Source organism: Gordonia polyisoprenivorans NBRC 16320 = JCM 10675, from assembly GCF_000241325.1.
In the GTDB taxonomy this organism is placed as follows: Bacteria; Actinomycetota; Actinomycetes; order Mycobacteriales; family Mycobacteriaceae; genus Gordonia; species Gordonia polyisoprenivorans.
Genome location: NZ_BAEI01000092.1, coordinates 57,672 through 115,342, shown reverse-complemented (window position 1 = coordinate 115,342; position 57,671 = coordinate 57,672). Strand labels below are relative to the sequence as shown.

Annotated in this window: 50 protein-coding genes, 1 tRNA gene and 1 riboswitch (2 of these 52 cut by a window edge); of the genes, 31 read left to right on the top strand and 20 right to left on the bottom strand. The window is 67.2% G+C overall.

The features are described 5' to 3' along the window. The 3 genes in view from GOPIP_RS26360 to nudC are tightly spaced (at most 53 nt apart) and all read left to right on the top strand, a layout consistent with a single transcriptional unit that may run on beyond the window. Positions 1 to 802 carry the end of an ATP-dependent helicase gene (locus GOPIP_RS26360; protein ID WP_006372929.1) on the top strand. 2,648 nt of this gene lie to the left of the window's left edge, so the window shows 802 of its 3,450 coding nt (coding positions 2,649-3,450); the start codon falls outside the window, past its left edge; its stop codon occupies positions 800 to 802. 53 nt (positions 803 to 855) lie between these two features. Continuing rightward, complete coding sequence (locus tag GOPIP_RS26355; protein WP_026919963.1) at positions 856 to 1,926, top strand: potassium channel family protein; 1,071 nt, start codon at positions 856 to 858, stop codon at positions 1,924 to 1,926. 1 nt (position 1,927) lies between these two features. Then, positions 1,928 to 2,854: an NAD(+) diphosphatase gene (gene nudC / locus GOPIP_RS26350; protein ID WP_006372927.1), complete on the top strand. Its 927-nt coding sequence runs from the start codon at positions 1,928 to 1,930 to the stop codon at positions 2,852 to 2,854. Between the two features lie 29 nt (positions 2,855 to 2,883). Here the strand turns inward: nudC and GOPIP_RS26345 are convergent, their stop codons facing one another. After that, entirely contained in the window at positions 2,884 to 3,459 is a 576-nt protein-coding gene (locus GOPIP_RS26345) for a DinB family protein (protein WP_006372926.1), read from the bottom strand. Positions 3,460 to 3,554: 95 nt separating this feature from the next. On the opposite strand from GOPIP_RS26345, the gene GOPIP_RS26340 reads away from it, so the two are divergent. The 4 genes from GOPIP_RS26340 (at position 3,555) to GOPIP_RS26325 (ending at position 6,911) form a co-directional block, all read left to right on the top strand. Then, a complete protein-coding gene (locus GOPIP_RS26340; RefSeq protein WP_006372925.1) occupies positions 3,555 to 3,827 on the top strand; it encodes a mycoredoxin in 273 nt (90 codons plus the stop codon). 100 nt (positions 3,828 to 3,927) lie between these two features. Next, entirely contained in the window at positions 3,928 to 6,045 is a 2,118-nt protein-coding gene (locus GOPIP_RS26335) for an ATP-dependent DNA helicase UvrD2 (protein WP_006372924.1), read from the top strand. Between the two features lie 119 nt (positions 6,046 to 6,164). Next, positions 6,165 to 6,440 carry a hypothetical protein gene (locus tag GOPIP_RS26330; protein WP_006372923.1) on the top strand — a complete coding sequence of 92 codons (276 nt, stop codon included), beginning with the start codon at positions 6,165 to 6,167 and terminating at the stop codon, positions 6,438 to 6,440. Between the two features lie 153 nt (positions 6,441 to 6,593). Then, positions 6,594 to 6,911 carry a WhiB family transcriptional regulator gene (locus GOPIP_RS26325; RefSeq protein ID WP_006372922.1) on the top strand — a complete coding sequence of 106 codons (318 nt, stop codon included), beginning with the start codon at positions 6,594 to 6,596 and terminating at the stop codon, positions 6,909 to 6,911. A 59-nt stretch (positions 6,912 to 6,970) separates the two neighbouring features. Here GOPIP_RS26325 and GOPIP_RS26320 read toward each other — a convergent pair whose 3' ends face one another. Both GOPIP_RS26320 and GOPIP_RS26315 read right to left on the bottom strand, forming a co-directional pair. Further along, the gene (locus GOPIP_RS26320) at positions 6,971 to 7,534 is read right to left on the bottom strand and encodes a class I SAM-dependent methyltransferase (protein ID WP_006372921.1); all 564 of its coding nucleotides are present in this window, start codon (positions 7,532 to 7,534) and stop codon (positions 6,971 to 6,973) included. Then, complete coding sequence (locus GOPIP_RS26315; RefSeq protein ID WP_006372920.1) at positions 7,531 to 7,902, bottom strand: VOC family protein; 372 nt, start codon at positions 7,900 to 7,902, stop codon at positions 7,531 to 7,533. Before GOPIP_RS26315 ends, GOPIP_RS26320 begins: the two co-directional genes overlap by 4 nt. 107 nt (positions 7,903 to 8,009) lie before the next feature. On the opposite strand from GOPIP_RS26315, the gene GOPIP_RS26310 reads away from it, so the two are divergent. Next, positions 8,010 to 8,747, top strand: coding sequence for a helix-turn-helix domain-containing protein (locus GOPIP_RS26310; protein WP_006372919.1), 738 nt, complete (start codon positions 8,010 to 8,012; stop codon positions 8,745 to 8,747). On the opposite strand, the gene GOPIP_RS26305 is transcribed toward GOPIP_RS26310, so the two are convergent. From GOPIP_RS26305 to GOPIP_RS26295, 3 genes are all read right to left on the bottom strand, one after another. Next, a complete protein-coding gene (locus tag GOPIP_RS26305; RefSeq protein ID WP_006372918.1) occupies positions 8,716 to 10,029 on the bottom strand; it encodes an ABC1 kinase family protein in 1,314 nt (437 codons plus the stop codon). The two genes, GOPIP_RS26310 and GOPIP_RS26305, sit on opposite strands and share 32 nt — an antisense overlap. 57 nt (positions 10,030 to 10,086) lie before the next feature. Next, positions 10,087 to 11,067 (bottom strand): hypothetical protein, encoded by a 981-nt coding sequence (locus GOPIP_RS26300; RefSeq protein WP_244421231.1) that lies wholly within the window; start codon positions 11,065 to 11,067, stop codon positions 10,087 to 10,089. A gap of 106 nt (positions 11,068 to 11,173) precedes the next feature. Beyond that, a complete protein-coding gene (locus tag GOPIP_RS26295) occupies positions 11,174 to 12,703 on the bottom strand; it encodes a zinc-dependent metalloprotease (RefSeq protein ID WP_006372916.1) in 1,530 nt (509 codons plus the stop codon). Between the two features lie 186 nt (positions 12,704 to 12,889). Here GOPIP_RS26295 and GOPIP_RS26290 point away from each other — a divergent pair, with 186 nt between their 5' ends. Beyond that, a complete protein-coding gene (locus tag GOPIP_RS26290) occupies positions 12,890 to 13,939 on the top strand; it encodes a YlbL family protein (RefSeq protein ID WP_006372915.1) in 1,050 nt (349 codons plus the stop codon). 27 nt (positions 13,940 to 13,966) lie between these two features. Here GOPIP_RS26290 and GOPIP_RS26285 read toward each other — a convergent pair whose 3' ends face one another. Next, entirely contained in the window at positions 13,967 to 14,554 is a 588-nt protein-coding gene (locus GOPIP_RS26285; RefSeq protein ID WP_244421230.1) for a PPA1309 family protein, read from the bottom strand. Between the two features lie 189 nt (positions 14,555 to 14,743). Between GOPIP_RS26285 and GOPIP_RS26280 the strand changes: the two genes are divergently transcribed. The 12 genes from GOPIP_RS26280 (at position 14,744) to GOPIP_RS26225 (ending at position 27,246) form a co-directional block, all read left to right on the top strand. After that, positions 14,744 to 17,764: a UPF0182 family protein gene (locus tag GOPIP_RS26280; protein ID WP_006372913.1), complete on the top strand. Its 3,021-nt coding sequence runs from the start codon at positions 14,744 to 14,746 to the stop codon at positions 17,762 to 17,764. A 110-nt stretch (positions 17,765 to 17,874) separates the two neighbouring features. After that, a tRNA-Met gene (locus GOPIP_RS26275) sits at positions 17,875 to 17,951 on the top strand. A gap of 130 nt (positions 17,952 to 18,081) precedes the next feature. Beyond that, positions 18,082 to 19,797: a phospho-sugar mutase gene (locus GOPIP_RS26270; protein WP_006372911.1), complete on the top strand. Its 1,716-nt coding sequence runs from the start codon at positions 18,082 to 18,084 to the stop codon at positions 19,795 to 19,797. A gap of 302 nt (positions 19,798 to 20,099) precedes the next feature. Next, positions 20,100 to 20,426, top strand: a complete 327-nt coding sequence (locus tag GOPIP_RS26265) for a histone-like nucleoid-structuring protein Lsr2 (RefSeq protein WP_006372910.1) — start codon at positions 20,100 to 20,102, stop codon at positions 20,424 to 20,426. A 51-nt stretch (positions 20,427 to 20,477) separates the two neighbouring features. Further along, positions 20,478 to 20,741, top strand: a complete 264-nt coding sequence (locus tag GOPIP_RS26260; RefSeq protein ID WP_006372908.1) for a DUF2630 family protein — start codon at positions 20,478 to 20,480, stop codon at positions 20,739 to 20,741. A gap of 241 nt (positions 20,742 to 20,982) precedes the next feature. Continuing rightward, entirely contained in the window at positions 20,983 to 22,896 is a 1,914-nt protein-coding gene (locus GOPIP_RS26255; RefSeq protein ID WP_006372907.1) for a propionyl-CoA synthetase, read from the top strand. Positions 22,897 to 22,949: 53 nt separating this feature from the next. Further along, positions 22,950 to 23,948, top strand: a complete 999-nt coding sequence (locus tag GOPIP_RS26250; protein WP_006372905.1) for an FUSC family protein — start codon at positions 22,950 to 22,952, stop codon at positions 23,946 to 23,948. 2 nt (positions 23,949 to 23,950) lie between these two features. Next, a riboswitch (Fluoride riboswitch) is annotated at positions 23,951 to 24,026 on the top strand. A 20-nt stretch (positions 24,027 to 24,046) separates the two neighbouring features. Then, positions 24,047 to 24,550: a fluoride efflux transporter CrcB gene (gene crcB, locus GOPIP_RS26245; protein WP_006372904.1), complete on the top strand. Its 504-nt coding sequence runs from the start codon at positions 24,047 to 24,049 to the stop codon at positions 24,548 to 24,550. Beyond that, entirely contained in the window at positions 24,547 to 24,915 is a 369-nt protein-coding gene (crcB, locus tag GOPIP_RS26240; RefSeq protein ID WP_006372903.1) for a fluoride efflux transporter CrcB, read from the top strand. The genes crcB (GOPIP_RS26245) and crcB (GOPIP_RS26240) overlap by 4 nt, the downstream gene beginning before the upstream one ends. A gap of 219 nt (positions 24,916 to 25,134) precedes the next feature. Beyond that, a complete protein-coding gene (locus GOPIP_RS29220; protein ID WP_020170594.1) occupies positions 25,135 to 25,281 on the top strand; it encodes a hypothetical protein in 147 nt (48 codons plus the stop codon). Positions 25,282 to 25,291: 10 nt separating this feature from the next. After that, positions 25,292 to 26,524, top strand: a complete 1,233-nt coding sequence (locus GOPIP_RS26230) for an amidohydrolase (protein ID WP_006372902.1) — start codon at positions 25,292 to 25,294, stop codon at positions 26,522 to 26,524. A 92-nt stretch (positions 26,525 to 26,616) separates the two neighbouring features. Then, complete coding sequence (locus tag GOPIP_RS26225; protein WP_006372901.1) at positions 26,617 to 27,246, top strand: pyridoxamine 5'-phosphate oxidase family protein; 630 nt, start codon at positions 26,617 to 26,619, stop codon at positions 27,244 to 27,246. An 18-nt stretch (positions 27,247 to 27,264) separates the two neighbouring features. On the opposite strand, the gene GOPIP_RS26220 is transcribed toward GOPIP_RS26225, so the two are convergent. The 6 genes from GOPIP_RS26220 to GOPIP_RS26195 all read right to left on the bottom strand — a co-directional run bounded on the left by GOPIP_RS26220 (position 27,265) and on the right by GOPIP_RS26195 (position 35,595). Next, complete coding sequence (locus GOPIP_RS26220) at positions 27,265 to 27,768, bottom strand: Lrp/AsnC family transcriptional regulator (RefSeq protein WP_006372900.1); 504 nt, start codon at positions 27,766 to 27,768, stop codon at positions 27,265 to 27,267. Positions 27,769 to 27,829: 61 nt separating this feature from the next. Further along, positions 27,830 to 29,506, bottom strand: coding sequence for a thiamine pyrophosphate-dependent enzyme (locus tag GOPIP_RS26215; RefSeq protein WP_006372899.1), 1,677 nt, complete (start codon positions 29,504 to 29,506; stop codon positions 27,830 to 27,832). A 217-nt stretch (positions 29,507 to 29,723) separates the two neighbouring features. Beyond that, positions 29,724 to 30,845 (bottom strand): N-methyl-L-tryptophan oxidase, encoded by a 1,122-nt coding sequence (gene solA / locus GOPIP_RS26210; RefSeq protein WP_006372898.1) that lies wholly within the window; start codon positions 30,843 to 30,845, stop codon positions 29,724 to 29,726. Between the two features lie 30 nt (positions 30,846 to 30,875). Beyond that, positions 30,876 to 32,060: an ornithine cyclodeaminase family protein gene (locus GOPIP_RS26205; protein WP_006372897.1), complete on the bottom strand. Its 1,185-nt coding sequence runs from the start codon at positions 32,058 to 32,060 to the stop codon at positions 30,876 to 30,878. 34 nt (positions 32,061 to 32,094) lie between these two features. Continuing rightward, positions 32,095 to 33,585, bottom strand: coding sequence for an APC family permease (locus GOPIP_RS26200; protein WP_006372896.1), 1,491 nt, complete (start codon positions 33,583 to 33,585; stop codon positions 32,095 to 32,097). A gap of 39 nt (positions 33,586 to 33,624) precedes the next feature. Next, positions 33,625 to 35,595 (bottom strand): primary-amine oxidase, encoded by a 1,971-nt coding sequence (locus GOPIP_RS26195; RefSeq protein WP_006372895.1) that lies wholly within the window; start codon positions 35,593 to 35,595, stop codon positions 33,625 to 33,627. Positions 35,596 to 35,783: 188 nt separating this feature from the next. On the opposite strand from GOPIP_RS26195, the gene GOPIP_RS26190 reads away from it, so the two are divergent. Continuing rightward, complete coding sequence (locus tag GOPIP_RS26190; RefSeq protein WP_006372894.1) at positions 35,784 to 36,377, top strand: TetR/AcrR family transcriptional regulator; 594 nt, start codon at positions 35,784 to 35,786, stop codon at positions 36,375 to 36,377. 80 nt (positions 36,378 to 36,457) lie between these two features. On the opposite strand, the gene GOPIP_RS26185 is transcribed toward GOPIP_RS26190, so the two are convergent. Together GOPIP_RS26185 and GOPIP_RS26180 are read right to left on the bottom strand one after the other, a co-directional pair. Beyond that, complete coding sequence (locus tag GOPIP_RS26185) at positions 36,458 to 38,395, bottom strand: FAD-binding monooxygenase (protein WP_006372893.1); 1,938 nt, start codon at positions 38,393 to 38,395, stop codon at positions 36,458 to 36,460. 3 nt (positions 38,396 to 38,398) lie between these two features. Further along, positions 38,399 to 39,712 carry an MFS transporter gene (locus GOPIP_RS26180; protein ID WP_006372892.1) on the bottom strand — a complete coding sequence of 438 codons (1,314 nt, stop codon included), beginning with the start codon at positions 39,710 to 39,712 and terminating at the stop codon, positions 38,399 to 38,401. A 374-nt stretch (positions 39,713 to 40,086) separates the two neighbouring features. Here GOPIP_RS26180 and GOPIP_RS26175 point away from each other — a divergent pair, with 374 nt between their 5' ends. From GOPIP_RS26175 to GOPIP_RS26140, 8 genes are all read left to right on the top strand, one after another. Then, positions 40,087 to 41,538, top strand: a complete 1,452-nt coding sequence (locus GOPIP_RS26175) for a fumarylacetoacetate hydrolase family protein (RefSeq protein WP_035728898.1) — start codon at positions 40,087 to 40,089, stop codon at positions 41,536 to 41,538. Further along, positions 41,535 to 42,233, top strand: a complete 699-nt coding sequence (locus GOPIP_RS26170; RefSeq protein ID WP_006372890.1) for a GntR family transcriptional regulator — start codon at positions 41,535 to 41,537, stop codon at positions 42,231 to 42,233. The genes GOPIP_RS26175 and GOPIP_RS26170 overlap by 4 nt, the downstream gene beginning before the upstream one ends. A 49-nt stretch (positions 42,234 to 42,282) precedes the next feature. Next, positions 42,283 to 43,800, top strand: a complete 1,518-nt coding sequence (hpaE, locus tag GOPIP_RS26165; RefSeq protein WP_006372889.1) for a 5-carboxymethyl-2-hydroxymuconate semialdehyde dehydrogenase — start codon at positions 42,283 to 42,285, stop codon at positions 43,798 to 43,800. Between the two features lie 77 nt (positions 43,801 to 43,877). Further along, the gene (gene hpaD, locus GOPIP_RS26160; protein ID WP_006372888.1) at positions 43,878 to 45,041 is read left to right on the top strand and encodes a 3,4-dihydroxyphenylacetate 2,3-dioxygenase; all 1,164 of its coding nucleotides are present in this window, start codon (positions 43,878 to 43,880) and stop codon (positions 45,039 to 45,041) included. Further along, a complete protein-coding gene (gene hpaH, locus GOPIP_RS26155) occupies positions 45,041 to 45,826 on the top strand; it encodes a 2-oxo-hept-4-ene-1,7-dioate hydratase (RefSeq protein ID WP_006372887.1) in 786 nt (261 codons plus the stop codon). Before hpaD ends, hpaH begins: the two co-directional genes overlap by 1 nt. After that, on the top strand, positions 45,811 to 46,611 hold the full coding sequence (locus tag GOPIP_RS26150) for an HpcH/HpaI aldolase family protein (RefSeq protein ID WP_035728892.1): 801 nt from the start codon (positions 45,811 to 45,813) through the stop codon (positions 46,609 to 46,611). The genes hpaH and GOPIP_RS26150 overlap by 16 nt, the downstream gene beginning before the upstream one ends. 41 nt (positions 46,612 to 46,652) lie before the next feature. Next, positions 46,653 to 48,059, top strand: coding sequence for an aldehyde dehydrogenase family protein (locus GOPIP_RS26145; protein WP_006372885.1), 1,407 nt, complete (start codon positions 46,653 to 46,655; stop codon positions 48,057 to 48,059). A gap of 107 nt (positions 48,060 to 48,166) precedes the next feature. After that, entirely contained in the window at positions 48,167 to 49,474 is a 1,308-nt protein-coding gene (locus tag GOPIP_RS26140; protein WP_035728896.1) for an MFS transporter, read from the top strand. 137 nt (positions 49,475 to 49,611) lie between these two features. Here GOPIP_RS26140 and GOPIP_RS26135 read toward each other — a convergent pair whose 3' ends face one another. Together GOPIP_RS26135 and GOPIP_RS26130 are read right to left on the bottom strand one after the other, a co-directional pair. Further along, a complete protein-coding gene (locus GOPIP_RS26135) occupies positions 49,612 to 50,832 on the bottom strand; it encodes an acyl-CoA dehydrogenase family protein (protein WP_006372883.1) in 1,221 nt (406 codons plus the stop codon). Between the two features lie 27 nt (positions 50,833 to 50,859). Beyond that, on the bottom strand, positions 50,860 to 52,230 hold the full coding sequence (locus GOPIP_RS26130; protein WP_006372882.1) for an acyl-CoA dehydrogenase family protein: 1,371 nt from the start codon (positions 52,228 to 52,230) through the stop codon (positions 50,860 to 50,862). Positions 52,231 to 52,438: 208 nt separating this feature from the next. On the opposite strand from GOPIP_RS26130, the gene GOPIP_RS26125 reads away from it, so the two are divergent. Next, positions 52,439 to 53,098, top strand: coding sequence for an MBL fold metallo-hydrolase (locus GOPIP_RS26125; protein WP_006372881.1), 660 nt, complete (start codon positions 52,439 to 52,441; stop codon positions 53,096 to 53,098). Between the two features lie 163 nt (positions 53,099 to 53,261). On the opposite strand, the gene GOPIP_RS26120 is transcribed toward GOPIP_RS26125, so the two are convergent. From GOPIP_RS26120 to hisN, 3 genes are all read right to left on the bottom strand, one after another. Beyond that, on the bottom strand, positions 53,262 to 55,997 hold the full coding sequence (locus GOPIP_RS26120; protein ID WP_006372880.1) for a hypothetical protein: 2,736 nt from the start codon (positions 55,995 to 55,997) through the stop codon (positions 53,262 to 53,264). Positions 55,998 to 56,386: 389 nt separating this feature from the next. Then, positions 56,387 to 56,785, bottom strand: coding sequence for a VOC family protein (locus GOPIP_RS26115; RefSeq protein ID WP_006372879.1), 399 nt, complete (start codon positions 56,783 to 56,785; stop codon positions 56,387 to 56,389). 122 nt (positions 56,786 to 56,907) lie between these two features. Further along, a protein-coding gene (gene hisN / locus GOPIP_RS26110) for a histidinol-phosphatase (RefSeq protein ID WP_006372878.1) crosses the window boundary here: on the bottom strand, positions 56,908 to 57,671 show its 3' portion. 40 nt of this gene lie beyond the right edge of the window; the window shows 764 of its 804 coding nt (coding positions 41-804); its start codon lies beyond the right edge, outside the window — the gene reads right to left on this strand; it ends in the stop codon at positions 56,908 to 56,910.

Genomic DNA, 57,671 nt, shown 5'->3' with positions numbered 1-57,671 from the left:
GCGCCGTGACGCGGTGGCCGCGGCGGCCGATCTCGTCCTCGACGAACTGCGCCGGCGGGAGGCGCCGGCGTTGTTCGGGGCGCTCACCGATCCGGAGCCCGATTCCCAGGCGCCGGTGGCCCACGACGCGCCGGCCGACGAGATCGAGGCGTGGCGCGCCGAGGTGGAGGTGCTCCTCGCCGAGCACGAGCGCACGAATCAGGCCGAGGTGGATGTGGCGCTGCCGGCTCATCTGTCGGTCAGCCAACTCGTCGACCTCGACACCGACGAGCGCGAGTTCGCGCGCAAGCTCCGTCGCCCGACGCCGTTTCGTCCCAACCCGATCGCACGGCGCGGCACCGCCTTTCACGCGTGGGTGGAGCGGTGGTTCGGCGCGACCCGGCTGCTCGACATCGACGAGTTGCCCGGCGCCGCCGACGAGAGTGCCGCCCCCGACGCCGACCTCGACGCGCTGCGCGAGGCATTTCTGGCCTCGCCGTGGGCCGCCCGCAGCCCCAGCGAGGTCGAGGTGCCCTTCGAGACGGTCATCGGCGACACGGTGATCCGCGGACGCATCGACGCGATCTTCGCCGAACCCGACGGGTCGTGGGTGGTGGTGGACTGGAAGACCGGAGCCGAGCCGAGCGCCGACTCGTCGTCGGTGTTCATCCAGCTCGCGGCCTACCGCATCGCGTGGGCGCAGTTGGCCGGGGTGCCACTGGAGAAGGTCTCGGCCGCATTCCATTATGTCCGGTCCGGGCGCACCCTCGCGCCCCGAGACCTGCCCGATGCCGCGGCACTCGCCGCTTTGCTGGCCCGATGAGCTAGATTCCACACTGTGACAGCAGCGACCCATCCGAGCGCGCCGTGCCGGCGATGAGATCGCGCGGATTCCGGCGCCGGTTTCGCGGCGAGGATCTCTCCGAGGGCCCCGACTACGCCCTGGTCGGGGTCGTTCGCATTCCCGAACTGCAGCAGAGCCCGGGCCGCGCCATCGGCAAACGCGTGGTGTTCGCGGTGATCGCGCTGTTCTTCACCGCGGTGCTGGTCTACCTCGATCGCGACGGATATCGCGACGTGCAGGAAAACCCGCTGTCGTTTCTCGACGCCCTGTACTACTCGGCGGTGACGCTGTCGACGACCGGCTACGGCGACATCACCCCGCTGACCCCGTCGGCGCGATTGCTCAACCTGCTCATCATCACCCCGTTGCGGGTGTTGTTCCTGATCGTGCTCATCGGCACCACACTCGAGGTGCTCACCGAACGCTCACGTCAAGCCCTCAAGATCCAGCGCTGGAGGAACAACTTGCGCAATCACTCTGTGGTCATCGGCTACGGCACCAAGGGTCGTACCGCGGTCGACGCGATGATCGGCGACGGCATCAAACCCGCCGACATCGTCGTCGTCGACGCCGACCCGACGGTGCTCGAGGCCGCCGAATCCGATGGTCTGGTCACGGTGCGCGGTGACGCCACCAAGTCCGACATCCTGCGGCTCGCCGGTGTGGCACACGCTGCGAGCATCGTCGTCGCGACCAACCGCGACGACACGGCGGTACTCGCCACGCTGACCGCCCGCGAACTCAATCCGCGGGCGAAGATCGTCGCGAGCATCCGCGAATCGGAGAACACCCACCTGATGCGCCAGTCGGGCGCCAACTCCGTGGTGGTGTCGTCGGAGACCGCGGGCCGGCTGCTCGGCATCGCCACCATGACGCCGTCGGTGGTGGAGGTGATCGAGGATCTGCTGACCCCCGACGCCGGGTACGCGATCGCCGAGCGTGAGGTCGACCCGACCGAGACCGGAGGCTCCCCGGCGCACACCCGCGACATCGTGCTCGGTGTGGTCCGTGGCGGGGTGTTGCACCGGGTCGACGACAGCGAGGTGGAGCAGATCGAAGCCGGCGACCGATTGCTCTACGTGCGCAAGGGACCGGCGGACTGACATGGGCGCCTTCGTTTTCGACCAGCCGCCGCTGCTGTCCCGCGGCACCTTCGACCGTGCCGACGAGATCCGCGACGATCCGGCGCGGATGGTGTCGGGATGGTCCACCGCCAGGGTTCTCCCGATCGACCCGGCCGGACGCTACCCGGTGACCGAGGAACGCGCCCTGCGATGGCGTCCGGCCGTCGAGATCGCCGACGCCCCGCCGCAGGACGCGGTTTTCCTCGCCCACACCGACACCGATCTGTGGGCGCTGCGCGTGGAGACCCTCGACGGACGCACCGCCGACGCCCGGCGCGGGGCCGCCCGGCTCTCCGCCGACGAGGCAGGCCTGCTCGCGACGGCGTTGGGAATCCTGAATTGGCATGCGCGGGCACAATTCTCGCCGGTGGACGGCGGTGCGACCCGCCCGGCCCGCGGTGGCTGGGTCCGACGCCACGTCGAGACCGGAGAGGATGAGTTCCCGCGGACCGACCCGGCGATCATCACCGTGGTGCACGATGGCGCCGACCAGATCCTGCTGGGCCGTCAGGCCGTGTGGCCCGCACGCTGGTATTCCACGTTGGCGGGCTTCGTCGAACCCGGGGAATCGTTGGAGCAGTGCGTGATTCGCGAAGTGCACGAGGAAGTCGGGATCACCGTCACCGATCCGCGGTACCTCGGCAGCCAGCCGTGGCCGTTCCCGCGATCATTGATGCTCGGCTTCGCCGCGGTCGGTGATCCGAGCGAGCCGCTGCGCTTCCTCGACGGCGAGATCGGTGACGCGGTGTGGTTCCACCGGGACGAGGTGCTCGAGGCACTTGCCCGCGGTGACGAATGGCAGCGCGACGATCCCGAACCCGACGCCGACGGCCCGCGGTTGCTGTTGCCCGGTTCGATCTCCATCGCCCACGCACTGATCACGACCTGGGCGCACGCGACGCCCTGAACGCACCGGCTGCGCACGCGATGGCCATGTCAGCTGCGCCGGAATCCGTCGGCGATGGCCTGGACGCGCGCACGGTGCGCCGCGTGATCGACGGGCGCGATGTTGGTGTTGTCCGCGTAGAGACCCACGGCGCCGTCGACGGATTCGCGCAGGATGTCCATCTGCCCGGCGTGACGTGCGGTCTCCACCGCCATGTGCAGCAGAATCCGGCCCAGCGTCACCGACTGATGGGTCCACCACGTCACCACCCCGAGTGCGTCGAGGTCTCGGGTGGCAAGTGTCTGTGCCGCGTGCTCCCACGAGCTCCGATACCAGCCGACGACGTCGGCGACGGACTCGTCGGCGCGGGCGAACATGTCCGCCTGGTCCCCGGAGTCGCGGCCCTCGATCCAGGGCAGGTCGGTCACCGGCCGGCCGAAGGCTTCACCGAAGTAGGAGAACTCGTCGTCGGCGAGGTGCTTGACCATGCCGAGCAGTGAGGTGCCGGTGGGGGTCAGCGGGCGTCGGAGGTCGTACTCGTCGAGGCCGTCGAGCTTCCACAGGACGGTATCGCGGAGCTCCTGCAGGTATTTGACGAGCTGCTCCTTGGTGGGGGATTCGGCCATCATCACTCCTGTCGCGTTGCACGGTGGCAGGCGTCGGCGCGCGGTGGCGAGCATCACCGCGCGCCGTGCGGAACAGCCTGCCGTCCGATGATGTTATGGGTGCCATGAGTGAGGCAACCGCAACCCCGACCGATCAGCTGACCATGTACACCACCAGCTGGTGCGGCTTCTGCGCACGACTCAAGACCGGATTGCGCAGCGCCGGGATCGAGTGGAACGAGATCGACATCGAGGCCCACCCCGAGGCCGCCGAGTTCGTCGGCAGTGTCAACGGCGGTAATCACGTCGTCCCCACCGTGCTCTACGCCGACGGGTCGACCGCCACCAACCCCAGCATTGCCGAGGTGCGGGCCAAACTGGGCGTCTGAGCACCTGCCCCGTGTCCCTGTGGAGCGTCCCACGACGGTGTCGGGGGCGGCTGACATAGTGGAGGGCGTGCCGCAACGTTCCACGCAGAAGGGGGTCGAGATGTCCGCCCGACCGGAGGAGGGGACATCCCCGTCGCGCGATCGCGGCATCCTCGACGGACTCGACCCCGAACAGCGTGAGGCGGTGCTCGCGCCGCGCGGTCCGGTATGTGTGCTCGCCGGCGCGGGCACCGGCAAGACCCGCACGATCACCCGTCGGATCGCGCATCTCATCGACACCGGGCAGGTCAATCCGTCACAGGTACTCGCCGTCACCTTCACCGCCCGCGCGGCGGGGGAGATGCGTACCCGATTGCGCTCCTTGGGAATCGGCGCGTCCGGTCCGTCGGTGTCGGCGCAGACCTTTCACGCCGCGTCGTTGCGGCAGCTGCGGTTCTTCTGGCCGCGGGTGTTCGGGAACGCGTCATGGGAATTGCTGGACAACAAGTTCCCGTTGATGGCGCGTGCGGCGCGGCGGTCGGGGCTCGGTACGTCCACCGACACGGTGCGTGATCTGCTCTCGGAGATCGAGTGGGCCAAGGCGTCGGTGATCGGGCCGGAAGGCTATGTCGCCGCGGCGACGCGGCTGATGCGCGAGTCTCCCGCGGCGCCGGAGAAGGTGGCCGAGGTCTACGCCGCCTACGAGGACGCCAAGGTGTCGCCGGAGGGGAATCGTCTGCTCGACTTCGACGATCTGCTCATCTACATGACCCAGATGATCGACGTCGATCCCGCCGTGGCCGAGGAGTTCCGCTCGCGATACCGGTGTTTCGTCGTCGACGAGTACCAGGACGTCACGCCCGTGCAGCAGGGCCTGCTCGACGCGTGGCTCGGTGAACGCGACGATCTGACGGTCGTCGGTGACGCCAACCAGACCATCTACACCTTCACCGGCGCCAAGGCCGACTACCTGCTCGACTTCCCCCGGCGTTTCCCGGAGGCGACCATGGTGCGCCTGGTCCGCGACTACCGGTCCACCCCCGAGGTGGTGAGTCTTGCCAATCGCGTGATCGGTGCCGCGCACGGACGGATCGCCGGGACCCGGCTCGAACTCGTCGGCCAGCGTGCGCGCGGCCCGGCGCCCCGCTTCGTCGACTACCCCGACGAGCCGGCCGAGGCCGCCGCGGTCGCCAAGCGGATCAAGCGGCTCATCAACGACGGCGTGCCGGCGTCGGAGATCGCGATCCTCTACCGCGTCAACGCCCAGTCGGAGAATCACGAACAGGCGCTGACCGAGCAGGGCATCCCGTACCAGGTGCGCGGCGGCGAGGCGTTCTTCACGCGCACCGAGGTGCGGCAGGCGATGCGTCGTCTCGACGCCGTCGCCGAACGTGGACTGCGCGAGGACGTCGACGTGACCACCGCGGTGACCGCGGTGCTGCGTGAACTCGGCCTCGACGACACCGAACCCACGGGCGCGCAGGCCAAGGCGCGGTGGCAATCGCTGCGGGCGCTGGCCGAGCTCACCGAGAACATGGTCCACGAGACCCCCGACCTGACGCTGCCCCAGCTCGCCGCAGAACTGCGGACGCGCGCGCAGTCGCGGCACCCACCGACCGTGCAGGGGGTGACGCTGTCATCGCTGCACGCAGCCAAGGGACTCGAGTGGGATGCGGTGTTCCTGGTCGGATTGACCGAGGGATCGTTGCCGATCAGCCAGGCCATCAAGGGCTCTCCCGACGAGGTCGAGGAGGAGCGGCGCCTGTTCTACGTGGGGATCACCCGTGCCCGGGAGCATCTGCAGGTGTCGTGGGCGGCCGCGCGCAACGAGGGTGGCCGCTCCCGCCGGCGGTCACGGTTCCTGTCCGGCCTGATCCCCGACGATTCGCCGGCGTCGCGGATCGCGCCCGAACGCAAACCCAAACGCGGCCCCACCTGTCGGGTCTGCGGGTCCAAACTGATCGATGCGACGGCGACGCTGCTCGGCAGATGCGAGAGCTGCCCGTCCGATCTCGACGAGGATCTGCTGGTCGCGCTCAAGGACTGGCGCAGGCAACGCGCCAAGGACGACGCGGTTCCGCCCTACGTGGTGTTCTCCGACAAGACCCTGCTCGCCATCGCCGAGCAGCATCCCACCGACGAGCAGGCGCTGGTGTCGATCTCGGGCATCGGCGCGAGCAAGCTCGACAAGTACGGTCCCGACGTCATCGACATCGTGAAAACCGCAGGTCAAAAATAGGTTGTGCGATCTACGCATCGGCCCTTAGGCTGGTGAACACATCAGCACGGGGACGGCTGTGTGCCGTCATGGCACCGCCTGTCACGCGTGGCCACACGAGACCAGAAAGGAGCGGATCAGTGAACCCAATCATTCTCGGCGCCGCCGAGTCGACGCAAGCAGCGTCGGCATCGGAGATCGGCAACGGCATCGCTGTCGTCGACGACGGCATCGCCATGTCCCGTCGGACCGTCGCCCGTCGCGACCGCTCCTGGCTCGACGAATGTGGCCATGCCACCGATCACCGTTGCGGCGCCGTCGCTCTGGCGCAGCCCGTCGGATTTCCGGCTCCCGCGGTAGCGGCAGCACGAGCCGACAAGCGGTTCCCCGTGCAGAACCTCGTATTCAGACGCTGACAGCGTCGGAACGGCGGCCACGGGCGAATCGCGAAAGCGAACCCGTGGCCCTTTTTGGTTGACCTCCCGCCCATCTCGTCGATGTGCGGCAGGGCTCCACCAACGGCTCGGGTCGAGAACATCCGAAGAATCCGAGTAGAGGTGGAGACAACAATGACGACCGACTGCGTCCTCGAGTCCTGTATGCCCTCCGATCGCTTCGACGCGGTCGGCGTCACGTCCGCCCCGGCCCTCGGGCAGACCGACCTTCCCTGCCAGATGACCGACGCCGACCTGTGGTTCGCCGAGGATCCCCGAGACCTCGAGCGGGCCAAGGCGATGTGCGCCGAGTGCCCGTTGCGGGAGGCCTGCCTGGCCGCGGCCCTCGAGCGGGCCGAACCGTGGGGTGTGTGGGGCGGCGAGATCTTCGATCGCGGTGTCGTGGTGGCGCGCAAGCGTCCCCGTGGCCGCCCGCGCAAGAATGCGGCCTGAACGTAACCGGCCGTTCCCGACGAAAGTCTGTCGGGGACGGCCGGTTTCGTCGGTGTGCATCAAGGCTGCGCGCGGAAGCGTACTGACCACTCGTTGGTGTCGACCTCGACCCACCGGAAACCCGCACGTCGCAGGCGGGTGTCGAGTTCCTCCGGCGCCACGGGTACGCACACATCGTTCTCGTGCAATGCACGGAACTCAGGGCCGTCGAGGCTGTCGGAACCGAGAAAGGCGCCGGTTGGTGATAACAGTCGCCGTGCCTCGGTGAACACCGCGTCCTGAGCCCTTGGTGAGGCGACGTGGTGCAACATCGTCATGCAGATCACCGAATCATAGTGGCCTGCAGTCAATCCGGTATTCGCGCCGTCAGCGCAGAGGATGTCGATGTCGGTCCGATCGGCGAAACGTCGGCGCAGGTCGGCGGCAAGCGACTCATCGATCTCGACCGCGGTGAGATGTGAGGCGCGCTCGATGAGCAACTCGGTGGTCACGCCGGGGCCGGGTCCGATCTCTACCACCTGCTCACCGAGCTCAAAGCCCTCGAGGGTCCACGGCAGTATCCATTCACGTACCGCATGTGCCCACTCGCTACTGGTGCACAGCGTGAGGTGCTCCTCGTTCATCTGCCCGCACGAGGGTCGTATTGCATCGCGCCAACCACATTTCCGGCGGGATCGGCAAGAAAGATCAGGTGTCCGACGCCGTCGATGGTGTGGCGAGGCAGGACCACCCGCCCACCCGATTCCTCGATGGTGCAGGCTGTCGCGTCGACATCGGAGACGGAGAATGTGATCTCGGCTCCGACGATTTCGCGACCGTCGAGGCTGCGGCGCTGTTGGAGTGCTCCTGCAATTTCGCCGCCGGTGTCGATGGAGTAGAAGCCCGGCGGCCCCCATGCGGCAAACCTCCATCCGAAGACCGACTCGTAGAACCGTCGAGTCGAGGCTACGTCGTCGGCGTTGAGTGCGAAGTGAGTGATCGGAGCGGCCATGGCTCCAGCATTCTCCCTGCTGTCTCGCCGTGCTTTCGATACTCTGACAAATTGTGTCGGAATTACGACAACACGATTCGAGGGAACCGATCGTTCGTGGGTACGCCGTGACTCATCCGGCCGAACGCGCGCAGATCGCCATCGAACCCGGATGGAATCAGATGATCCATGCGGCAGCCGGGGTGCTGACCGTGCTGACCGCGGCCGCACGGTGGACAGTGCCCGTCGGGCGTGCGGTCTGGATACCCGCGGGGATGCCGGTGGAGATCGACAATGCACGGCCGGTCCGAGTCAGGATCGTCTACCTACAGCGCAACCCGGCCGCTGTTGCCGAACCGTTTCCCGCCGATCGACCCACGGTGGTGTCGCTGTCGCCGTTCGCGTGTGAACTGCTCGCACACATCGTTCGACAGGCGCCACTGAAACCGGGCGATCCCTTGCACTCGGCCCTCGTGACCGTCCTCGTCGACCAACTGCGTTCCGCACCGGTCGAATCTCTCGAGTTGCCATTGCCCACCGGGGAACTCGGGCGTTTGCTCGTCGTGCTCGCGTTTCGATCGCCGGGTACGCCGGCGGCCACCCTCGCACGCGACATGTCGGTTGCCGTGCGCACTCTCGAACGTCATGTGTGGCGTGATACCGGGTTGACGCTGGGACTATGGCTGCGCCGTGCGCGCATCCTGACGTCCCTGGAAACCCTGACGAACACCGGTTCGGTGACACGAGCGGCCGCGGCCTGTGGTTATGCCACACCGTCGGCCTACATCGTCGCATTCTCCCGGGAGCTGGGGACGACGCCGGCCCGCTTCGGTCTCAGGCCAGGCCCGGCACCCACTTCTCCATGATCGCCCGGTATGGCGCCTCGGCGTCGAGCTGTGCGGCGATGCCGACGCATCCGGCGAGCACGCGGAACACCATCACATAGTGCTTGGGGACGTTGAGGTGCCGTGAGGTCTTGTACACCTCGCCGCGTACGTCGGTCGCGTGACCGGCGGCGCGCTGCAACCACTTTCGGGTGAAATGGAACGACTCGGAGTACAGCGGATCCACGTACGGACGCAGATACGCCTGCAGGTCGGTCGGTGAGACCTTGTCGACCTGGGAGCGCAGGATGAATCCCGCCGCCACCATGTGTTCCTTGAGTTCGTCGTATTCCTTCTCGCGCGCGAGACGCAGGATCGGGCCGGTCTCCGGCGGCAACCCGTTCGGGTAGTGGCCGACCGCGCCGAAATCCAGTGCGCCGAACCGACCGTCGTCGGTGAGGAAGAAGTTGCCGGGGTGCGGGTCGCCGTGCAGCAGGCCCACGCGGAACGGTGAGGACACCTCGAAGGTCGACATCAGCGCCGCGGCGCGGTCGCGAGTTGCCTTGTCGCCGTTGGTGATGATCTTCGACAGTGGTGTGCCGTTGAGCCATTCGGAGACGATGACCTTGGGTGAGCTCGCCACGACCTTGGGCACCACGAAGTCCGGGTCGCCGTCGAAGGCCTTGGCGAACGCGCGCTGGTTGTCGGCCTCGCCGAGGTAGTCGAGTTCGGCCTCGGTGCGGTCGATGAGCTCGTCCATCATCGATTTCACGTCGGTGCCGGGGGAGAGCTTCTGCATCAGCCCCGACATCCGGGACAACGTCTTCAGGTCGGCCTTGAGTGCATGGTCGGCGCCCGGGTATTGGATCTTGACGGCCACGTCACGCCCGTCGGACCACACCGCGCGATGCACCTGGCCGATGCTGGCGGCGGCCGCGGGCTCGTCGGAGAACTCGCGGAATCGCGATCGCCACTTGGTGCCGAGCTGTTGATCGAGCACCCGATGAACCTTCGACGCCGACAGCGGCGGCGCCTCGGCCTGCAACTTGGTGAGGGCCTCGCGGAACGGTTCACCGAACTCGTCCGGGATCGCCGCCTCCATGATGGACATGGCCTGGCCGACCTTCATGGCCCCACCCTTGAGCTCCCCGAGAACCGCGAACAGTTGCTCGGCGGACTTCTCCAGCAGCTCCTGGTTGACCTCGTCCTTGTCCCGGCCGGCCATCCGTTTGCCGAACCCGGCAGCGGCGCGCCCGGCCATACCGATGGGCAGCGAGACGAGTTTGGCGTTACGGCGACCTTGCCCCCGCGTGATGTCGGTCATAGCTTCCTTTCCCCTCCTCAGGATAGAGGACCGGCGAGGTGTTGCCCGGGCCGCGCCTCACGTCAGCGTGGCGATCTCGTGGCAACCGCACAGTGGATGCGGTAGCCAGGTGGTGCTCTCGATGCGCAGCGGCGCCGGGTGCAGTTGCAGGATCCGGTTCACCAGGTGCGGGGGATCGGGCGGCGCGGCAGTGCCCTCGGCGTCGGGGCTCGACGCGAGGGCTGCAGCGAGATGATCGACCTGCTCGTGGGCGAGTGCGGCAGTGGCACGGGCGATCGACGCCGAGGCGTGCCCGCTCGTCCCGGCGAGTTGCGCCGCGAGCAACGGCCACGCCGGATCGCGGTCGGCGCGGTGACGGTCGGCGCAGTTCAGGCAGCTCGACAGGCCGGGCAGCACCAGCGGACCGAGCAGGCCGGTCCCGTCGCGCAACCGGACCTGCAGGTGCGGGGTGCCCACGCGCATCAGACGTTCGGCCATCCACGGCTCGTGTACGACGTGGTCGGTGAGGACGACCAGATTGGGCAGCGCTATCGGTGACATCTGCACGGTCCCGGGCGCGGTCGGGGTGGGCCGGCGGACGCTGCGTGTGACGCTGTAGCCGGCGTCGGTCAGCGACGCCGACAACAGCGTGCTCAGCGGCCCGGACCCGTGCACACGAATGCGCAGCGCGCCGACGCGTCGCTGCGACGGTGGGCGGAGTGCTTTGCCCGCGGCGACGAGGCGGTCGAGGATCGCGTCGAACTCGGATCGGGTGAGCCCGGTGTCGACGAGATCGGAAAACACCTCGCCGCGGCTGCGCGGACCGGACAGCGACGCCAACAGGTCGGCCACCGCCCGGCCGGAGACCCGTGCGGGCAGTTCGAGCACCAACGCGGTGTGTGGGTCCGCGCCGATGTGTACCCGGTTGCCGGGCCGGATCAGGACCGCAGTTCCGTCGGCGAGGACCGGCATGCCCGTCGGTACTCGCGAACCGGTCGCCGGCCGGGACGTCCTGGCATCGGGGGTGGCGGGAGCAGGTGTCGCGGCGGCCGCTGTCATGTCGATCACCATGCCACCGACGACACCGCAGGCTCACGGTGTTATCCACAGGCGGTGTTATCCACAGGCGGTGGGGCCCGGCCCGGCTGTCGGTATCGGTACGAAGTCAGGACTTGTCGTCGCCGTCCTCGGACTTGTCGTCGGGCTTGACGTCCTTGGCTTTTCCGTCCCCGGCCTCTGTGTTGCCGCCTTCTGCATCCCCGGCCTCTGAACTTCCGGCCTCTGTACTTCCGGCCTCTGCGGCGAGGGACTTCTCGAGTTCGGCGATCGCCGAATCGATGTCGGAGGTGTCGCCGCCGATCACCCGGTCGATGAAGGCCGCCGGAGCATCGAGATCGGTGCCGTCGGGCAGCAGGTCGGGGTGCTCCCACACCTTGTCGCGGGTGGCCACGTCGGACGCCTCGAGCAGCGATCGCCACAATGCGGCTGCCTCGCGCAACTTACGGGGGCGCAGTTCGAGGCCGACGAGGGTGGCGAAGGTCTGCTCGGCCGGACCACCGCTGGCCCGCCTGCGGCGCATCGTCTCGGTCAACGCGGCGGTACTGGGGATGCGATCGGAGAGTGCTTGGGTGACAACGTTTTCCACCCAACCCTCGATGAGGGCGAGTAGTGTTTCGAGGCGTTCGAGTGCGGCCTTCTGTTCGGGGGTGGTGGTCGGTTCGAACGACGTCGAGGAGCTGATCAGTTCCTCGAGTTTGGACGGATCGGAGAACAACTCGGTGGGATCGATCCCCGCGGTCGCGTCGGTGATGCCGGAGAAGTCGATGCTGATTCCCCGCGCGTACTCCTCCACGGTGGCCAACAGGCGCTGGCGTAGCCACGGCACGTGGGTGAACAGCCGCATGTGCGCGGCCTCGCGCGCGGCGAGGAACACGATGATCTCCTGGGCCGGGAGATCGAGGCCGTCGGCGAAGGTCGCGATCGCCTCGGGCAACAGCACACCGACACCTTCGGGTGCCAGGGGCAATCCGATGTCGGTGGAGGTCAACACCTCCTTGGCCAACTGCCCCAGACCCTGACCGAGCTGTGTGCCGAAGGCCATGCCGCTCATCTGGGTCATCATGCCCATCATCGGTCCGGCGAACTGCGCGGCCTCGGCGGGCAGATTCTGCTCCCACGTCTTGGCCAGCTGCGCGGCAACGGGATTGCACAGGCCTTTCCAGGTCGGCATGGTCTCGTCGAGCCACTGCACCGGCGTCCATGCGACCGGCTTGCTGATGCCGGCCGGCAGCGTGGTGACGTCGTCGAGCCACACCTCGGCCAGGCGGACCGCATCGGCGACCGCCGAGGTCTCCTTGTCGAGGACGGGCGTGAAGTTGCCGATCTGCTGACGCGCGAGGTTGGCGGCGAGCTGGTAGTTGACCGGACCGCCGGCCGACGGACCGGTCATCGACGACCCCATCCCGCTCAGCATGCTGCCGAGCTGGCTGAACATCTGGCCCAGCGCCGACGGGTCGAGACCGGCGGACGGGTCGAATCCCTCGCCGCCGAGGGCGAACCCGAACGGGTTCTGGGCACCGAACGGGTTCTGGGCGCCACCGGGGCCGTCGTTGCCGGTCGGACCGTCGTCCTTGCGGCGGTCGTCCTTGCCGCTGTCGTCACCGGAGGACGAGAAACCGAAGGGCAAATCACTCATGCCTCCACGGTACCGCCAGCGCGTGGTCGCGACCCCCTCGATGATTTCGCCTTGAGCGTAGTTCGCGCAGGTCGGCTGCGCGTGGTCGACGTCGACGGCGGCACCCGGCCCTCGACCGGCCCTCGACCGTCCGCCGCATCGGTCTGTGCGGCGGCTGGATCGGACCCATGTCCTAGGGTGGTCGGAATGAAGGGGCCTACCTCGCGTCGCATCGTCACCGTGGCCGTGACCGTGCTGATCCTGCTGGCACTCGTCGTCGTGGGAACGACCGTTCAGGTGCCGTTCGTCGCGCTCGGGCCCGGGCCCACGGTCAACACCCTGGGCACCATCCAACTCGACAACCGCGAGGTGCCCGTCGTCGACATCAGCGGAGTGCCGACGCAGCACACCGACGGCAACCTGAACCTGACGACGGTGTCGGTGACCGACGGGCTGTCGCTGTTCCAGACGATCGGGATGTGGCTGTCGGGAACGTATTCGGTACAGCCGCGCGAGACCGTGTTCCCACCGAACCAGACCACCGAGCAGACCAATCAGCAGAACGTCGAGGACATGAGCAACTCGGAGACCACCGCCCAGGCGGCCGCGTTGCGATACCTCGATCGGCCCACCGAGCTCGTGGCGGCACTCGTCGCCCCGGACGGGCCGGCCTCGTCGGTGCTCCGGTCCGGCGACGCGATCGTGAAGGTCGGCGGCACCGAGGTCGCGACCACCGAAGACCTGCAGAAGGCGGTGCGCGCGCACAAGCCGGGCGATGAGATCGCCTTCGAGATCCGACGCGGCGGGGCCACCCAGACGGTCACCGTCAAGGCCGCTGCGCGTCCCGGCGAGCAGAACGTGGCCTACATCGGCGTCACCCCGGAGGTACGCAACGCCGACCCGAACCTCAAGATCACCTTCAACGTCGGGGACATCGGCGGCCCATCGGCCGGGTTGATGCTGACCCTCGCGGTGATCGATCGTCTCGGCAGCGGACAACTCACCCACGGCAAGTTCATCGCCGGGACCGGCACCATCGCCGACGACGGCGACGTCGGTCCGATCGGCGGCATCACCCACAAGACCCGTGCCGCACGCGATGCCGGGGCAACGGTCTTCCTCGTCCCCGACCAGAACTGCGCCGAGGCCGCCGGTGACGCCCCCGACGGACTGCAACTGGTCAAGGTCGAGTCGCTGGATTCCGCGGTCGACTCGCTTGACGCCCTCGCCGCGGGTAAGCCGGTGCCGCACTGCTGACGCCGGGAGCGACCCCCCCCGGGGGCGTCAGCCGTCGAGAGCCGCGGCCAACGCCTGCTGCAGATCGGCCGCCATATCAGGATGGGTCCGCAGCTCGCGCGCCTCGTCGGGATCGTCGGGTACCAGCTCGAGCAGGGCCAGACGGGTACCACCGCGCAACGCGCCGACAGCCAGCCGGGCCGCCCGCGCGTCGGGATGATCACGGGCCGCCGAGCGCAAGGTGGGCGCATCCGGTTCGGCGCCGCCGGCGGCCTCGGGTAGATCGAGACCGGCCTGGGGCGGCAGTACGACGATGTCGAGGACGACCGCCGCCCCCACCACCGGTTCCGGCCACGACGTGGTCGCGAGGAATTCCTCGAGCGCGGCGTACGGTTCGACGTCGTCGGTGTCGCCATCGTCGTCTGCGCGCGGGGCAATCGGCTCCTCGGCGAGCAGACTCAACGCCGAGTCGTCGTCGGGGTCGACGAGTTCGGGGTGCATCCGGGCCAGCACCGGCGTCGGAACCAGCGCGAAGACCGCGGGCAGGTGATCGGGTCCGTTCGGCACGAGGAAGTCGAGCGCTTCGCGTAGCGAACGGCCGAGGTCGTCGGGGGAGTAGCGGGTCGTGTCGGACATCGCGTCCATCATGCCCGGACGGTCGTCGACCGCGGCGCCCGCACCGCCCGAGTACCCACACTGCGGCGCCGGGATCGCCCCGCTGCCCGAACCCTGCGCCGCCCAGTACAGTGGGTGGCCACGCCGGAGGGACGGCACAGACGGTCGCCGGGCGCATGTCCGGATTGAGAACTTTGGAGAGTGGGTCAGGTGGGCGTTCGCGGGCCGGCAGGTTTGCCGACACTGTCGCGCAGGAGCAAGATCATCATCGGCATCGCGGTTGCGTTGCTGATCATCCTGCTGATCGGGCCGCGCATCGTCGGCCTCGTCACCGACTGGTTGTGGTTCTCCGATCTGGGCTACTCCGAGGTCTTCTCGACGATTCTGTGGACTCGAATCCTGCTGTTCGTGATCACCGCGGTGATCGTCGGCGGCATCGTCTTCGCCGCGATCGCGTTCGCCTATCGGTCGCGTCCGGTGTTCGTGCCCGCGTCGGGACCCGGTGATCCGCTCGCGCGCTATCGCGCCGCGGTGATGGGCCGGATTCGCTGGTTCGCCATCATCCCGCCGGTCCTCATCGGTGTGCTCTCCGGGCTCGTCGCACAGGGTTCGTGGGCGACGGTCCAGACCTTCTTGCACAGCACCGATTTCGGGGTGACCGATCCCCAGTTCGGCATCGACATCAGCTTCTACGCCTTCAAGCTGCCGTTCATCACCTTCGTCCTGAACTTCCTGTTCGTCATCGTCGTCATCGCGTTCGTGGCGAGTCTGATCACCCACTATGTCTTCGGCGGTATCCGTCTCGGCGGCGGCAGCGGATCGTTGACCGGGTCGGCCAGAATCCAGCTCGCGGCCCTGGCCGGGATCTTCTTGTTGCTCAAGGCAACTGCCTACTGGTTCGATCGGTACAGTCTGCTCTCCAGTGATCGAAAGCAGGAGATCTTCTCCGGTGCGAGTTATACCGACATCAACGCGGTGCTCCCGTCGAAGCTGATCCTCATGGCGATCGCGATCATCTGTGCTCTGGCGTTCTTCGCCGGTGTCGTTCTCAAGGATCTGCGTATTCCCGCGATCGCCACGGTGCTGATGTTGCTCGCGGCGTTGGTCATGGGTGTCGGATGGCCGCTGACGATGGAGCAGTTCTCGGTCAAGCCGAATGCGGCGCAGAAGGAAGCCGAGTACATCAGTCGCAACATCGCGGCGACGACACAGGCGTACGGCATCGTCGCCGGCAAGAACGTGGACTACCAGAACGATTGGGGCGCGACCGCGCCGAGTGCCGAGGCGGTCAACGCCGACGAGGCAACCCTGTCGAACATCCGCATCCTCGACCCCAATGTCATCGCCCCCACGTTCAACCAGCGTCAGTTCCTCAAGAACTTCTACGGCTTCCCCTCCCAGCTGGCCATCGACCGGTACAAGGTTGACGGTCAAGAACGTGACTTCATCGTCGCCGTCCGCGAACTCGACCCGACGAAATACGGTGACCAGCAGCAGAACTGGCTGAACAAGCACACCGTCTACACCCACGGCAACGGCTTCGTCGCCGCACCGGCCAATCAGGTCGACGAGGCCTCCGGTGACGCGACGTCGGGCAGTGACCGCGGGGGACTTCCCGTGTTCTATGTCAGCGACCTGCAGACCATCCGCGATCCCAACTATGCGGCGACCGCACCGATCAAGGTGAGCCAGCCGCGGATCTACTTCGGCGAGCTGATCTCCAACGTCTCGCCCGATTACGCGATCGTCGGCACCTCCGGTGGCGCGCGGGAGTACGACGAGGACAACAAGACCTACACCTACACTGCCGATTCCGGTGTCTCGCTGAGTAATTGGTTCGTGCGGGCGATGTACGCGGTCAAGTACACCGAACGCAACTTCCTGCTCTCCGACGCCATCAACAGCAACTCGCGGATTCTCTACAACCGTGACCCGCGCGACCGCGTCAAGCAGGTCGCGCCGTGGCTGACCGTCGATTCCAAGGCCTATCCCGCGGTGATGGCCGACGGTTCGATCAAGTGGATCGTCGACGGGTACACCACCCTCGACAACTATCCGTATTCGCAGCAGACGTCGTTGCAGGACGCGACGACCGATGCGCAAGAACTGATCAACAACCAGGCTCAGCGCAGCCAGGCGAACACGCAGGTGTCCTACGTGCGCAACTCGGTGAAGGCCACCGTCGACGCCTACACCGGCAAGGTCACCCTGTACCAGTTCGACAAGAACGACCCGGTGCTCAAGACGTGGATGAAGGTGTTCCCGGGAACCGTGCAACCGCGCTCGGAATTCGACAAGAACACCAGCCTGGCCTCACATGTCCGCTATCCCGAGGACCTGTTCAAGATCCAGCGCGAACTGCTCGCGAAGTATCACGTGACCGATCCGACGGCGTTCTTCCAGAACAACAACTTCTGGTCGGTGCCCCCGGATCCGAGTAACGAGGACAACGCCAACCGGCAGCTGAACCAACCGCCCTACTACTTCACCGCGCGCAATCCGCGCGGCGGCACCGGTTCGGACTCCCAATTCCAGCTGACGACGGTGTTCACCGGTTTCCGCGAGCGCAACCTCGCCTCTTACATGACGGTCTCGTCGGATCCCGGCTCCTATGGCCAGATCACCATGAAGGTGCTGCCCACCGATCGTCAGTCCGGTGTCGGCCCACAGCAGGCGCAGGACAACATGAACAACTACGGCGCCGTCCTCGGCGACCGAAAACAGTTGGAGGGCACCACCAAGGTGACCTACGGCAACCTGCTGACGCTTCCCGTCGGCGGGGGCGGAATCCTCTACGTCCAGCCGCTGTACACCCAGACCAACAACGGCGGCGGCATCCCCAAGTTGCACCGCGTGCTGATGTATTACAACGCCGCGGCGGGTAATCCGAAGGTCGGTTACGCAGCCACCGTTGCCGAGGCGCTGGCTCAGGTGGGTATCAGTCCGGAGGATGCGACCGCACCGCTCAACGGCGAGCCCAGCGGCAATCAGGCCGGCGCCGACCAACCGACCGTGCCGACGCCACAACCGAACCAGCCCTCCACGGGCAATGGTCAAACGGGCCAGTCGGGGAACAACCAGCAGCGGGATGCGGCCGTCGCGGCGATCGGTGATGCGCTCAACAAGCTGCGTCAAGCGCAGTCCAGCGGCGACTTCACCGCGTACGGTCAAGCGCTCGATCAGCTCAACAAGGCAGTTGCGCAATACGAGTCCCTCGGTGGCGGTAACTGACGTGGAGTCCATGAATGTGGTTGTGGTCACACGTTTTTCCGACCTGCAGGTATCGGGGCGGAGGCGATTTGCATCCGCGCCGAACCACCCTGTAACGTGGTGTTCACCAACGCGGGGTGGAGCAGCTCGGTAGCTCGCTGGGCTCATAACCCAGAGGTCGCAGGTTCAAATCCTGTCCCCGCTACCACGGAGATTCGGCCCCCGATCGCATCAGCGATCGGGGGCCGATTCGCATCTGCGCCCCCACCCCATCGAGAGCAGTCGAGTGCGGGCGGGCTTGATACGTTCGGGTTCACACAGACGAGCAAGAGGATGCGATGACTGGCGTGAGCAACGGTGTCCTCACCGACGGTGAACTGATCGCCCGCGCCGCGCACTGGTGCGCACACGACCCCGACGCGGCCACCCGGGCCGAACTCGGCGTCCTCATCACCGGTGCGAGGTCGCACGATCCGGAGGCTCTCGCCGAGTTGCGGTCGCGGTGTGCCGGTCCCCTCGAGTTCGGTACCGCGGGTCTGCGGGCGGCGGTGGGTGCCGGCGAATCCCGCATGAACACCGCCGTCGTCATCCGGGCCACCGCGGGGCTGGCCCGCTACCTGCTCGACGTCGTCGGACCCGACGCCGCAGTCGTCGTGGGTTGTGATGCGCGGCATGGTTCTTCACGATTCCGGACAGCCGCGCTGCAGGTGCTCTCCGGCGCCGGCCTGCGGGCCATCGCCCTGCCCGAGCAGTTGCCGACACCGATCACGGCGTACGCGGTGCGCGCGCTCGACGCCGACGCCGGGATCATGATCACCGCGTCACACAACCCGCCCACCGACAACGGCTACAAGGTGTACCTGGGTGGACGGGCGACCGACGCCGACGGAGCGGGGGTGCAGATCGTGCCGCCGGCCGACGCCGAGATCGCGTCGCGGATCGCCGACAGTCCGGTGGCCGACGAGGTACCGCGCTCCGACGACCGGATCACCGGCGCCGATCCTGAGCTGCTGCATGGCTACATCGCCCGCACGGCCGGTCTTCGCCGGCGTGCCGAGCCGTCACCGGTGCGCGTGGTCCTGACCGCGATGCACGGCGTCGGCGGCTCCACGGCGATGCAGGTCCTGCGGGCCGCCGGCATCGGCGACGTCCACCCCGTGCCGGCGCAGTTCCTCCCGGACCCGGACTTCCCGACCGTGGCGTTCCCGAACCCAGAGGAACCCGGCGCCATCGATCTCGCGATCGCCCACGCCCGGGAGGTCGACGCCGACGTCGTCATCGCGCTCGATCCCGACGCCGACCGCTGTTCGGTCGCGACGAGCCGCGACGGACTCTGGCGGCAGCTGTCCGGCGACGAGATCGGTGCGCTGCTCGGCGAGCAGGCCGCCGCCGACGATTCCCGGCCCGGCGACACCCTGGCGTGTTCGATCGTGTCCAGCAGGCTGCTGGGCCGCATCGCCGCCGCGCATGGTCTGCGATTCGCGCAGACCCTCACCGGCTTCAAGTGGATCGCGCGCACCCCCGGCCTGCGATTCGGCTACGAGGAAGCGATCGGATACTGCACCGACCCCGACGCGGTGCACGACAAGGACGGAATCGCTGCCGCCGTCCGCATGATCACCCTGGTCGAGGATCTCGCCGCGACCGGTGCGGTTCTGGAGGACCAGCTCGACCACCTGGCTCATGTGCACGGGCTCCACAGCACCTCGGCCATCAGCGTGCGCGTCGAGAATCCCGCGGTGATCGAGGCCACGATGACAAGGCTGCGGTCGGCCCGGGCGGATCGACTGGTCGGGGAGGCGATCGTCGAGTTCCGCGATCTCGCACGTGGTGGGGATGACCTCCCGCCGACCGACGCCCTCCTGTTCCGGACCGCCGCCGACGATCGCGTCATCGTCCGGCCGTCGGGTACCGAACCCAAGCTCAAGTGCTATCTCGAGGTGGTCATTCCGGCCGACGATGTGCGTACCGCAGGGGTGCGGGCGGCACGGGCCACGGCGCAGGCACGCCTGGGCGACCTCGCCACCGAACTCACCTCGCTTCTGGGGCTCTGACCCGCACGGCGAGGCCGGCGGCCGGACCCGCGGTGCCGCCGCGCCCGCTGCGGGTCGGGTACCGAGATGGGCGTTCTCCGTGTCGCATAATCAGACGACATAAACCTCCGAATAAGCACGGAATATCGACGTCGCGGTGTTCCAAGACGGAAAAATCTCGATTTTCTTTACATGTGACAATTATTTATTGATGCTCGCCGGAAAACGCTCGATTCGGCGCCCGGATACGGAGCACTAATGCCGTACGGTGCTATTGTTCGTTTTGTATTCAGCAACGCAGTACTACGAGGGGGCTCTATCCGATGGCACGTCGAACCGTTGTTACATTCGTCGATGATCTCGATGGAAAAGAACTGAAGGAAGCTGTCACAATCACCTTCAGTGTCGACAACAAAGCCTATGAATTCGATACGTCGCCGGCGCACGCCAAGCAATTCCGGCAGGATCTCGAACAATATGTGACGGCCTCACGCTCGGCCGGTAGCCGCCGGTCGAAGGCGGCCCGAAGTGCACGTTCGTCTCGCGATCTGAAGGCCGTGCGCGACTGGGCGCGCGTCAACGGGTACGACATCAGTGATCGCGGACGTATCGCAACGGAGATCATCGAGGCGTACCAGGCCGCGAACTGAGGGTCGAAACTCGTTCCGACGCCTGATGTGCCCGACGCGTAGTGTCGGGGCATGGCCGACGACTTTCCGAATACCGACAGGTCCATCCGAGACCACATCACCGAGCTGATCGGGGAGGAGCACGAGTTGCGTGAGCGACTCGAGCGCGGAGATATCAGCAAGGGTGAAGAAAATGCGCGACTGCGCGCACTCGAGGTGGACCTCGATCAATGCTGGGATCTGCTGCGGCAGCGTCAGGCACGCCGGCGTGCCGGGCAGAATCCCGACGACGCGTCGGCCCGTCCAGCCGACGTCGTCGAGAACTATCTGGAGTGATCTCGGGTCCTGGATCCACCTTGCATCGCCGAGACCCGATGCCCACCGAACCCACCCGATCGGACATGCTGACCTGCCCGAACGGGTGGGTTCGCCACACCGTTCGGCGCGATCTGCCGACCGGTCGGCGCAGGTGTGGCCAACCCCTCGCGCCCACGTGTGAGGCTGATTACCCTCGAATCGGCAGCGTGGCGGGTCACCCGACCTCTCTGCCGCGACATCGATCGACGTGAGGACGGCAGTGGCCAGCAACAGCGACGCGCGCAGCTTCGGATCAGACAGCTACGACAAGGCATTTCGCGACAGCATCGAGGACCGGGAGTCGTTCTGGCTCACCGCCGCCGCCGAGATCGAGTGGTCGGTGCCGCCGACGGTGGCGCTCGATGACTCACACGCCCCGATCTATCGCTGGTTCCCCGACGGCACCCTGAACACCTGTTTCAACTCCCTCGATCGCCACGTCGCCGCCGGTCACGGCGATCGGATGGCGCTCATCTGGGATTCGGCCATGGTCGGTGAGGTGCGGCGCTACACCTATGCCGAGCTCCTCGACGAGGTGTCGCGTTTCGCCGGGGTACTCGGCGCGGCAGGCGTCGCGGCGGGCGACCGTGTCGTCATCTACCTTCCGATGATTCCCGAGGCCGCGATCGCGATGTTGGCGTGCGCCCGTATCGGCGCCGTCCACTCGGTGGTCTTCGGCGGATTCGCCGCACCCGAACTCGCCACCCGGATCGACGACGCCGAGCCGGTGGCGATCGTCACCGCGTCCGGCGGTCTCGAACCCGGCCGCGTCGTGGAATATCTGCCGATGGTGCACAAGGCGCTCGAACTCGCCGCCAAGCCCCCGACCACCGTGATCGTCAAGAACCGCGACGAGGTCCCCGGCTCGGCCGCCGACCACGACGGCTGGCTCGACTGGGACGACGAGATCGCCGACGCCATGCCGGCGGCACCGGTGACGGTCGCGGCCACCGACCCGCTCTACATCCTCTACACCTCGGGAACCACCGGGAAACCCAAGGGCGTCGTCCGCGACAACGGTGGGCATGCCGTCGCGCTGGCCTGGTCGATGCCCAACATCTACGACATCCACCCCGGTGACGTCTGGTGGACCGCGTCCGACGTCGGATGGGTCGTCGGCCACTCCTACATCGTCTACGGTCCGCTGCTGATCGGCGCGACGACGATCATGTACGAGGGCAAGCCGGTCGGCACGCCCGACGCCGGTGCGTTCTGGCGCGTCATCTCCGAACACCGTGCCAAGGCGCTGTTCACCGCACCGACCGCGATCCGCGCCATCCGCAAGGCCGACCCCGATGCCGCGCTACTCGCCCAATACGACGTCTCCTCGCTGCAGACCCTGTTCGCCGCCGGCGAGCGCCTCGACCCCGACACCTTCGAGTGGGCGGGACAGATCCTCGGGATCCCGGTCGTCGACCACTGGTGGCAGACCGAGACCGGCTGGGCGATAGCAGCCAATCTCCGTGGGCTCCAACCCATGCCGATCAAGGCCGGCTCGCCGACCGTGCCGGTACCGGGGTACCGCGTCGGCGTCGTCGACGCCGAGGGCGCCGCGGTCGCGCCCGGCACCGAGGGCAACATCGTCATCGAACTCCCGCTGCCGCCGGGAACCCTCGCCGGATTGTGGCGCGACGAAGAGCGTTACCGCAGTTCCTATCTCAAGGCCTTCCCCGGGTACTACCTGACCGGCGACTCCGGATACGTCGACGCCGACGGCTACGTGTTCGTCCTCGGCCGCTCCGACGACGTCATCAACGTCGCCGGACACCGGTTGTCCACCGGCAGTATCGAGGCGGTCGTCGCCGCGCATCCGGCGGTCGCCGAATGCGCGGTCATCGGCATCCACGACGACCTCAAGGGGCAGCGGCCGAGCGGGTACGTGGTCCTCAAGTCGGGAGTCGAGATCGAGCCCGACACCCTGCGCGCCGAGCTGGTCGCCATGGTGCGCAACGAGATCGGGGCCGTCGCGACCTTCCGCGACGTCACCGTGGTGCCGGCGCTGCCGAAGACCCGCTCGGGCAAGATCCTGCGAAAGACCATGCGCCAGATCGCCGATCACGAGGACTACACGGTGCCCTCGACCATCGAGGACCCGGACGTGTTGGCGGCGTTGGCGCGTCAGCTCGGTGGCTGAGCCCCTGGATCGTTCGGCGTCCGGGTGCGGTGAGGTTGGGCTAGGGTGAGCGGGTGGCTCCCGACAGCGCCCGCCCGCCACTGTTCGTCTGGAACTGGCTGCCGGCCGTGGCCGCACTCGTGGCGGGTATCCCGGCGATCGTCGTGACGGCACTGGTCGACGTGGGCGCCGGCGCTGCCCTGGCGGTCGGCATGATCCCGGCGCTGGTGGTGGGCGTACCGCATGCCCGACGCTCCCGGCTCGTGATCGTGGCAGCCGGACTGGTTCTCGGGGTCCCGATCATCCTCGGTTCCGCTGTCGCTCCCTTCCCGGTCCTCGCCGTGGCGGTGATGGCGGTGTTGCCGGTGCTGGCCGTGTGGTCGGCGCCCGCACTGCGACGTCCGCGACTGTCGATGCTGCTGACGATCATGGCGCCACCGCTGATCGGGGTGGGCCTGAGCTCCGACGGTGTGGCCGTCGGCCTGCGGATCACCGGACTGTTCCTCCTCGGTGGCCTCGCCGCGTTCGTCGTCGCCGTCGTCATCCCGGAGCGTCTCGTCCCGGACGGGCCCGGCGGTGGGCCGGGGCCGCGGGTGCCGGGGATGCAGTATGGCCTGCTCGTCGGTGTGGTGGGGGCGATCACCGCGGGCATCGGATTCGCCTCCGGCTTCGATCACGTCGGATGGGCCTGCGCGGCAGCGCTTCTGGTCATGAGGCCGGATGCTGATCTGCAACTGTGGCGGACCGCCGGGCGTTTCGTGTCAGTGGTGACCGGCGGTGCGGCCGCCGTCGTACTCGTCGACCATGCCCCTGCCTGGTCGCTGGCGATCGTGGTCGGGGTGGTGCTCGCCGCGGCGGCGGGCACCCGCGGCAGCCGATGGTACATTCTGCCGACCTTCACCACCTTTCTGGTCATCCTCATGCTCGGTGCGGCGACCACCGGAACCGCACCCGGACGCTTCGGTGAGCGCGTCGGCGAGACGCTTCTCGGTCTCGCGGTCGCGGCGGTGGTCGGTGTGGGTGTTCCGCTCCTGCGCCGACGCCTGCACCCGGATTCGACGGACGTCGAGTAGCATCGGCCGCGGGTGATGGATCTCGCCCGGGCCGCGCCGGCCCGAACCGCCGACAAGGCTGATGGCTCCTGTTCCGATTGCCGGAAAGGAGTTCTGTCATGGGCGCACCCCCACACCCCGAACCGACCTCGAATCCACCAGCTCCTCGTCCCGTCGACCCCGACAGCCCGGCTCCACGGCCCCTGCATCTGCAGCCGGGAGCGCTCGCGCTGGTCTTTCTCGGCGGTATTGCCGGTACCGGGATGCGTTACCTGCTCGAGGAGTTGTTCCCGGCCCACGGAACCGGTTGGCCGTGGGCCACATTCGGCATCAACCTCAGCGGTTCCCTCGTCTTGGGCGCGCTGCTCGAGGTACTCGCCCTGGCCGGGCCGGACGAGGGATGGCGACGACGCGTTCGGGTGCTCGTCGGCACCGGATTCTGCGGTTCGTACACCACCTATAGCTCCTTCGCCCTGGAAACCGCTCAACTCGGACACCACGGCGCGCCGGGCACCGCGATCGCGTACGCAGCAGTCAGCGTGGTCGGCGGAATCCTGTGCGCCTGGGCCGGTATCGCGCTCGCCGGTGCCGCTCTACGGGGCCGGGGAGGTGAGGTCGCATGACGGTGATCGCGATCCTGCTGGCGGGTGCCCTCGGCGCGGTCGCCCGGTTCGTCGTCGACGGCAACATCAAACGATGGCGATCGACGACGTTTCCGTGGGCCACGGTCGTCATCAACGTGACCGGGTCGTTGGTGTTGGGAATGCTCGCCGGGCTGGTGATCTCGCACGGGGCGCCGACCGGGTTGCAAGCCGTCGTCGGGACCGGATTCTGTGGCGGATACACGACATTCAGCACCGCATCGGTGGAGACGATTCGGCTCGCCCAGCAGCGGCACGGAATGCTCGCGATGGCCAACGCGGTCGGCTCGGTGGTCGCCTCGGTGACCGCATGTGCAGCCGGGCTGGCCCTGATGTGGGCGATCTGAGGAGCGCGATGAGCAACAACGACCGAAACCGCTATTCCCACCACCGAGGTTCCCACAACCGAGGTTCCCACAACCGAAATTCCGAGGACCGAGGTTCCGAGGACACCGGGCCGCTGCGTCGACGACGTCACGGGCCCACGCCGTCGGTGACCGCACGAACCGCGCTGGTCGGCGGCCGACCTGCTCGCAGCGGTCGCCGACGAGTATTCGGCACTGCTCGTGGCGATCGGCAGCCCGCGCGGGGGACTGATGTCGGTGCTCGATTCGGCGCTCGGACAATCCGTCGCGCACCGGATGATCGGCCGGCGCGAGGTACCGCTGCTCGTGGTCCCCGCCGACACCGAGGTCGGCGAACCGCAGGATTGAAGGAGTGCCCATGACCACCACCATCGACGTGCCGACGCTGTATCGGGACCTGCACCGCCACCCCGAACTCGCCTTCACCGAGACACGCACGGCCGGTATCGCCGCCGCCCACCTGCGCGCCGCGGGATACGTGGTGGCCGAGGGGATCGGCGGAACCGGGGTCGTCGGAGTACTGACACGCGGAGCGGGCCCGACGGTTCTGTTGCGCGCCGACATGGACGCCCTGCCCGTGCAGGAACAGACCGGACTCGACTACGCCAGCACCGCGGTCGGCACCCACGCCGACGGGACGAGCACCCCGTTGATGCACGCCTGCGGCCATGACGTCCACACCAGTTGCCTGATCGGCGCGGCCTACGACCTCGCCGCCGACGCCACGTGGCGCGGATGCCTGATCCTGGTGTTCCAACCCGCAGAAGAGCTCGGCAGCGGGGCGCGCGCCATGGTCGACGACGACCTCTTCGGCCGATTCGGCACGCCGGATGTGGTTCTCGGACAACATGTCGCGCCGCTGCCGGCCGGGCTGCTCGGTGTTCACGACGGGGTCTCGTTTGCCGCGGCCGACAGCGTGTCGGTGGTGTTGCACGGCGTCGGCGGGCACGGCTCACGCCCGGAGACGACGATCGACCCGGTCGTCATGGCGTCCTCCTTGGTCATGCGTCTGCAGACCATCGTGTCGAGGACCCTGCCGCCCACGGAGACCGCGGTGGTGACGGTCGGATCGCTGCACGCGGGCACAGCTCCCAACATCATCGCCGACCGCGCCGAACTCGCGGTGAGCGTACGCAGTTTCGACCCGGACGTACGCGAGACCGTCCTCGAACGCATTCGCGTTCTCGCGCAAGCGGAGACGATGGCTGCCGGCGGCCGTCGTGACCCGGAGATCCGGATCGCCGAGTCGTTCCCGGCGCTGGTCAACGATCCCGGCGCGTGTGACACGGTACGGAAGGCGTTCTCGGACGTTCCCGGGGTGATGGTGGTCGATCCCGGAGTGGTGACCGGCAGCGAGGACGTCGGTCACTTCGCCCATGCGGCCGACGCGCCCTGTGCGTACTGGCTGCTGGGCGGCGCCGATCCGGCGTTGTTCGCCGGTGCCGGCAGCGTCGAGGAGATCGCGGCGGTGGTCGCCGGGCTGCCGTCCAATCACTCGCCGCAATTCGCACCGGTGATCCAACCGACCCTCTCGCACGGGGTCAGCGCACTCGTCGCCGCAGCCCTCGCATGGCTGCGGCCCACCACCTGACCGCCCGGCAGTTGCGGGAAGCCCGCAGGGCAGGAACTCGTGAGGTCAGGAAACCGCTGGGCAGGTGTGAGGCGATCTGGGAGCATGGCGACATGGAGATCACCACCGAAGAACAGTTGCGCGCGATCGTCGGTCATCCCATCGAGATGGTGGTCAAGAAGGTCAAGTCCGCGCTCGAGCCGGTGCACGTCGAGTGGCTGGCAGCCTCGCCGATGCTGTTCGTGGCCACCTCCGACGAGCAGGGCCGGATGGACGTCTCACCCAAGGGTGATCCGCCCGGCAAGGTGGTGCACGTCCTCGACGAGCACACCATCGTCATCCCCGAACGTCCCGGCAACAAACGCGTCGACGGTTACCTCAACATCCTGCGCAATCCGCACGTGGGAACCATCGCCATCATCCCGGGACGCGGGGACACGTTGCGGGTCAACGGGACCGCACGCATCGTCGACGGCGCCGACGACGACAGCGGCGGCACCTATTTCGATGAGCTCGCCGTCAAGGGTCGCCGACCGATCCTGGCGCTGGAGATCACCGTGGAGGAGGTGTTCTTCCACTGCGCCAAGGCTTTCCTGCGGTCGGATCTGTGGCGGCCGGAGACGTGGCATCCCGACGACCTGCCGAGCACCGCGCAGATGACCAAGAAACTCATGCCCGAACTCGACGAGGTGGCCCTGCAGGAGCGCTATGCCGAGAGCAATTACCGAAAGTTGTTGTACTGAGCGCATTCCCGGGATTCTTCACCGGTATCCGGGAGCACGGGGTGTACGGTCCGAGCGCGCGGTGCGCAGCAGTGGCAGAGCCCGATAGGGCACGATCTCCGACAGCACGACGATGCTGATGGAGCGCGCGACCGACGGTGACCGGCCGATCTCGAGCAAGGTCTCCTGCAAATCCTTGTGCGAGGCGGCCGCGACCCGGCACAGCACATCACTGGCACCGGTGGTGGCGAACGCCTCGAGTACACCGGGAATCGCCGACAACGCCGCGGTGACGGTACTCAGCTCACCCTGCACCGTTTCGAGCTGGACGAAGCACTGGACGTCGAAACCGGCGGCCGCGACATCGAGATGCGGGTGATATCCGGCGATGATCCCGGCGTCCTCGAGCTTCGCCAGGCGGGACTGCACGGTGGCGCGCGCCACCCGGATCCGCCGCGACGTTTCGAGAACCCCGATCTGCGGGTCCCGATGCAGCGACTCGAGCAGCGCGAAATCGATGTCGTCGAGCTGAACTCCGTCCATTGCGTGCCCTTCCAGCTGGTCGAGATGACCAGTTGCGGCCAGTCTAGGGGTCGTCGACCGCTCAGGCAGTGGTTCGCATGAGGTAGCGCCAGGGCGTGATCTCGGTGCTCAGCGGCATCGGCACGACGACCACCGTCGGCACATCGCGGCCCGCGGCGGCGGTGATCGCCGCTTCGAGCTCCTCCGGTGACTCGGCCCGAACCCCTTGTGCGCCATACGCGGTGGCGACGGCGGCGAAATCGGGATTGTGCAGATCCGCGCCGACGGCGTGGCCGTAGCGGCGGATCTGATCGGCCTTGACGTTGCCGAAGGCCGCGTTGTCGAAGACGACCACCACGACGCCGAGCCGATACTGGACCGCGGTGGCCAGCTCGGCGATCGCGAACTGGAAGCCACCGTCACCGGTCACCGAGACGACCACGGAATCACGATGAGCCGCCTTGACTCCCAAAGCCGTGGGAAAGCCGTACCCCAGGGTGCTCTGGTGCCCGGTGGTGATGAAGTGGCGGGGCGCGCCGACCGGAAAGCCGAAGCACGCGGCGAAACCCATCTGCGACACCTCGTCGACGAGATAACCGTCGGTGGGTACCGCTCGCCGGATCGCCGCGAGATGATCGGCGTGTGGCTGCAGCCACTCGGTGATCTCACTGCGCGTCCGGCGTTTGATCGCGGCGAATTCGGTTGTGCGGTCGACTCGTTGCCGCCCGCCGGCATTCAGGCGGTCGACCAGATCGGCGGTCGCGTCCCGGGCGTCGGCGGTGATCGCCACCGTCGGATGCAGCCGGGTGTGGACGGCCGGATCGATGTCGATGACCACGCGGGGAACGTCGACGTCCGGGGTCGGCCAGCGGAACCAGAGCAGCTCGGCGCGGGACCCGACGATGATCACCAGATCGGTGTCGGGCCAGCGGGCGAGGCCGTCGGCACAGGTGAAGCCGTAGGGTGACGAGTCGCCGACGACGCCCTTGCCGCCGCGGAAGGCCACCACCGGCGCGCCACAGGTCTCGGCCAGCGCCCGTACCTGCGGGCCGGCCTCCCGGGCGCCGCCACCGACGAGGATCATCGGCGCGCGTGCCGTGGCGATGAGTGCGGCTGCGGCGTCGATGTCGCGCGAATCGACTGCAGGACGGGAGATCTCGAGCGGAGCCACATCGTCGACGCGTACCTGCCGGGGTAGCACGTCCCACGGTGTGGCGATTGCCGTCGGGCCCGGCCGGCCCTGGAGCGCTGTCCGAATCGATACCGCCAGAACGGTTGCGGCGTTCTCGGGATCGAGCAGCAGCTCGGCGTGTTTGGTGACGCCGCGCAGGGTGGCGAGTTGATCGGGCATCTCGTGGACGTGGCCGAAACCCCGTCCGAGGTAGTCCGAGGGGATCTCGCCGGTGAGGGCGAGTACCGGTGTGCTGGTGCCCATCGCGGTGAGCAGGCCGGCCGAGGCGTTGAGGATTCCGGGCCCGGGCACCACCGAGCACACCCCGAGGCGTCCGGTGGACTGTGCATACCCCAATGCCATGTAGGCGCAAGTCTGCTCGTGACGCGGCGTGATCAGGTCGATGGTGTCCGAGGCGTTGCCGAGCGCCTCGAACAACGGGTAGGTCTGGACCCCGGGGATGCCGAACACTGTGTCGACGCCGTGTGCGACGAGCCCGTCGACGAGTACCTCCGCAGTGGTGCGCGGGGTGGCGATCGGGTGTCGCGTCTCGGTGATCGGGTGGCTGCTCGGTGCGGTGATGGTCATCGGTGGCGTCCTTCCGCTCGAACCCTGATGCGCTGGAGACAGATGCGCTGGAGACAGATGTGCTGCAGACAGATGTGCTGCAGACAACGGTGTGTTCGAGGTAACAACGCCACGTGGAGGCGGTCAACAGTGGTGGCGACAACTGGCGATCCTGTGCAGATCGAGCAGCATCACCGCCTCTGATCTATACAACCTGCCGGGTCCCGGGCGGGCATGCTCATCGATGCTGCGCCGACAACGCGAACGAGGGATCGTAGAGGTCGGTGGGTGTTCCGGTGATGAGGTCGGCGGCGATCTGCCCGTAGACGGGGGCGAACTTGAAACCACGCCCGGAGAACGCGGTGAGCAGCAGCATCCCGGTGTCGGCGTCGAGATCCACCAGCGGTAGATCGCCGGGAGTACACAGCTCGTGGTGCATCGAGTACTTCACCGGTTCGGGATTGAGGTCGGGAAGGAAGTTCGCGGCCCAACTGCCGATCCGGGTGAGGTCGGCGCGACTGAACTCGGGCACCTCGTCGGGGGAGCCGATGGCGGGCCAGAGGGGCTCGGTCGCGACCTTGATGCTGTACGAGTCGTGGCTGGGGGTGCCGTAGAGGTGTACCCCGTCCTCGTCGCGGATGAAGACCGGGAAGCGCTCCGGGGTGAACATCTGCGGGTGGCGGGGCATGAACCAGGTCAGCGACAGCGGGATGATCGAGAGGAATCCCTTGAGATCCGGGCGCAGGCGGGTCGTCCACGATCCGGTCGCCACGACGACCTTGTCGCAGGCGATCGTGCCGTGATCGGTGATGATCTGCAGACGTCCGCCCGCCTCATCGAAGTCGATCACCTCGGTGTTCGTGAGTACCTGCGCACCATGGGATTTCGCGGTCTCCACGGCGGCCATCACGCTCGCTTCCGGATAGAGGCTGCCGGCGCGGTGATCGAGGACGGCGACGGTGTGGTCGTCGACGCGGTGTTGCGGGTAGCGCGAGCGCAGTGCGGCCGCGTCGAGGATCTCGTGCGGGAGGTCGAACTGTTCGGCCGACGCGATCGACTTGAGCAGTCCGCCGGAGCCCGCGTCGCCGATCTGCAGGGCGCCGCACTCGTCGTAGAGGTGCCGGCCCGAGTCGTGCTCCAACTCGAACCACAGCTCACGCGCGCGGGCGAGCATCGGGACGAAGCGCGGACCCTCGTGCACGGCCGATCGGAACAGGCGTGAATCACCGGCATACGAGCCGCGGGCGTGCCCGATCCCGAATTGTTCGACGCCGATGGTGCGTACGCCTCGTTTGGCCAACTGCCACAGCGCCATTGATCCTGCCGAACCCAGGCCGATGACGACGACGTCGGTCTCCATGATGTGAATGTCCTTCGGGTAGAGGATGACTCAGGCCAGGGCCGGTGAGTCCCAGAGGTTGAGGATGGTGCCGATGCCCTTGGCGACGGCGTTGCGATAGATGACGGTGCCCCAGGCGACATCCTCGACGGGCATCCCGCCGACCGAGAACACGACGATCTCGTCGTCGGAGCGGCGCCCGACGGCGTCGCCTGCGGCGACGGCACCGAGATCCACGAGGTCGTCGGCGGCCATTGCACCGTCATGGATCATGTCCATGAACTTGCATCCGATGATCGGGATGGTGTGGTGCGACGGGTGCCCGGTCTCCTCGGCCCATGCTTCGTAGAGGCGGACGTTGTCGACCACCTTGCGGACATCGGGTGTCTGCATGCCGGCGTCGATGTTGCAGGGGGCGGGCATGCTCAGGAAAGCACCCGGTTTCACGTCCTCGCGGCGGATCGTGGGATAGGTGGCGGGATCGCCGGTGACCCCGGTCGTGCAGAAGGTGACGATGTCGGAATCGTGGACGGCCTCGCCGAGCGTCTCGACCTCCAGAATCGTGGTGATCTGCGGGAATTCGTCGCGCACCCAGGCGGTGAAGGCGTCGATACTGCTCCGGCTGCGGCCCTTGATCTTGAGGGTGTCGATCATCGGGCAGGTGGCGACGAACGCCGACAACGACGTGCGGGCCATCACTCCGGGACCGACGATGCCGACCACCCGCGAGTCCGGGGGCGCCAGGTGGCGCGCGCCGACTCCGGGGACCGCGCCGGTCCGATACGCCGACAACAGGTTCGCCGACATCAGCGCCAGCGGCGCGCCGGTGTCGGTGTCGTTGAGCATGAACATCAGGATCGAGCGCGGTAAGCCCTTGTCGCGGTTGGCGACATTGGAGCCGTACCACTTCATGCCGCTGGTACCGAAGCTGCCGCCGAGGTAGGCGGGCATCGCCATGAACCGGCGGTCGGCGGTGTTGGCGGGCATGCCCTCGAACGGCGACTCGTCGGGGAAGGTGATCATCGCACCGTGTGAGTCGCTGTTGGGGCCGGCCATGCGGTAATCGCCCTTGTGTAGCAACACGAAGGTCTCCTCCATGGCGTCGACGCAGGCGGGCATGTCGGTGACCCCGGCGGCGATCATGTCGGGTTCGGAGAGATAGCGGAAGTCGATCCGGGTGGTCATCGGGCGGTCCTCGGTGGTGATCTGGTGCAGGGCAGGGGGTTTCGACACCATCGGCGTGGTCGCTGTCGTGTTCACGATTGCTGTCTCACTCACGGTGGCGCCCCATCTCGGCGTAGAGCTGCGGTGAGCGTGAGCGGAGCACCAGGGAGGCACCCGCCCCGAGGACCGCGGCGACGAGCAGCAGGGCCGGGAGCAGCCAGACGAGGATTCCGCCCGAACTGATGAGCAGCCCGAAGTTGGCGATGGCGTACCACAGGATCGCGATCAGGGCGATACCGGCCACCAGCGGAGCAACCAAGGTGCGCAACAGGTTCCGTTCGAGGTCGCGGTGGCGCAGGAAGAAGGCGACCACGGCGAACGACGACGCGGCCATCAAGGCGATCACGCCGAGCGTGCCGAGGTTGGTCAGCCAGGTGAACAGTGCCAGCACCGGGTCCTGGCCGGCGAGGGCGAAGATCGCGACCACGATCACCGCGACGGTGGTCTGGGCCACCGACCCGACGTGCGGGCTCTGATGCGTGCGGTGGGTGCGACCGGCCTGCTCGGGCAGCAGTCCCTCGCGTCCGAGCGCATAGGTGTAGCGGGCGACGGCGTTGTGGAAGGCCAGCACCGCGGCGAACACGCTGGTGATGAACAGCAGTCGCATGATGGTGGTGAACCAGGAGCCGATGTAGGAGTTAGAGAGATCGAACAGGAACGTCGTCGGGTCGGCCAGTTTCGCGATGTAGCCGGGGATGTTGCCCACCCCCGCACCGTTGACCATCAGGAACGTGACGGCGGTGTAGACCACGCCGATGGTGATCACGGCGAGGAACGTCGCCCGCGGCACCGTGCGCTTGGGGTCCTTGGCTTCCTCGCTGTAGATGGCGGTGGCCTCGAAACCAACGAAGGACGCGAAGCAGAACAGCAAGGCGATCGGTAGCGAGCCGGACGTGAGGGAGCTCGGCGTGAGCGGGGTGACGCTCAGCGACGTCGTCCCGAAATCGCCGCCCTTGACCGCGATGACGATCGCCAGCACGATCACCACCAGGAACTCCGCGGCCACCAGCACCGAGAGCACCTTCACCGACAGATCGATCTGGCGATAGCCGAGCACCGCGACGATGGCGATGCCGATCAGGACGAACACCCACCAGTCGATGGACACCCCGAATTCGTCGCTGACGAATCCGGTGACCGCGGCGCCGAACAGACCCCACAGGCCGATCTGCATCGCGTTGTAACTGAGCAGCGCGAGATAGGCTGCCGCCCCACCGAATTGCTGGCGCAGACCACGGGTCACGTAGGAGTAGAACGCGCCGGTGCTGGTGTGGTGGCGGGCCATGGTGGTGTAGCCGACGGCGAAGACGAGCAGGGTGAGTACGGCGACGATGTAGGCGCCGGGCACGCCGGGGCCGTTGCCCAGCAGCATGGCCACGGGCGCACCGCCGGCCATCGCGGTCAGCGGTGCCGCGGCGGAGATCACGAAGAACGTGACCCCGAAAACGCCGAGGCTGCCGCGCCGGAGTTGATGTTGTTCTCGGGTGGATGTGGTGGAGGTCGCGGCGGGGCTCGGCGCCGGGTGCTCGGTGGTCATGGGAACTCCAGGGAGATCGGGGTGGGAGAGATCGAAAGGTCAGCCGTGGCAGGGGGAGTCGTCGGTGGCGGCGCTGTCTGAGGTGTCGCAGGAGGATGAGGTGTTGCAGGAGGCACTCGAGGCGGGGACGTCGAGGGTGGGGTTGCGGTCGAAGAAGCCGACCGGTTTGAGGGTGAAGCCGGTGTAGTCGACGGGCATGATGGGCCAGTCCTCCGGGCGCGGATAATGCGTGAGACCGAAGGTGTGCCACACGACGATGTCGGTGTTCTCGACGCTGCGGTCACCGTGCACGAACGCGGGTAGGCCCGAGCCCCCGGGGTGCTGGTTCACCAGATCGCCTGCGGCATAGAGCTCGTCGGCGTCGAACGGTGTCACCCACAGATGTTTGGTGGCGAATGCGGCGCGACGGGCGATCGACGATCCGTCGTCGGCCAGCAGGGTCTGGCGGCCCTCCGGGAGCAACGCATAGGCGACCGGATGGCCGAGTCGGTTCCGCATCCCGGGGTTGGTGACGTGCCAGACCCGGCCGACGGTGTTGTCGGCGTCACGTTGCGCCTCGGATTCGGTGCGCAGCAACGTCTTCGACAGGGTGAAGGCGTTGCCGTGCGGATTGCCGTCTCCCATCGGGACCCGGACGCTCTGCAGTTCCTCGACACTGTTGGCATCGTCGTCGACCATCATGTCGAGCCGGGCGCTGAACAGGTGCTGGTGATACGGAGCGCCGAGTCCGGGGGCGATCTGCGAGGAGTACGGGTACTCGTCGCCGGGGTAGGCGGAGGTGAACACGATTCCCGTTGCCTTGACCTCGAATTGGATCGTCCCGTCGAGGTAGAGGTACCAGAAGAAGCCGTAGTCGTAATTGCCGATGGTGGTGAAGAACGAGATGACCAGACGCCGTTGTCTGCGGGTCTCGTGGGAGCCGGCCCACAGGTCGGTGTGCTTCCAGAGGATGCCGTAATCCTCCTCGTGCATGCACACCGCGTTTCGCAGCGTGTGCGGGGCGCCGCTCTCGTCGGCGATGACCGCATCGAAGTAGGTGATGTCGCCGACGCAGTCGCAACCGAGTTCGAGGGCATTGGCGTAACGCCCGACGAGGTATTCGCCGGTGTCGAAGTAGTTCTGCCACGAACGCACCGGCGACGGATCGCCGTAGGGCACAACCATCTCCGCGATCGACGCGCGGTGGATGATCGGACGCACCCGACCGCCGTCGGTGAAGCCGATCTGATGCAGGACGAGACCTTCGCGGGCGTCGAAACCGACTCGCAGACTCCACTTCTCCCACTCGACGAGGTTTCCGGTGACGGCGAAGCTCGGACCCTGCGGTTGGGTGATGGCGATGGGCTTCTGCGTCGTGCGCAGCGGGCCGGTGACCTCGGGATCGGCGAAGTTGCCGGACTCCTGCGGGATCGGCACCACGCCCAGGTCGAGGATCTGCAGGACCTCTCGTGCCGTGACGTCGACGAAGGCGACCAACCCGTCGATCGGGTGTGCCCACGGGTGGTCGGTGGGCTCGGGCTGCCAGAAGGCCAGTCCCCGCAGGATGCGACGGCCCTCCTCACCCGGATAGTCGAAGACGCCCGCCGAGAGGGGTGCGACGCGGACCTGCGCCACATCGAGGTCGCGGGTGGCGAGCGCTGCCAGCCATCGCTCGTCGGTGGCGAGGACCTCCTCGACGAGCCCGAACTCCTCGTCGAGCACGGGCACCTGACCATCCACGGCGGTGTCGAGTACGCGGTGCGACACCACGTCTCGGTCGGTGACGTCGACAACGGCGTCGAGGGATTCGGACGTGGTGGGGTCGAGCAGCAGCACCCGGAAGCGTCGGTGCGCCGACACGGGCGCGTCGCGGTACAGCTGCGCCTTCGCGGGTTCCACGAGCCCGACATAGGCGAAGCGGCTCGTATCGCTGACGAGTTCGGCCGCCCTCAGGATCGCGGTGACATCGTCGATCTCCGCGGCGGTGGGCATGGACAGGGGATGGTCCACGGTGTCAGGACTGACGGCCATCGGTGTCTCCGTTCAAGATGGTGTGCCGCAACCGGAATCGTTTTTCCTACGGTTGTAGGAAATAGTAGGCACGAGTTGTTTCCGGTGTGTGCGTTTTGTGTTACGTACCCTGTAACGGGCGTGGATCCGGCGCGGGATGCGCCGAACGAGGCGGACGGTGGTGAGGCCACCAGGAGGTGAGGGCGGACGTGCCCAAGGTGGTCGATCACGACGAGCGGCGCCGGGAGATCATCGCCGTGGTGTGGCGGTTGATCGCGTCCCGGGGGATCAGCGCGGTGAGTATGCGCATGATCGCCGAGGAGGCCGGCTACGCGAACGGGGTGCTGGGCTATTACTTCGCGAACAAGGACGAGGTGATCCGGCGGGCCTACGAGCACGTCTCGCTGGCCACCAACGATCGCGTGGCGCGGTTGATGGGCGACGCGCGGGGTCTCGACGCGCTGCGCATCCTGTGTGGCGAGATCATGCCCCGCACCGAGGAGGCCCTGCTCGAGGCGCGGATCGCCACGACGCTGTGGGAGCACGCCATGTATGACCCGGTGATGAAGAAGGTCAACGCCGAGTCGTGGCAGATGTGGCGTACGCAGATGGTCGGGTTTCTCGACCAGGCGGTGTCCGACGGCGAACTGGCGTCGGCGGACACCGCACTGGCCGCCGACACCCTGCTGACCCTGTTGATGGGGATGCAGGTGATGGCCGTGCTCACACCCGAGTCGTTACCGCCCGCCCGGCAGGACGAGATGTTCGAGCGATGGCTCGAGGAGTTGCGCACTGCTGGGTAGGCGGCGGACATGTCAGGCGAACGGGTGGGTGCCGGCACCGAGCGGGCAGGCAGCATCGGTGTCGGTGTCGGCGCGGGTGGTCACACCGACTCCTTGGCACGTGCGGATGTGTTGGCGGGCAGCAGGTTGCGGGCGAAGAAGTCCGCGAGCTCCGCACGGGCGGAGAGCGGGAGAACGTGCGCCACATACTGATCCGGGCGCACCACGACGACGGCTCCGCGGCGGTCGATGCCACGCTCGGCGAAGATGTCGACGTGCGGGTCGGTCGCGTAGACCTTCTCGTAGTCGGTGATCTGGAACGGTCCCACCTTGGGCAGAAAGATCTTCGGCACCGCGTTGAGGTCGACGCGGGTGTGATCGTGCTGGTAGATCACCTTGACGTCGAACACCGAGTCGAGGTCGGCGCCGGCGGGGGTATGACGCACCACCGGTGACTCCGGATCGGTGGCCAGCCAGGTGGCCCAGTCGTCGAGAGCCGACACATCGGGTGCGGCGTTGTTCATGCCGGCGGACGGATCGGCGGCGAACGCGTAGATCCGCCAGCGCCCGTCGGCTCGGTGGTGATGGCCCAGCTGGACCGGATTGGCATCGCCGACGCGGACCACGGGCGCGGATTTGAACCGTTTGCCGATCGGGAAGCCGGTCGCGAGATCCTGGTGGGTGGCGTCGGCGATGATCATCGACGGCGAGTACTGCGTCATGAAACCGGCCGGGAATTCGGCGGTCTTGACGTAGAAGTCCTCCAGCTCCGACGGTGAGTCGAACTCCTCGGGACGTTTGGCCATCATCGACGACCATTCGCGGTCGAAGTCGATCAGGTTCTGCGCAATCACCTGCCGCTCGGCCGAATACGTGCTCAGCAGTTCCTCCGGCGCACGACCGGAGAGCACGTGACCGAGCTTCCAACCGATGTTGAAGCCGTCCTGCATCGAGACGTTCATGCCCTGTCCCGCCTTGGCGCTGTGGGTGTGGCACGCATCGCCGGTGATGAACACCCGCGGGGTGCGGGTGCCGATCTGCTCGACGTCGACGTCGTCAAACCGATCGGTGACCCGGTGACCGACCTCGTAGACACTATGCCAGGCAACGTTTTTCACGTCGAGGGTGTAGGGATGCAGGATCTCGTTGGCCTGTCGGATGATCTCGGTGATGCTCGTCGTGCGAATCCTGCCGTTGTCGTCGGCGGGGACCTCGCCGAGATCGACGTACATGCGGAACAGGAAACCGCCCTCGCGGGGGATGTGCAGGATGGACCCGCCGGAGCCGGACTGGATCGCGCACTTGGTACGGATATCGGGGAAGTCGGTGTCGGCCAGCACATCCATCACACCCCAGGCGTGAAAGGCCTTGTCGCCGTGTGGTGTGCAGCCGATCGCGTCACGCACGCGACTGTGCGCGCCGTCGGAACCGACGACGTACTTCGCGCGCACCGTGCGCGTCTGGCCGTCCTGTTCGCCCGCGGTGTGGCGCAGGGTCACCGTCACCGGGTACTGCTCACCCTGGGTGATCTCGAGGCCGACGAACTCGTAGCCGAAGTCCGGCGTCATCCGGGTCGGCGCGTTGGCCATCGACTCGGCGAAGTAGTCCAGGACTCGGGCCTGATTGACGATCAGGTGTGGGAACTCCGAGATGCCGGCCGCATCGTCGGGGGTGCGCGCGGCGCGCACGATTCGTGACGGATCGTTGGGATCGGGCTTCCAGAACGCCATCTCGGTGATCCGGTAGGCCTCGGCGATGATCGATTCGGCGAAACCGAACGCCTGGAAGGTCTCCACGCTGCGCGCCTGGATGCCGTCGGCCTGCCCGATCGCCAGTCGTCCCGGCCTGCGTTCGACGATGCGGGTGGTGACGTCGGGGAACTGGGCGAGTTGCGCGGCGGTGATCATGCCGGCGGGACCGGTGCCGACGATGAGGACGTCGACCTCATCGGGGAGTTCGTCGGGCCGGTCGAGGCCGGTCCCCGCGGCGGGTTGGACCCGCGGGTCGGTGGACACATAGCCGTGGTGATGGAACTGCATTGTCTAGGCCCTCGCCATTCCTCGGATGGGACTGATGGATTGTTGTGCTTCGTGGTCGGGGCCGAGCGGGATTCCGGTACGGTCCCGAAGCGTCAGTGTGGCAACAAGACTGATGGCGGCCATGATCGCGAGGTAGATGACGATCGAGGTCGTGGTGCCGGTGGCGCGCATGAGTGCCGCGGCGATCGTGGGCGCGAACGCACCACCGATGATGGCGCCGATCGCGTAGGAGATCGAGACGCCGGAGAACCGGATCGACGCCGGGAAGAGCTCGGCGTAGAGGGCGGCCTGGGGGCCGTAGGTGAAGCCGAGGCCGACGGTCAGCAGGGCCAGGCCGCAGAACATCAGCCACACGTTGCCCGTGTCGACGAGCGGGAACAGTGGGAGCAGCGCCGCCAGCAGCAGGACCCAGCCGATCAGGTAGGTGGAGCGGCGGCCGATGCGATCACTGACGCGAGCCCCGATCAGGGTGAACAGCAGCCAGGTGGCCGCCGACCCGGCGACCGCGAGCAGCACCGGACCGCGCGACAGGCCGACCGGACCGTCGGGATTGGTGGCATAACTCTGCAGGTATCCGCCGGTGGTCATGTACCCGACGGCGCTGTTGCCGGCGAAGACGAGTGCGGCGACGAGCACCAGTCCGGCGTGCTTGCGGAACAGCTCGACGATCGGGGTCTTGGTCTCCTCACGGCGTTCGGCGATTTCGAGGAACACCGGACTCTCCTCGACGCGGCGACGGATGAAGTGACCGATGAGGATCAGGACGAACGACAGCAGGAACGGGATGCGCCACCCCCACGTCTCGAAAGAGTCGCCGGGGGCGAGGACGGCCATCAGGGCCATCACTCCGGAGGCCAGCAGCATGCCCAGCGGCACCCCGACCTGCGGGGAGGCGCCGAAGACACCGCGTTTGCGGTCCGGGGCGTGCTCGACGGCCATCAACACCGCACCGCCCCATTCGCCGCCGGCCGAGATGCCCTGCAGGATGCGCAGGGTGATCAGCAGGATCGGTGCCGCGATGCCGATGGCGGCATAGGTGGGCAGAAGCCCGACCAGGGTGGTTGCCACGCCCATCAGGGCCAGGGTCACCATCAGGACCACGCGCCGACCGTAGCGGTCACCGTAGTGTCCGGCCAGGAATGCACCGAGCGGGCGGAACAGGAAGCTGATGCCGACCGTGAGGAACGACAGGATGGTCGCGACCCCGGGGCCTGCGGGCTTGAAGAACAATTCGCCGAAGACCAGGCCCGCGGCCACCGCGTAGACGAAGAAGTCGTACCACTCGACGGTGGTGCCGACGACGGTGGCGAAAACCACTCGGCGACGATCCTTTTCGGTCACCACCACGGCCGGTGATGCGGTTCGGGGAGGGGCGTTCATGGGGGCTCCTTCTCTGGCATTCCCGGTGTTCGGTGAGATGCCCGGTGCGGCAGTCGGTGCGGCGAGGGCCAGGGGGGTCGCCCGCGCGGGGCGTCCTGGTGGCCGGGGCCACGGTCTCGAGTCGCTGCGATCTGGATCACTTGCGCTCTGTGTCTCAGACCATATACGATCTCGTATATCGCTCGCAAGATACGTTTTCATATACGATCCTGCCGACGGAGAGGACATCCGTGACGACCGACCAGCACCAGCCCGCGCACCGGGACGGTTCCGCAGTATCGGGTTCTGCAGTATCGGGTTCCGCGGCATCGGTGGCCGTACCCGCCATCGGCACACCCGGCAAGATCATCGCGGTCCATCTCAGCTACACCTCGCGTGCGCAGCAGCGCGGGCGGCGACCGGCACAGCCGTCGTACTTCTTCAAGCCCTCGAGTTCGGTGGCGGCGACCGGCGGTACCGTCGAGCGACCGCTCGGCACCGAGTTGCTCGCCTTCGAAGGGGAGGTGGCGCTGGTCATCGGAACCCCGGCCCGCCGGGTCGGCCTCGCGCAGGCGTGGGATCACGTCGCCGCCGTCACCGCCGCCAACGACCTCGGACTCTACGACCTGCGGGCGGCCGACAAGGGCTCCAACGTCCGGTCCAAGGGTGGCGACGGATTCACCCCGCTCGGCCCGGACCTCATCGACGCCCGCGCGGTGGACCCGAACGCGATCCGCATTCGTACCTGGGTGAACGGTCGCCTGGCGCAAGATGATTCGACGGCGGGAATGTTCTTCTCGCCGGCCCAGATCGTCGCCGATCTCTCGCAGCATTTCACCCTCGAACGCGGCGATGTGATCCTCACCGGCACCCCGGCCGGCTCCTCGGTCATCGGTCCCGGAGATGTCGTCGAGGTCGAGGTCGACGTTCCCGGCGGGCCGACCTCCGGTCGGCTCGTCACCACAGTGGTGCAGGGCGACAACGGATTCGACGCCGACCTCGGGTCGCTGCCGGCCGTCGACGACACCCAGCGCGCCGAGGCGTGGGGCTCGGCGCAGGCGGCCGGACTACCGGCACCCGCCGGGCCGGTCCTCACCGACGAGTTGCGCGAGAAACTGACGCGAGTGCCGGTCGCCGGTCTGTCCGGACAACTACGCAAGCGCGGCCTCGACAACGTCTCCATCGACGGCGTGCGCGCGCAGACCCGAGGAACCAAGATCGTCGGCACCGCCAAGACCCTGCGCTTCGTGCCCAACCGTGAAGACCTGTTCGACTCCCACGGCGGAGGATACAACGCGCAGAAACAGACCTTCGACGCCGTCGGCCCGGGTGAGGTGATCGTCATCGAGGCGCGCGGCGAGACCGGATCGGGCACCCTCGGTGACATCCTGGCGATCCGCGCGAAAACCCTTGGCGCCGAGGGCATCGTCACCGACGGCGGGGTACGCGACTACGCCGCGGTCGCCGAGATCGGTCTACCGGTGTTCACCGCCGGACCGCATCCGGCGGTCCTCGGCCGCAAGCACGTGCCCTGGGATCACGACCTGACCATCGCGTGCGGCGGTGCCACGATCCAACCCGGCGACATCATCGTCGGTGACGACGACGGCGTGATCGTCATCCCGCCGGCCATCGCCGCCGAGGTCGCCGACGCCGCGCTCGCCCAGGAGGAGCAGGACGCCTGGGTGGCCGAGCAGGTCGCGGCCGGACACCCGGTCGACGGACTGTTCCCGCCCAACGCGCAGTGGAAAGCCCGCTATCTCGAATGGAAGGCGAATCGATGAGTGAGCAACCCGGCCAGGGTAATCCGAGCCGCAGCAAGTCGCAGATCGCCTACCACTGGATCAAGGAGCGCATCGCGCGACAGGAGTACACGCCCGGCTACCGGCTGGTGTTGAGCACCATCGCCAAGAGCCTGGACATGAGCGTGGTACCGGTGCGCGAGGCGATCCGCCAACTCGAGGCCGAGGGCCTGGTCACCTTCGAGACCAACGTCGGCGCCCAGGTGTCGATGGTCGACGACTCGCAGTATCGCGAGAGCATGCAGGCGTTGTCGATCCTGGAGGGTGCGGCCACCGCGCTGGCCGCCCGTCGGCTCAGCGAGGACGATCTGCGCAAGGCGCGCGACATCAACGAGCGCATGATCGAATCGCTTGGTCACTTCGATCCGGGTCTGTTCACCGCGCTGAACCAGGAGTTCCACGCGACCCTGTTCTCCAAGTGCACCAACCCGCGGATGGTCACCCTCGTCGAAGCCGAATGGGCCCGACTCGGGCACCTGCGCGCCTCGACGTTCTCCTTCGTGCCCGGCCGGGCACAGGAGTCGGTCCGTGAACACGAGAACATCGTGCGGCTCATCGAGATCGGTGCGCCGCTCGGCGAGATCGAGAAGGTCGCGCGGCGTCACCGCGCGGCCACCCTCGACGCCTACCTGGTCCACGAACACCCCGACGAAACCCTGGGCCTACCGGCCTTCTAGTTCTTCCCGGTCCATATCCGGACCCCCGACCCCCCGAAACGGAGAAACCATGACGAACACGGTGAGCTCACCGGTGACCGGTCACGTCCCGGCCGATTTGCCCCCGCGCATCCAGCATTACATCGGCGGAGCGTTCGTCGACTCGGTCGACGGCGACACCTTCGATGTCCTCGACCCGGTGTCGAACGAGACCTATGTGCAGGCCGCTGCCGGCAAGAAGTCCGACATCGATCTGGCCGTGGCCGCCGCACGTGCCGCCTTCACCGACGGCCCGTGGCCGACGATGCTGCCGCGCGAACGTGCGCGGGTACTGCACCGGATCGCCGACATCGTCGAATCCCGTGATGCGCGGCTGGCTGAACTGGAGTCCTTCGATTCCGGGCTGCCGATCACCCAGGCCCTCGGTCAGGCCCGCCGCGCCGCGGAGAACTTCCGGTTCTTTGCCGACCTGATCGTCGCCCAGTCCGACGACACCTACAAGGTGCCCGGTAGGCAGATCAACTACGTCAATCGCAAGCCGATCGGCGTCGCCGGTCTGATCACCCCGTGGAACACCCCGTTCATGCTCGAGTCGTGGAAGCTCGGTCCCGCGCTGGCCACCGGAAACACCGTGGTGCTCAAGCCCGCCGAGTTCACACCGCTCTCGGCGTCGTTGTGGGCCGGCATCTTCGAGGAGGCAGGACTGCCGCAGGGCGTGTTCAACCTCGTCAACGGATTGGGTGAGGACGCCGGTGACGCATTGGTGAAACACCCTGAGGTGCCGTTGATCTCGTTCACCGGCGAAAGTCGCACCGGGCAGCTCATCTTCGGCAACGCGGCCCCGTACCTCAAGGGCCTGTCCATGGAACTGGGCGGTAAGAGTCCGGCGGTGGTCTTCGCCGACGCCGACCTCGACGCCGCGATCGACGCCACCATCTTCGGTGTGTTCTCCCTCAACGGTGAGCGCTGCACCGCAGGCAGTCGCATCCTCGTCGAGCGCTCGGTCTACGACGAGTTCGTGGAACGGTATGCGGCACAGGCCAAACGGGTCGTCGTCGGATATCCGCACGAGAAGACCACCGAGGTTGGTGCGCTCGTGCACCCCGAGCACTACGAGAAGGTGATGAGCTACGTCGAACTCGGCAAGTCCGAGGGACGCCTCGTCGCCGGTGGTGGTCGGCCGGAGGGCTTCGACACCGGCAACTTCGTGGCCCCCACCGTGTTCGCCGACGTCGCCCCCGATGCGCGGATCTTCCAGGAGGAGATCTTCGGTCCGGTCGTCGCGATCACCCCATTCGACTCCGACGAGGAAGCTCTCGCGCTGGCCAACGGCGTGAAATACGGTCTGGCCGCCTACATCTGGACCAATGACCTCAAGCGGGCCCACAACTTCTCGCAGGCCGTGGAGGCCGGCATGGTGTGGCTCAACTCGAACAACGTCCGCGATCTGCGCACCCCGTTCGGTGGTGTCAAGGCCTCCGGCCTCGGCCACGAGGGCGGCTACCGCTCGATTGACTTCTACACCGATCAGCAGGCCGTGCACATCACCCTCGGCAAGGTCCACAACCCGACCTTCGGCAAGCAGTAATCCCCACCGCACCAGAAGCTTTCGTTCCCGACCCCTCGATCCGCCAACCCCTCTCGACCCAGGCAAGGACGCCACCCATGACCGCTCGCGAAGAGATGACCCTGACCTCGTCGGGCTACTACGTCTCGCAGGAAGCCCCCATCCGCTCCGACAATCCCGTCTCCACCCCGCAGTCCGCGCCGCCGGACATCCTGCGGTGCGCCTACATGGAGATCGTCGTCACCGACCTGGCCGCATCGCGTCAGTTCTATGTCGACATCCTCGGGCTCTATGTCACCGAGGAGGACGACGAGGCGATCTACCTGCGCTCCACCGAGGAGTTCATCCACCACAACCTCGTGCTCCGCAAGGGTCCGGTGGCCGCGGTGGCCGTCTTCTCCTACCGGGTACGCAGTCCCGAAGACCTCGACAAGGCGGTCGCGTTCTACACCGAGATCGGTTGCCGCGTGGAACGTCGGGCGCAGGGATTCGTCAAGGGCATCGGCGACTCGGTGCGCGTGGAGGATCCGCTCGGGTTCCCGTACGAGTTCTTCTACCAGACCGATCACGTCGAGCGGATGTCGTGGCGCTACGACCTGCACTGTCCGGGCGAGCTGGTGCGTCTGGACCACTTCAACCAGGTCACCCCCGATGTGCCACGCGCGGTCCGCCACTATCAGGATCTGGGCTTCCGGGTCACCGAGGACATCCAGGACGACAAGGGCACCGTGTACGCCGCGTGGATGCGACGCAAGCCGACGGTGCACGACACCGCCGCCACCGGTGGCGACGGACCGCGGATGCATCACGTCGCCTTCGCCACCCACGAGAAGCACAACATCCTGGCGATCTGCGACAAGCTCGGCGGCTTGCGCCGCTCCGACGCGATCGAACGCGGTCCCGGCCGCCACGGTGTGTCGAATGCGTTCTACCTCTACCTGCGCGACCCGGACGGTCATCGGGTGGAGATCTACACCCAGGACTACTACACCGGCGACCCCGACAACCCCGTCGTCACCTGGGATGTCCACGACAACCAGCGCCGCGACTTCTGGGGCAACCCGGTGGTGCCGAGCTGGTACACCGACGCCTCGCTGGTGCTCGACCTCGACGGCAACCCGCAGCCGGTGCTCACCCGCACCGACGACTCGGAGATGGCGGTGACCATCGGCGCCGACGGCTTCTCCTACACCCGCAAGGATGACGAGGGACAGATGCCCGAGTGGAAGCAGGGCGAGTACAAGCTGGGTGCACAGCTCTGATGCTGTCCGCCCAGACGATCACCGAGATCGCCGACGAACTCGCTGCCGCAGAACGGGATCGGACGACGATCCCATTGCTGACCGCACGCCACCCGGAGATGACCGTCGAGGATTCCTATGCGGTGCAGAACGAGTGGCGCCGGCGCGGGATCGCCGCCGGGCGTCGTCCAGTGGGACGCAAGATCGGCCTGACGAGCAAGGTGATGCAGGTCGCCACCGGTATCACCGAACCCGACTACGGCGCGATCTTCGACGACATGGTGTTCGAGAACGGCTCGGTGATCGATCACGGCCGGTTCTCCAACGTCCGTATCGAGGTGGAGTTGGCATTCGTGCTCGGGTCGGCGCTCGACGGCTCGAACGCGACGATCTTCGACGTGCTTCGGGCCACCGAATACGTGGTGCCGGCATTGGAGATCCTCAGCTCCCGCATCGAGATGGCGGGTCGCACCATCGTCGACACCATCAGCGACAACGCCGCCATGGGCGGCATGGTCTACGGCGGAAACCCCATCAAGCCGAACGAGATCGACCTGCGGTGGGTGTCGGCGCTGCTGTATCGCAACGAGACCATCGAGGAGTCCGGTGTGGCCGCCGCCGTGCTCAACCACCCGGCCACCGGCGTGGCGTGGCTCGCCGACAAGCTTGCCGCACATGGGGATCGGCTGGAGGCGGGGGAGATCGTGCTCGCCGGCTCGTTCACCCGTCCGATGTGGGTGCATGCCGGCGACACGGTGCTCGCCGACTACGGCCGGATGGGGACGGTGACATGCCGATTCAGCTGAGGCCGACCATGCGCGAGGCGCTCGACGCCGCCGATCGCGCGCTCTATGGCGGCTGGATCACCATCGGCTCACCGGTGGCCGCCGAGATCATGGCCGGTTCCGGCCTCGACTGGCTGCTGATCGACATGGAACACGCACCCAACGGCCTCGAATCGGTTCTCGCACAGCTGTATGCGGTGTCGGGATATCGGTGTACAACGATGGTGCGGGTACCAGTGGGCGACGCCGTCGTCATCAAACAGGTTCTCGATCTCGGTGCGCAGAACATCCTCGTACCGATGGTCTCCGACGCCGAGCAGGCTCGACAGATCGCCGCCGCCGCACAGTATCCGCCCGTCGGTCGGCGCGGTGTCGGCAGTGCCCTGGCACGGTCGGCCCGGTGGAATCGGGTGCCCGACTACCTCGCCGACGGCGCCGATCACGTGTCGGTGTTCGTGCAGATCGAGAGCATCGAGGCCGTCGAGCACGCCCGAGCGATCGCCGAGACACCGGGTATCGACGGTGTGTTCGTCGGTCCGAGCGATCTCGCGGCGTCGATGGGTCTGCTCGGCGCGCAAACCCATCCCGATGTCGTCGCCGCTGTGCACACGGCGTTCGACGGAGTGCGTGCCGCCGGAAAACCGTTCGGTGTCAACGCCTTCGTCGCCGACCAGGCCCGCGACTACGTCGCTGCGGGCGCGACGTTCGTGCTCGTCGGCGCCGACGCCGCGCTGCTGGCCCGCGGGTCGGAGGCGTTGGCCGCCGACTTCATCGGTGCCGACGAACCGCACCCCGTCAGTTATTGATCCCCAGACAGTTTTTGATTCGATCAGGAAAGAGAATCATCATGAGCACCACCTATGACAGCTTGCTGCACTCCGTCACCGACCCTGCCGGACGCGAGATCCTCGATCCCGCGACCGGTGAGGTCGTCGGCACGGTCGCCTTCGGTTCCGTCGCCGATCTCGATGCCGCCGTGACCCGTGCCCGGGCCGCACAACCGGCATGGGCGGCGCGCTCGGACGACGACCGGAAGGCGTTGCTGCTCAAGGCTGCCGACGCCATCGAGGAGGCCGCCGAGCCCCTCGCCGAACTCCTCTCGCGCGAGCAGGGCAAACCGCTGAACGGTCCCAACGCGCGCTTCGAGGTCGGTGCCTGCTCGGCGTGGCTGCGGGCCACCGCGGCCACCGCACTGCCGGGCGAGACGGTCGTCGACGACGAGGAGACTCACGCCGAATTGCGTTACCGCCCGGTGGGAGTCGTCGGTGCGATCGGCCCGTGGAACTGGCCGATGATGATCACCATCTGGCAGGTCGCCCCGGCCCTGCGGATGGGCAACACCGCCGTCGTCAAACCCTCGGAGTACACGCCGCTGTCGGTGCTCGCCCTGATCGAGGTCCTCAACGGCGTCCTGCCCGCCGACGTGCTCATCCCGGTCGCCGGCGAGGGTGAGGTCGGGGCCAGGCTGTCGTCTCATCCCGACATCGACAAGGTGATGTTCACCGGTTCGACTCGTACCGGTCAGGCGATCATCAAGAGTTCGGCCGACACCGTCAAACGCCTCACCCTCGAACTCGGCGGCAACGACGCCGGTATCGTGCTGCCCGACGTCGACGCGAAAGCCATTGCCCAGGACCTGTTCTGGGGATGTTTCATCAACACCGGCCAGACGTGCGCGGCACTCAAGCGGCTCTACGTGCACGCCGATGTCTACGACGACGTGTGTGCCGCGCTCGTCGAGGTCGCCGGGCAGATGCCGATGGGCCGCGGCCTCGACGAGAACAACGTGCTGGGTCCGCTGCAGAACCGCGCGCAGTTCGACATCGTCGCCCGGCTCGTCGAGGCAGCCAAGGAGTCCGGCGCCAAGGTGCTCACCGGCGGTGACCCCGACACCGACGCCCCCGGCCACTTCTACCCGCTGACCCTGGTCGCCGACATCGACAACGACAATCCGCTGGTGACCGAGGAGCAGTTCGGTCCGGCGCTGCCGATCATCCGCTACACCGACGTCGACGAGGTCGTCGCACTGGCCAACGGCCTCGATGTCGGGCTCGGCGCCTCGGTGTGGAGTGGTGATGCCGATGCCGCGCGAGCGATCGCGGGTCGTCTGGAGGCCGGCACCGTGTGGATCAACGGGCACGGCGGCGTGCACCCGATGATCCCGTTCGGCGGTGTCAAGAAGTCCGGGTACGGATTGGAGTTCGGCGTCGAGGGTCTCAAGGGTGTCTCGGTGCCGCAGGTGATCAACGGCTGAGCGTTCCGCGCCACACACCGGACAACGCCTTCGAGGTGTCCACCCGCTCGGCGCTCACCGGTACCGATGACGCACCATGGTGTGTCGAGCAAGAGGAGGTCGGTCCGGTGAGCGCACCCGCCCGTGTCGGGCACCCGATGGTGGTGTGGACGGTCGCGGTGACCGTCTACTTCATCGCCGTTTTGCATCGATCGTCGATGGCGGTCGCCGGTCTGCTCGCCGCCGACCGATTTCACATCTCGGCGTCGGCGTTGTCGACGTTCGTGGTGTTGCAGTTGCTGGTGTACGCGCTGATGCAGATCCCGGTCGGGCTCCTCGTCGACCGGTTCGGCCCGCGCCGAGTGCTGCTCACCGGCACCTTGATCCTGACGCTGGCGCAACTGAGTTTCGCCTTCGCCGACACCTACGTGTGGGCGCTCGGCTCACGGTTCTTCGTCGGGGTCGGCGACGCCATGACCTTCGTGTGCGTGCTGAGGTTGGTCACCTCGTGGTTCCCGGTGCGGCGCATCCCGCTGATGACGCAGTTGACCGGAGTACTCGGCCAACTCGGCGCGGTGGCGGCCGCGGTCCCGATGACCTGGGCGCTGTCGAATCTCGGGTGGACGCACGCCTACTTGGTGACCGCCGCCTGCGGTGCGGTGCTGCTGGTGATCGCGGCGATCGTGGTGCGCGACTCCCCGCAGGCGCGCACCACCTCCGGGCCATTGCTCGGGTTCGCCGGTATCCGTGCCACTCTCGCCGCGGCCTGGGGTCATCCAGGTACTCGGCTGGGATTCTGGATGCATTTCTCCACCCAGTTCAGTGCCACCGTCCTCGGATTGCTGTGGGGATTCCCGTTTTTCGTCGAGGGCGAGGGGCAGGGCGCGGGCGCGGCAGGCACCCTGCTGACGATCATGGTGTGCTCGATCATCGGCTTCGGACCGATCTTCGCCGCGCTGATCACGCGGCATCCCTGGCACCGGTCGACCCTGGTGCTGAGCGTCGTCGGCGCCATCGCCGGCATGTGGACGATTGTGCTCGCCTGGCCCGGTTCTGCGCCGTTCTGGCTGCTGATGCTTCTGGTCATCGTGTGCGGCATGGGTGGTCCGGCGTCGATGATCGGCTTCGATCTCGGCCGCACCTCCAATCCCGTCTCACGCGTCGGCAGCGCGACCGGGATCATCAACCAGGGCGGCTTCTTCGCGAGCCTGCTGCTGATGGCGATGATCGGCATCATCCTCGACTGGCGCACCCCCGACGGCGCGTCCGGCTATCCGCCCGAGGCGTTCACCGCGGCGATGTCGGCGCAGTACCTGCTGTGGGGCGTCGGCGCCCTGCAGATCTGGCGATACCGTCGCAAGGGTCGGGCGCATCTGCTGCGCGAGGATCCGGTGGTGTGGTCGGAGCAATCCGGGCGGCCGCTGCCGGAGGCATGAGGCGGGTCGCGCCCTCCCGACCGACACCGCGACGGACACCGACACATCCGCACCGACGGGAATCGCCCCGCGGACGTGGTGTCCGCGGGGCGATCTCGTCTTCAATGCCGGCCGTGGGGGTCATCGGCCGGTGCGACTCATTTCAGTTCGGCGCTGCTCTTCCCGAGCACCCGGCGGGCGATGATGAGTTGCTGGATCTGCTGGGTGCCCTCGAAGATGTCAAGGATCTTCGAGTCGCGGGCCCACTTCTCGAGCAGCAGGCGTTCGGAATAGCCCGGCGTACCGGCCAATTCGACGGCCTTGTTGGTGACGTCGGTACCCGTGCGGCCGGCCTTGGCCTTGGCCATCGAGGCCTCCAGCGAGTTGGGCTGCTTGTTGTCGGCCATCCAGCACGCCCGCATGGTCAGCAGATACGCTGCCTCCCAATCGGATTCCATTCGGATGAATTCGGCTGCGGCGGCATGCTGATCGGCGGCGGGACGATCGTAATCGATCTCGATGCCCGCGTCTTCGAGGATGCGACGCAGCTCTTCGAGTGCGGCCCGCGCCACCCCGACGGCCATTCCCGCGACGAGGGGCCGCGTGTTGTCGAAGGTCTGCATGACCCCGCCGAAGCCCTTCTTGGTGTCGACCTCGGGGCTGCCGAGCAGGTTCTCCTTGGGGATGCGGCAGTTCTCGAACCGGATCACCGCGGTGTCGGAGACGCGGATGCCCAGCTTGTGCTCCAACCGGACCACCTCGACACCGGGATGTTCGCGCGGCACCACGAAGCTCTTGATCGCGGCGCGGCCGAGGCTCTTGTCGACGGTCGCCCACACCACGATGTGGCTCGCGCGTGAGCCCGCGGTGACGAAGATCTTCTCGCCGTTGATGACGTACTCGTCGCCGTCGAGGGTGGCGGTGGTGGTGACTGCGGCCGAGTCCGAGCCGAAGCTGGGCTCGGTGATGGCCATCGCCGCCCACACCTTGCCGAAGCGCTCGAGCTGCTCGTCGGTCGCGACCGCGGCGATCGCCGAATTGCCCAGTCCCTGATAGGGAATCGACAACATGAGGCCGACGTCGCCCCAGGAGGTCTCCATCACGTTGACCACCGACTGCATGTTGCCGCCGTTGACCACGACGCCCTCGGGACGCTCCTTGCCCTTGTCCTTGCTCCGGCCGGCATCGGCGCCTGCACCGGCCTGGCCGGTCTCGGCCAGACCGTCGTACAGGCTCGCCAGGGTGTCGAGCTCGACCGGGTAATCATGTTCGCGCAGATCGTATTTGCGTGAGATGGGCCGGAAGATCTCCGCCGCGGCCTGATGGGCCTGATCGATGGTGACGCCGAGCTTCTTCGGCAGTTCCAGATTGATGCTCATGACTGTGTCCTCGATTCCCGGGTCGCCTTACAGGACGACGATGCCCTCGCCGATACCCGCGCCACGCAGGTCGCGGTACCAACGCTCGACCGGATGTTCCTTGGTGAAGCCGTGGCCGCCGAGTAGCTGGATGCCGTCGAGACCGATCTGCAGGCCCTTGTCGATGGTGAGCTTGCGGGCCAGGGCGGCCTCGCGGGCGAACGACAGGCCCTGCTCGGCGCGCGAGGCGCCGCGCAGGGTGACCAGACGGATGCCGTCGAGCTCGGTGGCGATGGTGGCGACCATGAAGGCCACCGCCTGGCGGTTGGAGATCGGCTCGCCGAACGCCTCACGCTCGTTGACATAGGGGATGACGTAGTCGAGGACGGCCCGACCGGTTCCGGCGGCCAGCGCCGACCAGCCCAGACGCGACAACCGCACCACATCGCGATACGCCGCGAAGGCGGCATCGGGTGAACCTTCGCCGAGCAGCGCCGACTCCGGCACGGCGACGTCCTGCAGCAGCAGTCGACCCATGCCTGCGGCGCGCACACCCATGCCGGGGTCGGCCTCGACGATCAGGCCCTTGGAATCGGATTCGACGATGAACAGTGCGGGCCGGCCGTCGAGTTGCGCGCCGACGATGAACAGTTCGGACGACCCCGCGGCCGGTACGAACGACTTCACGCCGTTGAGCCGGTAGCCGCTGGGTACGCGGGTTGCCTTGGTCTGCAACGAGGATGCGTCGAACAGCGGGCGCGGTTCGGCGATCACGACCGCGGACTGCGGGACGTTCTCACCGGCGAAGTCGGGCAGGTAGGTCTTCTGCTGGCCGTCGCTGCCGAAGTTGGTCAGCGTGGTGGCCACACCGCTCGGGGCGAGCAGCGGCAGCGCGAGACCCATGTCGCCGTAGGCCATCGCCTCGGCGACCAACGCGTTGGTCACGACCCCGCGTTCGGTGGCCGCGCCGTCGAGTTCCTCGGGAACGTTGATCATGGTGATGCCGAGTTCCGCGGAGCGCTTGACGATCTCCTCCGGCGCGGTGGCCGCGGCGTCGGCGTCGTAGGCGGCCGGACGCAGGATCTCGGTGGCGAACTCCTTGACCGTCTCGGCGATCATCTGCTGTTCGTCGTCGGGCGTGAGATTGAAGTAGCCCTTGGGCGTGGTCGTCAGCCGTTTGGCCGGACCCGACCCACCCTGCACCTTCGAGAAGGCGCGGTTGGCGGCGCCGAGGGTCTGGAACCCGGTCTTGGTCGCCTGGTACGCAATCCGGTTGATGGGTTCACGGATCTGGTACTTCTCGGCGAACTCCGAGCCCGTGACCGTGGTCAGCACGCGCATCGCGGTACCGATGAAGTTGCGGGGATGACGGGTCTTCCCGACGGCGGAGGTGTCGCGGGGTTCGGTGTGAGTAGACATGTTCACCATTTCTCGCAGTGGTTGACTGGGTGGGGCGTTACGGCTCCGGGATACCTTACCCGGCGGTAAGAATCGATCTTACTCATGGGTAAGAAGAAAGTCACGTGTTTGTACGCCGGGACTCGTTCGCCGGCCGCGCGTGCCGGGGCGAACAGGGGTTATGAAGCGGTTCGCTGACACATGAGGCCGCCGGGAGCACAGTGGAGGCATGCAACTCACGCACTTCGGTCATTCGTGTCTGCTGGTCGAACTCGATGGGGCGAAGATCCTGTTCGATCCGGGAAACTTCTCCCACGGTTTCGAGGGCATCACCGGACTCGACGCGATCCTGATCACCCACCAACATCCCGATCACTGTGACCCTGCGCGGCTGCCGGATCTCATCGCGGCCAATCCACACGCCCTCCGATACGCCGATCCGCAGACGGCCCGGCAACTCAATGACGCCGACTCGGCGGGAGAGTGGACCCCGGCGCACCCCGGGCAGCAGGTGGACATCGGCGCGGTCACCGCCCGGATGACCGGCGGCCGGCATGCGGTCATCCATCCGGAGATCCCGGTCGTCGACAACGTCGCCTACGTCCTCGACTCGTCGCAGGGCGCCGGGCGGTTCATGCACCCGGGCGACTCGTTCTACATCCCGTTCGAGAAGGTCGACGTCCTCGCGCTGCCGTCGGCGGCGCCCTGGATGAAACTCAGTGAGTCCGTGGATTACCTGCGTGCCATGGCGCCACGCGTCGCGGTGCCCATCCACCAGGCCATCCTGTCCGACGCGGGGACCGGCATCCACTACTCACGATTGAGCGAGATGAAGGACGCGGCAACCGAATTCGCCGTACTCGACCAGGAATCCGCGGCCGAGTTCTGAAAGAGGCCTCCGGTTCGGAACAGTTACAGGGAGACTGCTCGAACATTCGTGGCTGGTTCTGGCGCGTGGTTGCGTTGTGCTGGCCGGCTGGGATCAGCATCGCCGGCGGTTGTTTACGGCTCCCGGGTGCAAACCTCGTCCACCGGGCACGGGGACGCCGGCCTCAGGTCTGCAGACCGGCCAGTGCTCCGAGACGTTTAGCCTCGGGGAGAAACCCCCGCCGAGCCAGGAAACGCGCAGCCAGGCGTACATGTCGGCGTACCGCTGCCGGTTCGGTCGCAGATTCCAGCGGCAGGAGCGACGCATCGACCCCATGACGGATCGATGCGACGCCGATCCGGTTCTGTACGGACTGGGTGTACTCCTGTGACAGTGCCAAGTCGGTGAGCGTCTCAGCGATCAGCGGCAGGTCGTCGGCGTCGGCGAGACCGATGATGCGGTGAGCAGCGCCGATGGCGGCCTCGACATTGTAGGAATCGCGGACCAGTGAACACGCCCCCCGTAGCAGGTCTGCCCGCTCGGGCATCGCGGCCGGGAGTTCGGTGACAACCTCGGCAAAGTGGAACGGGCTGGCCGAGTGGTGTCGCTTGCCCTGTGCGGTATCCACAGCCTCGGCGATACGCCCGATGCCCTGCCGGGTGTGACCTGCGCGGACAAGTCCCAGACCTGCGACGGCATCGACGAGCGCCGCATCGCCTGGGTCCCTGTTGCCGAAAATGAACCGAAGCCCGGTCAGCGCAGAGTCCAATTCCGGGTAATGCTCTACCGTCGATGCTCCGAATCTCATCAGTGCGGCGACGAGATTCTCAGCTCGGACGCCCCGGCCTCGGAGTGCCTCGATCAAGGCTGCTGCGCGGCTCGCGGTCCACTGGGCCGGTTCGGCGTCCATGCGCGCGGCGATGTCGATGGCCAGATCGGCGGCACCGCAGCCGCGGTAGGGCACATTCGGCAGCGCGGCGGCAGCGGTGAGCGCGCGGTCGACGTCGCCACAGGCGAGCGCGATGGCGCCGATGTAGTACTTATGTAAGGCGCGATCGGCCTTGTCGCGCCCTCCGGCGTTCCATGAGCTCTTGCACTTGTTCAGGGCGCGGTTCACCGTCTTGAACTCTGCCGAATCCGACGCCCTCGCAACTTCGAGGAGAGCACTCAAATGAAGCTTCTCCGGAGATTGACCGCCGAGATCGTCAGGACCGACGCCGCGGATCAGCGCCAGTGCATCATCGAGCCGGCCGCGGCGGGCGAGTTCGGCAGCGACCGGACCCAGACACTCGGGCCGCACGGACTGCGGCTGTTGGGAACCCAGGTCGGCGATGTAGGCGACCGCGGCCGCCGCAAGCAGGGGTCGTTCGGCGTCGTCGAAAACCGATCCCCATTCGCGGAATCGGCGCACGGAGGCCTCGTCGTCGTCATCTCGGTGGAGTGCGTCGAGAATACGAAGCGTCTCGACGATCCGGGTCGTCCGAAACACGGGGCCCGCGGCCGCCCTGGCCAATGAGGGTAGCGAGGCGTCCTCATGAGATCCCAATGCCGCGGTTGCGCGCAGCAGGCCCGTTTCGAGTTCTGGATCGCCGATCTGCTCGACGATATCGGCGAGCTCAATCGCGGCGGGTGGCGCCGACTGGCCAGATTCTGTTCTTTCGGTCGCCAGTCCGTGCATCAGAGCTGCGACCACGAACGCCCGTTGGTGTTCGATGTCGAGATCTTCCAGGGGGATGCTGTAGGCGCCGGGGCCGAGCTCGCCCGCGGCCATGAGGGAGTCCAGAATGCGCACCGCGGTGTCCTGGTCACCACCGGCCGCCAGGCTGCGCGCCCAATTGGTCCGATCCGCCGGAGTGACGACATCGGCTGCTGCGTAGCCGGAGTCGAGCGCGACTGTCAGCGACTCCAGCGCACCTTCGCTGTCATGGTCGTCGAACCGTCCGAGTGCTCGTGCTGTTGCCGCCTCGAGGCGGCGTTCATCGGTTCGCTCGATGATGATGTCGTCGATGGTGGGGACTTGATGCAGCGCACGGATCCGCTCGGGTTGTCCCACCCCCGATTCGATGGCAGCCAACACGGGTTCCTTGTTGTTGAAATCCCAGAGGATCTCCGCCAGCGAGCGGGCGTGATCGAGCCAGCCGGCCCGCACGCAGGCCTGCGCCCCGAAGGCGAGCCCGTAGGACCGGACGTCCCGCGGTACACGATCGTCGCCCCACAGTTTCATCGCGGCGATGGTCGTGAGCACGGAGTCGTCATCGGGCCGCAGGCCTGCACGAACATACTCGGCCAGCGCGCTCGAGAGGGCTTCGGCTTCCTCTCGACCATCCTGGATGACGCCGAAGCCTTTGGCGTCACGAATGGCATCGTCCGCGGTCAGGTGGCCTCGTATGACGAGTAGCGCTGCGGCCGTGGCCTTTTCTTGCTTGGCATACTCGGGGATGTAACTGTGAAGCAGCGCAGCTGCCGGCACATCGTCGCGATTCAGCCGGTCCCGCATGCCGGCGAGCAATGCCAGACCGGCCGAGCGGCCGTGGGACCGGGCGCACACCGCGGCGAGTACGGATGCATCCAGGTCGGTGGCGGATTCGGCCCAGCGCATCATCGTCACCATCTCGCAGCAATCGAACCAGTCGAGTGCTTCGGGTTTCACCGTCAGTGACTCATCGAGCGACTCAGCGGTCGCGACCAACACCGCGGGGAAGACGAGCCCCAAGACGATCGTCGCGGCAAATCGGGGATGCTCGGGCAACACACCGAGGGCGGCTGCAGCTCTGACACCGTCACCGTCACGGGCGGCCTCGATGGCTGCACGCCAGCCGCGCAGCACGGAACTCTCGGAACGTTCGGTGATACCCGCGAGTGCTCGCTCGCAGCGATGCACGACTTCGGTCGCCTGCGTGTCGGTCAAAGATACTGGCATCCGTGGCCTCTTGTAGTTCGCAAGTGCACCATCGGCGCAACACGTTGATCCTGAGCGTGGAAGAGTATCTCACGGACGCCTCGAATCGAACGACGGTACCAATTCGACTGGGCAACCCCGGCCTGCCGCACGAACCGAGCCTGCGTCCGCCGCTGCCGTAGCCACCCCCACCGAGAACGCAGCCCAGATTCCCGATACACGGGAACCCGGCCCGCGAGAAGGTATTTGGCGCCGCCCCGTGTGGGGACCGCAACGTCGCCGAACGGTCAGGCGCATGGTCAAAGCAGTGGCGAGGACTGGCTCCCGCTACGACAAACTCGCCATCACCTACCGAGCCGGGGGCCGGCCTGGACGGCATCCTGAACGTGCACAGCCGGTGGGAGACACGCTCAGGCCGGTGGGGCGAAGAACTCCAGTGCGATGTTGTCGGGGTCGCGGAAGGAGATGCCCGACCCGTACGCCGCGTGCTTGATGCCGCCGTGGGCGATGCCGAGCTCGTCGAGCCGGGTGCGCCACCGCTCGAGGTCGTCCTGTCCGACCGCGAACGCGACGTGGTCGAGTCCGGTGCGCTTCTCGCTGAACACCTCCGACGGCGTCGAGTCGGTGTGGGTGTGCAGACCGAACAGCGTGCCGCCGTCGAGGGCGTAGACGGCGTGGTGGAACGCGCCGGACTCCTCGTCCTCCTCGAGGACGGGCTCGGCGCCGAACAGGCGGCTGTACCAGGACCGGCTGATCTCGAGGTCGGCGACGGTGATCGCAACGTGGGTGAGGGCGGGGAAGCCGGGCATGGAGAACTCCTGACGTCGGTGCGGGTCTCCTGTCGACGCTAGGTCGAACAGTGGGGTCCCCGAAGCACTTTCGTCGGCAACTCGTCGACTGGACAGGTGCGTCCGACCCGCCCGGGTCCGTCTCAGTCCGCGGCGAGCGCGGTGAGTACCGCGTCGTGCAGCAGTCCGTTGCTGGCCACCGCGTTGCCACCCCGGGGGCCGGGCGTCCCGTCGAGCGAGGTGAAGCGCCCACCGGCCTCCCGGACGAGGATGTCGAGGGCCGCGAGATCCCACAGCGAGACCTCCGGCTCGGCAGTGATGTCGACCGCGCCCTCGGCAACGAGGCAGTAGTTGTAGAAGTCACCGTATCCGCGCACCCGCCACACCTCGTCGGTGAGCGCGATGAACTTGTCGCGGATACCTGCCTGCGCCCACCCGGACAGACTGGAGAACGCCAGGCTCGCCGAGGCCACGTCGGCGACGCCCGACACCGACAACGACCGGGTGCGGCCGTCGAACTCCGCGAACGCGCCCTGGCCCTGTGCTGCCCACCAACGCCGACGCAATGCGGGCGCCGAGACCACCCCGACCGTCGGAACACCGTCGACGAGCAGTGCGATCAACGTTGCCCACACCGGTACCCCGCGCACGAAGTTCTTGGTCCCGTCGATCGGGTCGATCACCCACTGGCGTCCCGATCTCGTCGGCTCGCCGCCGAACTCCTCGCCGAGTACGACGTCGCCGGGACGTCGGCGCGACAGGTGCGCGCGGATCATCTCCTCGCAGGCCAGGTCGGCGTCGGAGACCGGGGTGAGGTCGGGTTTCTGCGACACCTGCAGGTCCAGCGCCCCGAAACGCGCCATGGTGAGGTCGTCGGCGGCGATCGCCAGCGACAGCGCGATACCGA

What these genes read in the sequence shown, in the direction of transcription:
- GOPIP_RS26355 (WP_026919963.1), top strand. Translation starts at nt 856, where the DNA reads ATGAGATCGCGCGGATTCCGGCGCCGGTTTCGCGGCGAGGATCTCTCC.
- nudC (WP_006372927.1), top strand. Translation starts at nt 1,928, where the DNA reads ATGGGCGCCTTCGTTTTCGACCAGCCGCCGCTGCTGTCCCGCGGCACC.
- GOPIP_RS26345 (WP_006372926.1), bottom strand. Translation starts at nt 3,459, where the DNA reads ATGGCCGAATCCCCCACCAAGGAGCAGCTCGTCAAATACCTGCAGGAG.
- GOPIP_RS26340 (WP_006372925.1), top strand. Translation starts at nt 3,555, where the DNA reads ATGGGTGCCATGAGTGAGGCAACCGCAACCCCGACCGATCAGCTGACC.
- GOPIP_RS26335 (WP_006372924.1), top strand. Translation starts at nt 3,928, where the DNA reads ATGTCCGCCCGACCGGAGGAGGGGACATCCCCGTCGCGCGATCGCGGC.
- GOPIP_RS26325 (WP_006372922.1), top strand. Translation starts at nt 6,594, where the DNA reads ATGACGACCGACTGCGTCCTCGAGTCCTGTATGCCCTCCGATCGCTTC.
- GOPIP_RS26320 (WP_006372921.1), bottom strand. Translation starts at nt 7,534, where the DNA reads ATGAACGAGGAGCACCTCACGCTGTGCACCAGTAGCGAGTGGGCACAT.
- GOPIP_RS26315 (WP_006372920.1), bottom strand. Translation starts at nt 7,902, where the DNA reads ATGGCCGCTCCGATCACTCACTTCGCACTCAACGCCGACGACGTAGCC.
- GOPIP_RS26305 (WP_006372918.1), bottom strand. Translation starts at nt 10,029, where the DNA reads ATGACCGACATCACGCGGGGGCAAGGTCGCCGTAACGCCAAACTCGTC.
- GOPIP_RS26300 (WP_244421231.1), bottom strand. Translation starts at nt 11,067, where the DNA reads ATGACAGCGGCCGCCGCGACACCTGCTCCCGCCACCCCCGATGCCAGG.
- GOPIP_RS26295 (WP_006372916.1), bottom strand. Translation starts at nt 12,703, where the DNA reads ATGAGTGATTTGCCCTTCGGTTTCTCGTCCTCCGGTGACGACAGCGGC.
- GOPIP_RS26290 (WP_006372915.1), top strand. Translation starts at nt 12,890, where the DNA reads ATGAAGGGGCCTACCTCGCGTCGCATCGTCACCGTGGCCGTGACCGTG.
- GOPIP_RS26285 (WP_244421230.1), bottom strand. Translation starts at nt 14,554, where the DNA reads ATGTCCGACACGACCCGCTACTCCCCCGACGACCTCGGCCGTTCGCTA.
- GOPIP_RS26270 (WP_006372911.1), top strand. Translation starts at nt 18,082, where the DNA reads ATGACTGGCGTGAGCAACGGTGTCCTCACCGACGGTGAACTGATCGCC.
- GOPIP_RS26265 (WP_006372910.1), top strand. Translation starts at nt 20,100, where the DNA reads ATGGCACGTCGAACCGTTGTTACATTCGTCGATGATCTCGATGGAAAA.
- GOPIP_RS26260 (WP_006372908.1), top strand. Translation starts at nt 20,478, where the DNA reads ATGGCCGACGACTTTCCGAATACCGACAGGTCCATCCGAGACCACATC.
- crcB (WP_006372904.1), top strand. Translation starts at nt 24,047, where the DNA reads ATGGGCGCACCCCCACACCCCGAACCGACCTCGAATCCACCAGCTCCT.
- crcB (WP_006372903.1), top strand. Translation starts at nt 24,547, where the DNA reads ATGACGGTGATCGCGATCCTGCTGGCGGGTGCCCTCGGCGCGGTCGCC.
- GOPIP_RS26230 (WP_006372902.1), top strand. Translation starts at nt 25,292, where the DNA reads ATGACCACCACCATCGACGTGCCGACGCTGTATCGGGACCTGCACCGC.
- GOPIP_RS26225 (WP_006372901.1), top strand. Translation starts at nt 26,617, where the DNA reads ATGGAGATCACCACCGAAGAACAGTTGCGCGCGATCGTCGGTCATCCC.
- GOPIP_RS26220 (WP_006372900.1), bottom strand. Translation starts at nt 27,768, where the DNA reads ATGGACGGAGTTCAGCTCGACGACATCGATTTCGCGCTGCTCGAGTCG.
- GOPIP_RS26215 (WP_006372899.1), bottom strand. Translation starts at nt 29,506, where the DNA reads ATGACCATCACCGCACCGAGCAGCCACCCGATCACCGAGACGCGACAC.
- solA (WP_006372898.1), bottom strand. Translation starts at nt 30,845, where the DNA reads ATGGAGACCGACGTCGTCGTCATCGGCCTGGGTTCGGCAGGATCAATG.
- GOPIP_RS26205 (WP_006372897.1), bottom strand. Translation starts at nt 32,060, where the DNA reads ATGGTGTCGAAACCCCCTGCCCTGCACCAGATCACCACCGAGGACCGC.
- GOPIP_RS26200 (WP_006372896.1), bottom strand. Translation starts at nt 33,585, where the DNA reads ATGACCACCGAGCACCCGGCGCCGAGCCCCGCCGCGACCTCCACCACA.
- GOPIP_RS26195 (WP_006372895.1), bottom strand. Translation starts at nt 35,595, where the DNA reads ATGGCCGTCAGTCCTGACACCGTGGACCATCCCCTGTCCATGCCCACC.
- GOPIP_RS26185 (WP_006372893.1), bottom strand. Translation starts at nt 38,395, where the DNA reads ATGCAGTTCCATCACCACGGCTATGTGTCCACCGACCCGCGGGTCCAA.
- GOPIP_RS26170 (WP_006372890.1), top strand. Translation starts at nt 41,535, where the DNA reads ATGAGTGAGCAACCCGGCCAGGGTAATCCGAGCCGCAGCAAGTCGCAG.
- hpaE (WP_006372889.1), top strand. Translation starts at nt 42,283, where the DNA reads ATGACGAACACGGTGAGCTCACCGGTGACCGGTCACGTCCCGGCCGAT.
- hpaD (WP_006372888.1), top strand. Translation starts at nt 43,878, where the DNA reads ATGACCGCTCGCGAAGAGATGACCCTGACCTCGTCGGGCTACTACGTC.
- hpaH (WP_006372887.1), top strand. Translation starts at nt 45,041, where the DNA reads ATGCTGTCCGCCCAGACGATCACCGAGATCGCCGACGAACTCGCTGCC.
- GOPIP_RS26150 (WP_035728892.1), top strand. Translation starts at nt 45,811, where the DNA reads ATGCCGATTCAGCTGAGGCCGACCATGCGCGAGGCGCTCGACGCCGCC.
- GOPIP_RS26145 (WP_006372885.1), top strand. Translation starts at nt 46,653, where the DNA reads ATGAGCACCACCTATGACAGCTTGCTGCACTCCGTCACCGACCCTGCC.
- GOPIP_RS26135 (WP_006372883.1), bottom strand. Translation starts at nt 50,832, where the DNA reads ATGAGCATCAATCTGGAACTGCCGAAGAAGCTCGGCGTCACCATCGAT.
- GOPIP_RS26130 (WP_006372882.1), bottom strand. Translation starts at nt 52,230, where the DNA reads ATGTCTACTCACACCGAACCCCGCGACACCTCCGCCGTCGGGAAGACC.
- GOPIP_RS26125 (WP_006372881.1), top strand. Translation starts at nt 52,439, where the DNA reads ATGCAACTCACGCACTTCGGTCATTCGTGTCTGCTGGTCGAACTCGAT.
- GOPIP_RS26120 (WP_006372880.1), bottom strand. Translation starts at nt 55,997, where the DNA reads ATGCCAGTATCTTTGACCGACACGCAGGCGACCGAAGTCGTGCATCGC.
- GOPIP_RS26115 (WP_006372879.1), bottom strand. Translation starts at nt 56,785, where the DNA reads ATGCCCGGCTTCCCCGCCCTCACCCACGTTGCGATCACCGTCGCCGAC.